Genomic DNA, 54436 nt, shown 5'->3' on the forward strand with positions numbered 1-54436 from the left:
GAGCCGCGAGCACATCGCCCAAGGCGGGCCGGCTAGGGAGCGGCCCGGCGCTCGGCCCGCAAGACTAAAGCGCGTCAGGTCCTTGCACGGCGTGCAGCGTCACCTCGGGCTCGCCATCTCGCTGGCGCCAGCGCAGCCACCAGACGGCGCCCTTCTTGACGGCCCATTCCTGGTCGACGCCGGCCAGCAGCCTCGCGGCCAGCAGGCCCAGCGTCGGTTGGTGGCCGCAGATCAGCACGGGCTCGTTGGCCTTGGGCCAACGAGAGGCTTCGATGAGCGCCTCGACGGCGGCATCCGGTGCGATAGCCGGCACGATGCGCGCTTCACGCCCCAGCGCCTCGGCCGTCTGGCGGCAGCGCAGCGCCGGGCTGACCAGCACGCGTGTCGACGCCGCCAGCCGGTGGTTGAGCCAGGCCGCCATGCGCCGGGCCTGGCGCTCACCCTTGGGCGTCAGCGCGCGCTGCAGGTCGTCCTGGCCGGGGGCGATGACCTCGGCTTCGGCGTGGCGCCAGAGGATCAGGTCCATCAATGACCGCCCGGCCGCCCGAAGGGCATTGACGCCCCCTGGGGGGGCAGAGAGCGAAGCGAACGTGGGGGCTTCATTTCGTTCAGCCTTCGGAGTAACGCCGCATCAAGGCCTGCTGGGCGCTGATGCCGTGATCGCTGATGCGCACCGAGCGGCCGTCGGGGCCGAGCTGCCAGGCGTCCATGCTGTCGTGCAGATAGGGCTGCAGGGCCTCGTCGACGACGCGCTGGCGCAGCCTGGCGTCCTGCACCGGCCAGGCCACCTCGATGCGACGGAACATATTGCGGCTCATCCAGTCGGCGCTGGACAGGAAGAGGGCTTCGCCCTCATCGGCATCGGCCCAGCGGAAATACAGCACCCGCGTGTGCTCCAGGAAGCGCCCAACGACGGAGCGCACGACGATGTTGTCGCTGACACCCGGCAATCCCGGCGGCAGCATGCAGGCCCCCCGCACGATGAGATCGACCTTGGCGCCGGCCTTGGCCGCGCGCAGCAGGCCATGGATGAGCTCGGCATCGGTCAGCGCATTGATCTTCACGACGATGCGCGCGCCCTTGTAGCCGGCCAGGGCCGCGGCCTCCACCTGGGCAAGCAGCTCCAGCATGCGGCTGTGCATATTGAAGGGCGCCAGCAGCATGCGGCGCAGCGGCTTGAACTTGCCCAGGGACGCGAGCTGGCGGAACACCGAGTCGGCATCGGCCGTCAGGTCGGCGTCGGCCGTCAGCAGGCCGAGGTCGGTGTACAGGCGCGCCGTCTTGGGGTTGTAGTTGCCGGTGGAGATGTGGGCATAGCGGCGCAGCTTGCCGTTCTCGCGCCGCGTGATCATCAGCAGCTTGGCGTGGGTCTTGTAGCCGACGATGCCGTACACCACCTGGGCGCCGACGGCCTCCAGCCGCTCGGCCCAGTTGATGTTGGCCTCCTCGTCGAAGCGCGCCTTCAGCTCGACGACGGCCATGACCTCCTTGCCACGCCGCGCGGCCTCGATGAGCAGGTCCATCAGCTCGGACTTGGCGCCCGTGCGGTAGATGGTCTGCTTGATGGCCAGCACGTCGGGGTCCAGCACCGCCTCGCGCAGCATCTGCACGACCGGCTCGAAGCTCTCGAAGGGATGGTGCAGCAGCACATCGCCCTTCTTCAGCTTCTCGAAGATGGACTTGTGGCGCGGCAGGCGGCCCGACGGCCAGGCCGGCTCGAAGGGCGTGAAGCGCAGGGCCGGCGCATCGGTCTGGTCGATGAGCTCGTTCAGGCGCACCAGGTTGACGGGGCCGTTGACGCGGTAGAGGGCCGCATTCGGCAGACCGAACTGCTCGAGCAGGAACTCCGACAACTCGGCCGGGCAGGTGTTGACGACCTCCAGCCGCACGGCCCGGCCGAAGTGGCGCGTCGTCAGCCCCGAGCGCAGCGCATGGCGCAGGTTGGCGATCTCTTCCTCATCGACTTCCAGGTCGGAGTCGCGCGTGACGCGGAACTGCGAGAAGGCCTCGACCTTGCGGCCGGGGAAGAGCTCCTCGAGGTGGGCGCGAATGACGCTGGTCAGCAGCACGAAGGCCTGGCGGCCGTCGCTCAGGTTGGACGGCAGCTTGATGACGCGCGGCAGCACGCGCGGCACCTTGACGATGGCGATGCGGTTGTCGCGCCCGAAGGCGTCCTTGCCCGACAGCCGCGCGATGAAGTGCAGCGACTTGTTGGCCACCTGCGGGAAGGGGTGGGCCGGGTCCAGGCCCACGGGCACCAGCAAGGGCTTCACTTCACGCTCGAAATACTTGGCCACCCATTGGCGCTGCGGCGCGTCGCGATCGGCGTGGTTGAGGACGACGATGCGCTGCTTGCGCAGCAGCGGCGTCAGCTGCTCGTTGAAGATCAGGTACTGCTCGTCGATCAGCGCATGGGCCGCGCGGCCCACCCGGTCGACGTCCTGGCCGGTCACGCTGCTGAGCGGATCGCGCGCTGCCTCCAGCATGTCGGCGAAGCGCACCTCGAAGAACTCATCCAGGTTGCTCGACACGATGCAGATATAGCGCAGCCGCTCCAGCAGCGGCACGTCTTCGCGTTGGGCCTGGGCGAGCACGCGCCGGTTGAACTCAAGGATGGCGGTTTCGCGGTTGATCAGCTTCAACGGGGTCGGGTCGGTCATGAAGAAAAGTGTATGAAGCTTGTGTGACAACGCGTTGAAAGGCCCCCGGGATAATCCCGTCCCATGCATCTGATGATCCCCCATGCCGGCGCGCTCGACGAGGCCGCGCGGCATGCCTTCTCCAGCCTGGCCCTGCCCAACCTGGCTGCCCAGCTGGGCCGGCTCAGCCCGGCCGACACCTGGGGCAGCGACGAATACGCGCCCCAGCCCCCCCATCACCTGGCCCTGGCGGCCCTGCGTGGCCAGGCCGAACCCAGCGCGGCCGCCTGGGCCGTGGACGCGGGGGGCGACCTCGCCTGGGCGCTGATGACGCCGGTGCATCTGGCCGTCGGAACGGATGGCGTCGACGTGCTGCCGCCGGCGGCGCTGCAGCTTTCGGAATCGGAGGCGGCCCGTTTCGTCGCCCTGCTGAAGGAACTCTGGCCCGAGTCCGAAGGCTGGCAATGGCGGCTGCTGGATTCGACACGCTGGGCCATCGGCCATGCCAGCCTGCTGGAGGGCCTGCAGGCCGCCAGCATCGAACGCGCAGCCGGCCGCTCCATCGAACCCTGGCTGCCGCAGAGCCGCGTGCTGCGCCGCTGGCAGAACGAGGCCCAGATGCTGATGCACGGCCATGCGCTGAACGAGGAACGAGAGGCGCGCGGGGACTATGCGATCAACTCCGTCTGGATCAGCGACATCGGCCGCTCGAGCGGCCGGCCGGCCGACGTGACCGTCGACGCGCGCCTGACCGGGCCGCTGCTGAACGGCGACCTCGCTGCCTGGGCCGAGGCCTGGCAGCGCCTGGACGCCGGGCCGCTGGCCCAACCGCTGACCAGCCTGACGCTGTGCGGCGAACGCTTCGCGCGCCGCTTCACGGCCCAGCCGCTCTCGCTGGTCGAGAAGCTCAAGCGCCGGTTCAAGGCGCCCGACCTGGCTGCCGTCATGGAGGCGCTGTGAACTCGCCCCGCCTCATCGAACGCGATGTGCCACCGCGCACCGCCTGGGCGCTGGAGCAGGCCGGCGTCGCGCCGCTGCTGGCCCGTCTGCTGGCCTCCCGCGGCGTGCGTGAGGCCGCCGAGTTGGACGAGAGCCTGGCGCAGTTGCTGCCGCCCACCGACCTCAAAGGCTTGGCCGAAGCCGGTCGCCTGCTGGCCGATGCCATCCAGGGCGGCGAGCGCCTGGTCATCGTGGCCGACTACGACTGCGACGGCGCCACCGCATGCGCCGTCATGCTGCGCGGCCTGCGCCTGCTGGGCGCCCGGCCCGAGCAGCTCGGCTATGTCGTGCCCGACCGCGCCGTGCATGGCTATGGCCTGACGCCCACCATCGTCGACCTGGCGCTGGCGCAGCGACCCACCCTCCTCGTCACCGTCGACAACGGCATCGCCAGCCTCGCCGGCGTGGCGCATGCCCGCGCGCAGGGGCTGAAGGTGCTGGTCACCGACCACCATCTGCCGGCCCTGGTCGAGGGCGCCATCGTCGTCCCCGATGCCGATGCAATCGTCAACCCCAACCAGCCGGGCTGCACCTTCGCCAGCAAGTCGCTGGCCGGCGTGGGTGTCGCCTTCTACGTGCTGATGGGCTTGCGCGCCGAGCTGCGTTCGCGCGGTGCGTTCACGGAAGTGCCACGCCTGGACGGCCTGCTCGACCTGGTGGCCCTGGGCACCGTGGCCGACGTCGTCAAGCTCGACGCCAACAACCGCCGCCTTGTTGCCCAAGGGCTCAAGCGCATGCGCGCCGGCCGGGCACAGCCGGGCGTCATGGCCCTGTTCAGCGCGGCCAAGCGCGATGCGTCCAAGGCCCAGGGCTTCGACCTCGGCTTCGCTTTGGGCCCGCGCATCAACGCCGCCGGCCGCCTGGCCGACATGACGCTGGGCATCGAAACACTGACGACCGACGACCCGGAGCGAGCTCTCGAACTCGCCACCCAACTCGACGCCATCAACCGCGAGCGCCGTGAGATCGAAAGCGGCATGCGCGAGATGGCCGAGGCGCGGCTGGAGGCCCTGGTGGAGGCGCTGCAGGGCGCCCTGCCGCCGGCGGTGGCGCTGTTCGATGCCGACTTCCATGAAGGCGTCGTCGGCATCGTCGCCTCGCGCATCAAGGACCGCGTGCACCGCCCCACCTTCGTCTTCGCGCGCGGCGCCGATGGCCAGCTGAAGGGTTCGGGGCGCTCCATCCCGGGCTTCCATCTGCGCGACGCGCTGGACCTCGTCAGCAAGCGCGAGCCCGAGCTGCTGGCCAAGTTCGGCGGCCACGCGATGGCGGCCGGCGCGACGCTGGCGATCGACGACGTGGCCCGCTTCGCGCTGGCCTTCGCGCGCGTCGCCGAGGAATGGCTGAACGAGCAGGACCTGACCCGCACGCTGCGCCACGACGGCATGCTGCCGGTGGAGGCCGCCACGGCCGAGACGGCGCGACTGCTGGACGCCCAGGTCTGGGGCCAGGGCTTCGAGGCGCCGGTGTTCTGCGACCGCTTCGAGCTGATCTCGCAGCGCCTGGTCGGCGAGAAGCATCTCAAGCTGCGCCTGCGCCGGGGCGGCCAGCTCATCGATGGCATCTGGTTCAACCGCGTCGACATGCTGCCCGAGCGCGTCACGCTGGCCTACCGGCTCAGCCTGGACGAATGGCAGGGCCAGCAGCGCGTGCAGTACGTCATCGAGGCTTGCGCCGAAGTCTGAGGCCCACCGCAGCCTGCTGGCGGCCTGAGTTTTCCGCCTTTCGCCCGGGCCGCGTCTGCGGCATGCTGCACCTCACCAATTCAATGACGAGGTGGGACATGCTCAGACAGATGACGATCAAGCTGCGCCTGGCCGTGGCCTTCGGTGTGATGCTGCTGTTGATGCTGGTGCTGGGCCTGGGCGGGCGCTTCGCCACCGGGGCGATGTACGGCGCCTTCGAGCAGTTCAACGAGAACGTCGTCGGCTCGCTGCGCAGCGTGGACCAGCTGCGCGCCGGCCTGCTGACCGCGCGCCGCTACGAGAAGGACATGATCTTCGCCGCCATCGGCGTGGCCGACTTCAAGCGCGCCAGCACGCGCTGGGAGGAGTCCATGGCCGAGGCCGACAAGGGGCTCAAGGACCTGGAGCAGCGCGTCAAGCGCGAGGAGGTACGCAAGAGCCTGGCCCAGGTGCGCCAGAACTTCGACGCCTACCGCGGCGCGATGAAGCCCGTCATGGAAAAACTGTCGCAGGGTGACATGGCGGGCGACCTGAAGGCGGCCTGGGACACGCCGCGTGACGCCAAGAAGCATGTCGACGAGGCCGAGAAGATTCTCGAAGGCGCCATTCAGCGCGTCGATGAGGCCGTGAAGGAGGCCCAGCAGAAGCTGGCCGGCGTCTACGCGACGATTTCCATGGTCATCTGGGCCGCCCTGGGGGCCGGCGCCCTGCTGGCCGTGCTGATCGGCTGGCGCATCACGCTGTCGGTGCTGGAGCCGGTGGAAGGCAGCATCCGCTTCGCAGCCGCCGTGGAAGGCGGCTCGCTGGACGAGGAACTGAGCACCGAGGGCCGCGACGAGCTGAGCCGGCTGTCCAGCAGCCTGGTGCAGATGCAGGCCGGTCTGCGCGGCATCGTGCTGCGCGTGCGCGAGGGCTCCGAATCCATCCAGCTCGCTGCGGCCGAAGTGGCCACCGGCAACCTCGACTTGTCCAGCCGCACCGAGCAGGCCGCGGCCAGCCTTCAGCAGACGGCTTCTTCCATGGAGCACCTGACCGAGAACGTGCGCCACAACGCCGACTCGGCCCGCCAGGCCAACCAGCTGGCGGCCAACGCGTCGGAAGTGGCGACGCGCGGCGGCAACGTGGTGGCCCAGGTCGTCACCACCATGGACGACATCAGCGCCAGCGCCAGGAAGATCGCCGACATCATCGGCACCATCGATGGCATTGCCTTCCAGACCAACATCCTGGCACTGAATGCCGCCGTGGAGGCGGCACGTGCCGGCGAGCAGGGTCGCGGCTTTGCCGTCGTGGCGGGTGAGGTGCGCCTGCTGGCCCAGCGCAGCGCCGAGGCGGCCAAGGAGATCAAGTCGCTGATCACCGCCTCCGTCGAGAAGACGGGTGCCGGCGCGGCCCTGGTGCAGCAGGCCGGCACGACGATGACCGAGATCGTCGCCTCGGTGCGGCGCGTGACCGACATCATGGGCGAGATCAGCGCGTCGACGACCGAGCAGAGCCAGAGCATCGGCGAGGTCGGCCAGGCCATCACCAACCTGGACCAGATGACCCAGCAGAATGCCGCCCTCGTCGAGGAAGGTGCCGCGGCCGCGGCCAGCCTCAAGGAACAGGCCGTGGGGCTGACACAGGCCATCAGCAGCTTCCGCGTGCGCTCGCGTTAGGGCTTTCATGCCCTTCCTACAATGGGGCCGTGAACCTCGACCCCACGCTCAACGCCGATCTGCACTGCCACTCGGTCGTCTCCGACGGCACGCTGACCCCCGAGGCCCTGGCCGAACGCGCCAAGGCCGGTGGCGTGCAGCTCTGGTCACTGACCGACCATGACGAGATCGGCGGCCAGGCACGCGCCATCGCCGCGGCCCGTGCCAACGGCCTGGCCTATCTGACCGGCACCGAGATCTCGGTCAGCTTCGCCGGCCGCGTCGTGCACATCGTCGGCCTGGGCTTCGACCATGAAGCGCCCGAGATCATCGAAGGCCTGCGCGCCACGCGCGGTGGCCGCGAGGCCCGCGCCCGCGAGATGGCGGCCAGCCTGGCCCAGGTCGGCATCCACGGCGCCTTCGAGGGCGCGCTGAAATACGTCGGCAACCCCGACCTGATCTCGCGCACCCACTTCGCCCGCTTCCTCGTCGACGCCGGCCATTGCAACGACATCCCCGAGGTCTTCCGCCGCTTCCTGACCGAGGGCAAGCCCGGTTTCGTGCCGCACAAATGGGCGTCGCTGAAGGACGCCGTCGGCTGGATCACGCGCGCCGGCGGCATCGCCGTCATCGCGCATCCGGGCCGCTATGGCTTCACACCGACGGAAGAGTACGCACTGATCACCGAGTTCATGGCCCATGGCGGCCGTGGCATCGAGGTTGTCACCGGCAGCCACACGACGGCCGAGTTCGAGCAGTACGCCAACACCGCCCAGGAGTTCGGCCTGCTGGCCTCACGCGGCTCGGACTTCCACTGCCCGGAAGAAAGCCGCATCGACCTGGGCGCCCTGCCGGCGCTGCAGGGCCGGCTGACACCGGTCTGGTCGGCCCTCGAAAGCCGGATCCATCACTGATGGCCCAGCTCTTCGAAGTCCACCCCGACAACCCGCAGCCGCGCTTTCTGCGCCAGTGCGCGCAGATGCTGCAGGCCGGCGGCATTGGCGCCGTGCCGACGGACTCCAGCTACGCCTTCGTCTGCCACCTGAACGACAAGTCCGCCGCCGAGGCGCTGCGCCGGGTGCGCGGCGTGGACGACAAGCACCACCTGACGCTGCTGTGCCGCGACCTGTCGGCGCTGGCCACCTATGCAATGGTGGACAACCGCCAGTACCGGCTGCTGAAGCTGGCCACGCCGGGCGCCTACACCTTCATCCTGCCGGCCACCAAGGAAGTGCCGCGCCGCCTGTCCCACCCCAGCCGGCGCACCATCGGCCTGCGGGTGCCGGAGCACAAGGTCCTGCAGGAGCTGCTGGCCTTGTTCGGCGAGCCCCTGCTGTCGACGACGCTGATCCCGCCCGGCGACACCGAGCCAATGAACGATGCCGCCGACGTCTGCGAGCGGCTGGACCGTCAGCTGCAGTTCGTGCTGGACGCCGGCGCCTGCCCGGCCCAGCCGACGACGGTGCTGGACCTGAGCCAGGGTGACGAGCCGGTACTGGTGCGCCAGGGGCGAGGCGATCTGAGCCGGCTGGGCCTGCAGTTCGACTGAGGCGTCATGCCTCGCCGCTGGCGGGCCGGCGGCGGTTCATCCGCCGCGCTTGCAGTTCGTCCAGCCCCGCCGGCGCTTGATCGCAGGCGCCTGGAAGCGTCGCCATCCATTGCCGAAACTGACTCCATCGAACAAGCAATCAAGCAGTTCGAAACCCACCGAACGGAGTCCATCATGAGCCTGCAAACTGTCTTCACCGCCGCCGTCCTGGCCTTCTCTGCGGTCGCCGCCCAGGCCGCCACGCAAGAGGTCGTCAAGCTGGAGCGCGTCGTCATCACCGGCAAGGCCGTCCGCGAAGTCGCACAACTGCCGCGTGTCGTCGTGACCGGCTACGCCCAGCGCGCTGATTCTCAAGTCGTGGCCCAGTTGCCGCGCGTCGTCATCGTCGGCTACAGCGAAGCCACGCTGGCCCGCCAGACCCTGGCCGCCGCCAAGACCAGCGCCAAGCGCGGCTGAACCAGGCGTCGAATCGATATGCATCTGACGCCTTTTTGCACCACCGCCGAGTCGAGTCGCCAGCGCTGCTGAGCAGCGTTGCCGACTCGGCTCGGTCTTGCCGTTCTGCCGACCTCACGAAGCCGCCCACGGGCGGCTTCGCCATGCTATGGCCACAGGGACTGGTCCGTGCCCGTGGGCCTGGACACGCCGGGTTCACTGCAGTCTGTCAGCCGCGCCTGCAGTTCATCCACCGCCGCCGGCGCTTGATCGCAGGCCCCTGGAAGCGACGCCATCCATTGCCGAAACTGACTCCATCGAACAAGCAATCACGCTTCTCGAACCCCAAGCAAACGGAGTCCATCATGAGCCTGCAAACCACCCTCTTCGCCGCCGCCCTGGCCCTGTCCGCCGTCGCCGCCCAGGCCGCCCCGCAAGCCACCGTCAAGCTCGAACGTGTCGTCGTCACCGGCAAGGCCACCCACGAAGTCGCTCAACTGCCGCGCGTCGTCATCGTCGGCTACAGCCAAGCCACCGCCCTGGCCCGCCAGACGCTGGCCGCTGCCAAGAGCAACGTGAAGCGCGGCTGAAACAGGCGTCGAATCGATATGCATCTGACGCCTTTTTGCACCACCGCCGAGCCGAGTCGCCAGCGCTGCTGAGCAGCGTTGTCGACTCGGTTCGGTCTATTTCAGGATGTCGAGCAGGCGCGCACGGTCAAAGCCGATGACCCGCTGGCCGCGAACGAGCAAGGTCGGCGTCCCCAGGCCGCCCAAGGCCTGGTAGTCCGCCAGGCATTGCGCGTCGCGCTCGATCAGGCATTCCTCGAAGGGAATGCCTTCCTGCTTCATCCAGCGCCTTGCGGCCAGGCAGTACGGGCAGGTCTCGGACGAGATCATGCGGATATCGCCCGGCTTCACGCGCTGCAGCAGCAACTGGCCGTCCTGATCGGCCACGTGGCCGCGCCAGGCGGCCGACGCCAGCCAGGCCAGGCCGGCGACAACGAGCAGGGACAGGGGTGGCCACTTCATGGCCCGATGCTAGGCTCAATAGACCTCGGGCACGACGATGTCGTCGGGCACCGGGTGGCGGATGTAGTCCTCGCGGCGCTCACGCGCGGGCAGCTCGATGTCGGCGTGCGGCACTTCCTGGTAGGGCATCTGGCCCAGCAGGTGGCTGATGCAGTTCAGCCGCGCACGCTTCTTGTCGTCGGCCTTGACGACCCACCACGGCGACTCCGGCGTGTGTGTGCGCTCCAGCATCACCTCCTTGGCCCGGGTGTACTCCTCCCAGCGGCGGCGCGACTCCAGGTCCATGGGGCTGAGCTTCCACTGCTTGAGCGGATCATGGATGCGGCCCAGGAAGCGCACGCGCTGCTCGTCGTCGCTGATCGAGAACCAGTACTTGATGAGCTGGATGCCCGAGCGCTGCAGCATGCGTTCGAACTCGGGCGCGGAGCGGAAGAACTCCTCGTACTGCTCGTCGGTGCAGAAGCCCATGACGCGCTCGACGCCGGCGCGGTTGTACCAACTGCGGTCGAACAGCACGATCTCGCCCGCCGCCGGCAGGTGCGACACATAGCGCTGGAAATACCACTGCGTGCGCTCGCGGTCGTTGGGTGCCGGCAGCGCCGCCACACGGCAGACGCGCGGGTTCAGCCGCTGCGTGATGCGCTTGATGACGCCACCCTTGCCCGCCGCGTCGCGCCCCTCGAACAGGATGACGACCTTGTGGCCCGTGTGCTGCACCCAGTCCTGCAGCTTGACGAGCTCGCTCTGCAGCCGGAACAGCTCGCGGAAATAGCGCTTGCGCTCGGTCGAGGCGTCAGCGGGCGCATCGCTCGGCATGGCGCCGTAGTCGCGGTCCTCGAGTTCGAGCTCCAGCTCCTCGTCGAAATCGTCCTGCAGGTCGCGGTGAATGCGCTTCACCAGTTCGTCTTCGATGTGGCTCACAAGGGCTCCCGGCCGCGACAGCGGCTCTGGCCGCCAGCCTAGGCAGCGGACATGGCGAGGGTGTGACAGCAGGGCTTGACGAACTCGATTACACGCGTAATCATTCGCCATCGTTTACGCACGTAATCATGAACAAGCCGCCCCCACCCATCAGCGACGCCGAGGCCCAGGTCATGCGCCAACTCTGGCAGCGGTCTCCGCAGGCAGCCGACGAGCTCGCCGCGGCCCTCGGTCCCCAGCAAGGCTGGGCCATGGCGACGGTCAAGACGCTGCTGAACCGCCTGCTGAAGAAGGGCGCCGTGACCGCTGAGCGCGATGGCCGGCGCTTCCTTTACGCGCCCGCCATTCCCGAGGACGCCTGGGTGGCCGACACCGGCCTGTCGCTGATCGACCGCCTGTTCGGTGGGCGCCTCGCGCCGCTGGTGGCGCAGTTCGCATCGGAGCGCAAGCTCAGCGCCGACGATGTCACCGCGTTGAAGGCACTCTTGAAGGAGCAGGATCATGGCTGAGGCACTGCTCACCGGCCTGCTGCTGCAGGCATTGCTGCTGAGCTTGGCCGTCACGCTGCTGTGGGCCCTGCGTCCGCTGCTGAAGCGGCTGGGCGCCAGCGCCGTCTACGCGGCCTGGCTGCTCGTGCCGGCCCTGCTGCTGACGCCCGCCCTGCCGCGCCCGCAGCAGGAACCGCTGCCCCTGATGTTGAAGGCGACGGTCGCTACCCCGCTCGTTGCCCTGCCCGCGCTGCCGACGCCGCCAGCCACGCAAAAGCCGCTCTGGTTGCTGCTGTGGCTGGGCGGCAGCGCCGTCTTCATCGCCCTCCAGGCCCGCCGCCAGTGGCGGCTCGCCCGCCTGGGCAAGCAGTTGCCGGCGGGCAGCAGTCCGGCACTCGTCGGCCTGCTGCGCCCGCAGGTCGCGCTGCCGGTGGACTTCGAGCAGCGCTTTTCGCCCGCCGAGCAGCAGCTCATCCTGGCCCACGAGCAGGTGCACCGCGAGCGCCTGGACAACCTCTGGAACCTGCTGGCCTGCGCGCTGACGGCCCTGCACTGGTGGAACCCGCTGGTCTGGTGGGCTGCGCGGCGCCTGCAGGCGGACCAGGAACTCGCCTGTGACGCCGCCGTGCTGGCGTCGCGACCCGGCGCGCTCGCCGACTACACCCGTGCGCTGCTCGCCGCGCACGGTCTCCACAGCCTCGGCGCTCCGCTTGCGAGCCGCTGGGGCACCACCCATCCCCTCGTCGAAAGGATTGCGATGTTGAAGCATGCCCGTCCCCTGAACCGCAGCCGTGGGTTGCTGCTGGCCGCCACTATCGGCATGCTGACGACACTCGCGTATGCGGTCGGCGAGAGCCCCGTCGCTTCTGCTGGCCCGTACGTCCACCTTGACGTCATGCTGGAGCAGAAGCAGGGCGACACCAGGACCACGCGCACCTTCCGCCTGGTAGGCCGCGATGGCGAGCGGATGATGGTGATGATGAGCAAGGCCGACGACCTGACGGATTCGATGCGGATCACCTTGCTGCCACGCAAGACCGATGACAACCAGGTGAGGATCGAAAGCCAGGTCAGCGCCGGCGAGCCGCTTGTCGAATTGGGCCGGCCGGCGGTGCAGACGCCCTGGGGCCAGAAGGCACGCGTCGAGTTCGCCGAAAACGCCGCCGGCCAGAAGTTCGCGCTGGAGCTCACGCCGACGGCGCTGCCGGCCGACTATCAACCACCGGCGAGGCCCACGATCAAACCGCCGCAGTGATGCCGGCAGAGCCGGCCCGGCATACTGCACGCGAGGCCCGGTAGAGTCCCGCCCTCCCGCTTCCACCTTCCCTTTTTCGATGAGCCTTGCCGACGTGCGCGCGGCGCTGGATGCCGAGCTGTCGGCCACGCCCGAGTATTACGACTTCAAGGTGCTGAGGAGCGAGCGCGAGGGCGCGCTGTGGCGCGTGACGCTGGAGGCCGGCTATGTATTTGCCGAGGGACAACGCCCCGGAAGCGCGTCGGCGCAGGCACTGCTGGACGACAGCCTGGACGGCGCCAGCGCCTGGTGGGGTGCGCCGGTCAAGGGCGGCGCCAGCGTGCTGGCCGTCGTCGCCGAGGACGATCAGCTGGTGCTGCAGAACGCCAGCAGCGCGCCGCCGCCGGCGGCCAGCCTGATCCGCCTCTACCCAACCCGATTCCTGAATGCCGTGGCCGACGCCTGGTGGGACACGTCCTGGGCCGAGCGCGCCCTGGCCTGTCTGCCCGATCTGAGCCAGCCGCAAACCGTCGATGCGATCCCGGCATTGACCGGTGCGCCCTTTCGCTGGCTGCGCAAGGCCCAGCGCGAGGCCCTCGCCCTGGTCGGCCATAGCAGCGCCTTCCTGTGGGGGCCACCGGGCACCGGCAAGACGACGACCCTCGGCGTGCTGCTGGCCGAGTACCTGGACAGCCGGCCGGCGGCGCGCGTGCTGCTGCTGTCGACCACCAACCACGCCGTCGACCTCGCAACGCTGGCCGTCGACAAGGCCTTGCAGAAGGGCCGGCGCGAGCATTGCCGCCCGCTGGTGCAACGCCTGGGCACGCGCTTCGACGCGGCGGCCTATGCGGGGCGCGAGCACCTGATCCCGACCGACGACGCGGATCTGATCGCCCGCCTGGCCCGCGCCGAAAGCGCGCGCCCATCCGCACGCGACGCCGTCGCCCTGAAGGCCTGGGCCGACCGTGTCGCAGCCCTGCGCGACGAGCTGCGCGCGGCCTCGCTGAAGGTGCTGAAGCGCTGCCGCCTGGCGGCGATGACCACGACACGGGCCGCCTTCACGCTGAAGTCGCTGCGCGAACTGAGCGCCGGTGGAGAACCGCCCTTCGACCTGGTCGTGTTTGACGAGGCCAGTCAGGTCAGCCTCGCCCATGCGCTGGCACTGATGCCCCTGGGTCGCGCGCGGCTGTTTGCCGGTGACCCCCAACAGCTGTCGCCCGTGCTGCGCAGTGAAGACCGCGGCGCGCGCCGCTGGCTGGGCCGCTCAGCATTTGCCGGGATGCCGCGCGCAGGAGCCTCGGTCGCCCTGTTGGACGAGCAATCACGCATGGCGGCGCCGATCGGCGACCTGGTCAGCCAGCTTTTCTACGACGGCGCGTTGCGCGTGGCCGCCGACACCTCGGCCGATTGGCAGGCGGCACGCTGCCGCGTGCTGGGCGACATCGGGCCCGACGAGCATGTCCACCTGCGACGCATCCGGCGCGACGGCGGCTGGTCCGCGCACGAGCGCGGGCCGGTGCGGCGCGAGTCGGCAGAGGCCATCGCCGAACTCATCGTCAACGCTTTGAGCAGCGGCTCATGGCAGCCCGAGGAGCTCATCGTGCTGACTCCCTTCCGCGCCCAGCGGGCACTGATCCGGCAAGCCTTGCGGGCGCGCGGCCTGCCCGAGTCGCTGCGCGTCAGCACGGTGCACCGCGCCCAGGGCAGCGAGGCACCAGTCGTGTTGTTCGATCCGGCCGATGGCGCCCAGCCCTTTCTGCAGGGCGAGGAGGCGCAGCGCCTGCTCAACGTCGCGCTGAGCCGCGCCCAGGCCAAGCTGGTGGTGTTCGTGTCAGCCGCCGATGCGGCCAGCCCGTTCCTCGCGCCGCTGGTTCAGAAACTGAGGCTGGCGGCCGACGATCGCGCCGCCCAGCCCTTGATCGAGCTGGCGCGTCTACCGGGCTTCCCGGCCAACGCCGTCGGCCGGCGCGTCACGGCGGGCCGGCACAGCGGCGAAGTGGCGCGCATCAGCGCCGACGGCAGCCTGTTCTGGTTGATCAACGCGAACACCGGCGTGCAGCAGGTGTTCGACGCCGAGTTCTGGCGCCAACGGGCCAGGGAGGGTGCCCGGGGCGCTTAGACCGCAGCGGTGACGACGATCTCGACCTTCCACTCCGGCCGCGCCAGGCCGGCGATGACGGTGGCGCGCGGCGGCGTGTGGCCGGCCGACACCCAGGCATCCCAGGCGGCGTTCATGCCGGGGAAATCGGCGCGGTCGGCGAGGTAGATCTGGGCGCGCAGGATGCGGCTCTTGTCGGTACCGGCGCGCTGCAGCAGCTTGTCGATGGCGGCCAGCACCTGGGCCGTCTGGCCGGTGATGTCGGCGCTGGCGTCCTCGGGCACCTGGCCGGCCAGGTAGGCGACGCCGTTGTACACGGCCATCTCGGACAGGCGGGCGCCGATGTCGAAGCGTTCAACGGGGGTGGAGGCAGTCATGGTTTCTTCCGGGCGGTTTTCGATCGGGGGGCTTTGGCGGGTGCTGCGGCGGCGCCAGCCTTTGCCCCAAGCTTGCTCTCGGTGCCGGCCAGCAGCTTCTTGATGTTGGCCGAGTGGCGCCACACCAGCAGCAAGCCCATGATGATCAGGGCCAACGCGATGGGGCCGGCTTCCCAAATGAGCAACTGATACATCGGCGCGAAGGCGGCCGACACGATGGCGGCCAGGGACGAGTAGCGGCTGAACCAGGCAATGATGAGCCAGGTCGCCAGCGTTGCAACCCCCAGCAGCGGGTTGAAGGCAAAGATGACGCCGGCTGCGGTGGCCACGCCCTTGCCGCCCTGGAAGCGGAAGAACACCGGCCACAGATGGCCCAGGAAGGCCGCCAGGCCGACCAGTGCGGCCGTGCCCTCGCCCAGGCCGTGGCGCGGCCCCCAGATCACGACGGCGAGCACCGGCAGGTAGCCCTTGAGGGCGTCGAACACCAGCGTCAGAATGGCCGCGGCCTTGTTGCCCGAGCGCAGCACATTGGTGGCGCCGGGGTTGCCCGAGCCATAGGAGCGTGGGTCCGACAGGCCCATGGCGCGGCTGACGATGACGGCGAAAGACAGCGAGCCGATCAGGTAGGCGGCCACGGCGGCGAGCAGTGGGAAGAGAGTCTCTTGCATGGCCGTCATTGTGCTTTGGCGGCGCTCGGCGTTCGCCAGCCACGACCCGGTAAGTACCCCAATCAAAAAATGAAAAGGCCCCGCATGGCGGGGCCTTGGCCGACGGGCGTCGATGGGTCCGACGGCCTCAGGCGCGGCGGCGGCGTGCGGCGGCGCCCAGGCCCAGCAGCGCAGTGCCGACGAGCAAGGCCGAGGCGGGCTCGGGCACGCTGCCATTGGGGTCACCGATGCTCGCACCGGCCAGGCACAGCCGGTCGACGCGGTTGCCCTCGTCGAGCAGCAGGCAGCCCTTGGTGTCGATGGCCACGTAGTCGCCGCGGTCGGCGCCGAAGGGTGACGAGCCGGTGGCCAGCGTGATCATCGTGCTGGTGGCGAAGTGCCACAGGTCAACATCACCGTTGTTGTTGTTGATGATCAGGTCGCCGTTCAAGGCCCCGCCGGTGATCACGCCCGTGCCGTCGGCACTGCTGCCCGGCACCGCGATGAAGGGGCCCGCCGCGGCACCCGTGGCGATGTTGTAGCCCTGGATGCCGCCCGACACTTCCACATAGGCGGTCAGGCCGTCGGGCGAGACGGTCACGCCGTCGCCGAAGACGCCGTTGATGATGCGATAGGTCCCCGCGCCACCGGCACCCAGCGGGTCGATGTCGATCAGGCCCGCGCCGCTGGTGGCGATGATGTGCCCGTTCGGCGCGCCCCACATGCCCAGGTAGGGGCTGGGCACACCGGTCAACGCATGGTTGACGGTGCCGTCGTTGTTGAACTGGACGAAGTTGCCACCGTTGCCACCGTAGGCGAGACCGCCGGCCCGGGCATAGGCCTGGGTGCCCGAGCTGCTCCCGGTGGAGCTGATCGCCGAGCCGGGCGTCTGGCCATCGGTATTGCTGAACACGTAACGCGTGCCGCTGACCGATACCAGCACATTGCCGTCCGCCGCGACCGCCAGGCCGAAGGGGCCGCTGCAGCAACCGCCGCCGGTGATGGTGCTGAAGTCGGCAAAGGTGGTCAGACTGAAGCCGTTGCTGGTGCCAGCGGCAGTCAGCGTCAACGAGGCCTGTGCCGGCGTTGCCAAGGCCAAGGCAGCGGCTGCCAAGCTCCAGATCGCTGCAATGCGGGTGAGATGTCTCATGGTGTTCTCCTCAGGGTGACTGATCGCACCAAACTCACTGCATATTTCGGGCCACGCCCCATATGTGATTGATTGAAATCATTTTCTTCAAACTAGGGGGGCGCTTATCGATGCCACCTGTAACGTTGGCCGACATGAAAGGCTTGCTGGAAGCCTTCGCCAAGGGTTCAGGCGTGGCCCCACGCCACCTGGCCACGCCGATGCAGCGCCCGTTTCAGTTCGCGCAGTTCACGGACCTGGCGCCCAGCAACTCGGTCAGCACCTGCGGCGCTATGCCCACCAGGTAGCCACGCCGGCCGCCGTTGATGCAGATCCTGGGCAACTCGAGGATGCTGGCCTCGACAAACACCGGCATGGCCTTGCGCACGCCGAAGGGCGACGTCCCGCCGACCTGGTAGCCGCTGTGGCGCTGGGCCACCTCGGGCTTGCAGGGCTCGACCTTCTTGCAGGGAATCTGCCGCGCCAGCTCCTTCAGGCTGACCGTGCGATCGCCATGCATCAGCACGATCAGCGGCTCGGCCTTCTCGTCCTGCATGACCAGCGTCTTCACGACGGCGTGCTCCTCGACGCCCAACTGCTTGGACGACTCGGCCGTGCCGCCATGCTCGACGTAGTCATAGACATGCTCGGTGAAGGCGACACCGGCGCGCTTCAGGGCCTGGGTGGCGGGCGTCTCGCTGACATGGACGGTCTTCTTGCTCATCCCCTCATTTTCGGGGTCCCGCACGATTCTGTTTCTCGGCAATGAATTATTGTTTTACAGTAAGTTTTCATCGTTTCCCCCAAGGCCCTCATGCCCGACTCCTTCTCCGCCGACGGCCTGCGACGCATCCGCCGCCTGGCCTGGGTCGTGCGGTTGCTCTGCCTGCTCGGCGTCGTGGTCATCGGCACCCTGCCCTTCATCTTCTGGGCCGATGCGATCTGGGTCGCCGAGGTGGCCGCACGCACCTGGAGCCTTGGCAAGGTCCAACTCGACCTGGGCTCGCGGCTCTGGGGACTGGCGGCATCGATGCTGCCGACCTCGGTGAGCCTGTTCGCGCTGTGGCAGATGTGGTCGCTGTTCGGCTGCTTCGCCGAAGGCGAACTGCTGGCGCGCCGCCCCGCCCAGCATTTGCGCCGCCTGGGCCTGGGCCTGTGCGCACTGGCCGCCGCCCAACCGCTCAGCCACACGCTGGCCATCCTCGCGCTGACCTGGGGCAACCCCGTCGGCGAACGCCAGTTCTGGTTCGGCCTGTCCGGCGACCACTACCTTGCGCTGCTCTTCGGCCTGCTGCTGCTGGCGCTGGCGCAAGTGCTGCATGAAGCCGTGCGCGTCGCCGACGAAAACGCTGAATTCATCTAAGCCCATGCCCATCGTCGTCACCCTCGACGTCATGCTCGCGCGCCGCAAGATGCGTTCGCGCGAGCTGGCCGAGCGCGTGGGCATCACCGAGGCCAATCTGTCGCTGCTGAAGAGCGGCAAGGTGCGCGGCGTGCGCTTTGACACCCTGGCGCGCATCTGCGAAGTCCTGCAATGCCAGCCCGGCGACCTGCTCGCCTGGGAACCCGGCCCCCAACCTCCCGAAGACCTCCCCTGACCCATGCGAATCCTGCTCGCCTGCCTGCTGGCCACGGCCACGGCCGCCCACGCCCAGACCGAAGTGCTGCCCACCGTGAAGACCGAGCTCAAGCGCGACGGCGGCGTGCTGCCCTATGCGCAGATCAACAGCCTGCTGACCAAGCTCAAGCAGCATGGCGAGGGCCTGTTCCGCATGGACTTCAAGGTCGATGTCGAGAAGACCAAGATGCCGCTGCCCGACATCCGCATGGCCGTGCGCAGCGACGAAGCGGACTACCCGCTCAAGATCGACGGCGAGGGTCGCTTCGAGCTGCCGCTGCTGGCCGAGGCCCAAGCCAAGACGGCCGACCTGGCCACCAACGCCGCCAAGGGCCAGATGGCCGTGCGCGGCACCATCGAGCTGACCACGCCACCCGAGCAGCTGACCATGGCCAAGGTGCGTCAGCTCATGCGTGTGGCCCGCACCCTGCGCGAGGAGCTGCTGCCCTGGTATCTGCGCTGGCTGTTCCCGCGCATCGAGGCCGTGCGCGTGTGCTCGGCCACGCCGACCTGGGAGCTGGAATGGCGCGAGAACGGCCAGTTGCTCGGCCTGCCGCTGCCGCAAGCGACGGGCGAGCGTGATCCCGACGCCAAGCCCGGCGAGAAAGGCCGCCCCTGCACATTGCTGACCGGCCAGGAGAACTGGCCCGACGCGGCCCGCCTGCTGCCGCCGGCCGGCAGCAAGCTCAGCGTCAAGCTCTAGCCGCCATGGACCACCGCTGGATCGCGCGCATTGCCGTCGCGGCCCTGCACCTCGGGCTGTTCGCGGCGCTGTGGGCGCACCGCCCGCCCCCGTTCGGCGAGCACCCCGACAGGCGGCTGACGACGGTGCGCCTCATCGCGCCGCCGCCGCCGCGGCTGCCGCCACCACCCGCAGCGCCCAAGCTGGCGGCGCCCCGCGACGCCGAACGCCGCATCATCCCGCCGCCCAGCATCAACATCGCGCCGCAGACGGCGCCCGAAACCGCCGCCACACCGGTGACGATCACCCCACCGGCAGGCACGCCTGCCGCGGAGCCACCACGCACGGCGCTGCGCCTGACGCTGCCGCCCGGCTATGCCGCCTCCAGCGCCGCGGCGCGCAACCCGGCGCTCAGCGACCCGCGCAGCAACACGGCACGCCCGACGTTCGAGGACCGCATCGCCGATGCCACCGGTGGCGCCGGCGCCTGGGTCGAGGAAAGCACCAGCGACAACCGCTCCCAGGAGGTCGGCGCACTGGGTGGCCGCCGTACCGTCATGCGCCGCGGCAACACCTGCGTCGAGATCTTCCGCTCGCGCATCGCCGACACGGACAGCTTCAACGGCAGCGTCGCCCCCCGGGCGGTCAGCATGGTGGGCAAGCCCTACAAGTGCAAATGAGCGCCCTGCGCCGCCAGCCGCTCGCGCAGCGCCTGCCCGCCCGCGCCGCCAAGGCGCTTGAGCTGGCGGAACAACGTCTGGCGTGAGCCCAGGCCGCTGCGGGCGGCGACCTCGTCCAGCGACAGCGTCGCATCGCGCAGCAGGCGCGCAGCATGCTCGGCGCGCAGCCGCCCAAGCCATGCCATCGGCGTGCAGCCCTGCAGCGCGCGGAAGCAACGCACGAAGTGGTATTTGGACAGCCGCGCCACGGCGGCGATCTCGTCCAGCGTCAGCGGCTCGGCATGGCAACTCAGCATGAAGTCCGTGGCGCGGTCCAGGCGGGCGAGCAGTTCGGCATGCTGGCTTTGGCTCAGCGCTGCCAGGCGGTCGCTGCGCGAACGCCAACCGGGCTCGGCCTCCAGCATGCGCCACAGCAGGGACTGCAGCCTCTCCTCCAGCCAGGCTTCGTCGCCCGCATCGCCGAGCGCCGCGCCGCGGCCGGCGAGGACGGCATCGCGCAATGGGGTCAGCTCCCCGTTCAACGCGCCTTCGGCCGGGCGCAGATGCTCGGCAAAGCCCGCCGACAGGCGGCCGTCCTGACCGCCGGCGGCCAAGGCCTCTGGCAGGGTCTGGCGCGCCGCGTGAGCGATCTCCTCGGCCATGCCGGGCCGGAAGAAGACGCCAAAGCTCAGCACCGGCTCGCTGCTGCGGATGCGCGCGCCGTAGTAGCCGCCCTGGTTGAGGATCAGGCAGCGGCCGGCATCCACGCGCAGCCGCCGGCCGGGCAGCAGATAGTCCTCGCCCTCGCCGCCCCAGGCGCGCTTGATGGACAGCGTCTGCGTGTGCGGCGGGAATTCCACGTCGCGGCTAAGACCCATGACGATGGCGTTCTCGCGCCCCCAGTGCTCGGAAAACCACTGGCGGAAGCCCGCGTTCGCGGCCGTCAGCGGCCGCGGCGCCAGGTCGGGCAACTCGCGCAGGATCATGCGCGCAAGTCTAGGGGCCTAGCGCGGCGCGCTCGCGGCAGAGGCGGCCGGCGTGCCATCGCCGCCGCTGGGCTGGATCGGACGCGAGCGCGCGCCGCCCGCGTCCTGCCCGGCCGTCATCGCGCCCACGGCGGGCGGCGCCTGCTGGTGATCGGAGGCACCGCGCAGGTCGGTGCTGGGCGCCACCTTGGGCAGCGGCTCGGCCGGCGGTACGGGCGGCGGCGGCACCTCGCGCCGGCAGGCGGCCAGCAGGGCCAGCAAGACCGGCGTGACGCGGAACAGGAAGGGACGGCTGTGCATGACGCGCTCCTGGCAGGCGGGGCCTGATCCCACGCCACCGGCAATCAGCGTGCCCTCGCGACGCGGGGCCGCGCTAACTCTTGACCGCCCAGCCATCGCCGGCGGCCCGCACGGCCGCCGTGAAGCCGGGAACCGCTGCAAGCTCACCCCACAACTGAGGCAGCGCGCAGAAGGCCGCGACCGGATCCGGCGCAGCCAGCACGGCGCGCATCTGCGCCGGCACCAGCGCCTGGTCCTGGTAGTCGAAGGGCAGCCTGCCGGCCTGCCACTGGCGCAGGAAGTCCAGGTACAGCGCCGGCAACCGTGCGCCCGCCTCGAGCGTGCCGCCCTGGGCCATGCGCTCGCGCAGCGTCGGCAGGATGAAGCCGGGGATCTTGGCCATGGAGTCGGCCGCGACGCGCTGGCAGGTGTCGGCCAGGGCCGCGTTGGCAAAGCGGTCCAGCACGGCGTCGCGGTAGGCCGGCAGGTCCAGCGGGCTGGGCTGCAGGCAGGGGACGACCTCGTCGGTGATGAAGCCATGCGCCATGCCGCGCACTTCGAGGATGGTCACGGCCTCGTGGATGAAGCGGCAGCCGCGCAGCGCGCCGGCCCAGGCCAGCAGGCTGTGCGTCGCGTTGAGGATGCGGATCTTGGCCTTCTCGAAGGGCTGCACATCGTCGACCAGCTGGGCACCGACTGTTTCCCACGCCGGCCGCCCGTCCGCGAAACCGTCGCGCTGGAGAACCCATTGCAGCCAGTGCTCGGCCATCAGCTCCGCCGTGCCTTGCGCGGGGCGCGGCGTGATGCGGTCCACCATGCTGTCGGGCTGGGTGGTGTGCAGCCGCACCCAGCTCAAGAGGCCGGCGTCACCGACGGCTTCCAGGAACTGCAGCAGGCCGGAGCGCGAACGTTGGCCGTTGTGGCGCAGGTTGTCGCAGCACAGCAGCGTCAGCGGTCCGCTGCCGGCCGCGCGGCGGGCGCGCAGCAGCGCGGTCAACGCACCGTAGAGCGTCGGCGCATGCGCATGGACATGACCGTCTCTGGCCGCTGCCAGGTCAGCGCGCAGCTCGACGTGATCCAGGTCCAGCACGTCGCGGGGACCGAGGTAGTAGCCCGCCTCGGTGACGGTGAAGGAGACGATGCGCGTGGCCGCGTCGGCACCCAGCTCGACGAGGCGGGCGAGGCCCGACGACCAGGGCACGACCTCTTCGAGCGCGTGGATGCTCTGGCGGTGGCGTTCCCCCGCGGGCGTGACGGTCTCCAGCGTATAGCGGCCTTGGCTGGCGACCAGCGCGGCCTCGCTGCCCGTCGTGTCCGCCCTCAAGTTGCCCGCGGCCAGGCACCAGCGCTTGTCACCGACGTCGTGCAGGCGCTGCAGGTAGGCGGCCTGGTGGGCGCGGTGGAAGGCGCCCAGGCCCAGATGCAGCTGGCGCAGCCGCGTCATGCCGGGTGCAGCGTGCGGATGCGCCGGGCGAGTTGCCAGAAGCAGACGATGGTCAGCACATTGACGCAGGCCACCACCGTCATCGCGTCGCGCAGGCCCGAGGCCGACGCGCCACCCAGGCGGTCGCTGAGCGCGCCCACCAGCACGGGGCCCAGGCCCTGGCCGAACACGACGCCGGCCACGCTGACGATGGCCACGGCCGTGGCGCGGGCGTTGGGGTGAACAAGGTCCTGCAGCGTCGCGAACACGGGGCCCAGCAGGTTGCCGGCAACGAGGAAGGCCAGGAACAGCAGGCCGAAGGCCAGCAGCGGCACCGGGGCATGGAAGCTCGCGATGTAGAGCGGTGTGACGATGGCGCACACGGCGGCGGCAAAGGCCGCGCCCCAGGCGCGCGAGCGGGCGGCGTAGCGCACCGACAGCTGGCCGCCCGTGATGGCGCCGATGGCCGTCGCGACACCCAGGCACAGGCCCAGGCCGCCGCCGATCTGTACGGGCGTCAGCGTCGGGAAGGCGCGCGCGAAGTAGCTGGGCAGCCAGGACATGACGGCCGCACCCGCCAGCGAGGTGGTGGAGAAGGCGCCCACCAGCAGCAGGAAGCTGCGGGCATCACCGAGCTGCTGGAAGAGGCTGCCGCTCGGGGTCGCGGCCTGGGCCATCGCGTCGGCGCGGGCCGGCTCACGCACGGTCAGGTGGAAGACCGCCGCGACCACCAGGCCCAGCACGCCCAGCACCATGAAGCCGTAGCGCCAGCCAATCGTCTGCACCAGGATGCCGCCACCCAGCAGTCCGCCCAGCATGCCCAGATACGTCATGGCGCTGTGGATGCCCAGGGCGCGGCCGCGCAGGTCGCGCGGGTAGTAGTCGCCCAGCATGGAGTGCGTGGCCGGGATGCAGCCGGCTTCGCCGATGCCCACGCCCACGCGGGCCAGCAGCATCTGCGTGAAGTTCATCGCCATGCCGGAGGCGGCCGTCATCAGCGTCCAGGCAATCAGGCTGCCGTTGATGATCCAGCGGCGGCTGCCCTTGTCGGCCCAGCGCGCCAGCGGGATGGCCGCGAGGCCGCCGAGCACCGAGAAGGCCAGGCCCGTCATCAGCCCGAGCTGGGTGTCGCTGAGGCCGAACTCCTTCTTGATGGGCTCCATGAACATGGAGATGACGACCTTGTCCACCGCGCACAAGAAGCCCACGACGGACAGCATCACCAGCACATAGGTGCGGTAGCCGCGCCCTCGCACAGGGGTTTGCGCCAGATTGGCAAGCTCAGCTTGGCTCATGTTCATGTCTCACTCCAGATCCAGCGCAATGCGTCGGGAAAGATGGCGCCACCATGGCGAAGGGAATGGCCACCCTGGCCGACGACGAGCTGGTGCTCGTAGCCGCGGTAGGCCAGGGCCGCGGCGAGCTGGCGGTTGGCCAGCTCCCAGTGGCCGAAGACGATGTCGAGGTCGTTCTCGCCCGTCTGCAGGAAGATGCGCAAGGCCTTGCCTTGCACGCGGCGCACCGCCGCGTGCAGCAAATGGCCGCCACGCAATGCAACAAAGCTGCCGCAATGGCTGATGACGCGACCAAAGGCGTCGGGCCGCTCCCAAGCTGCATTCAGCGCGGCATGGCCGCCGGAGCTGAGGCCGCAGATGGCGCGCCAGGCCGGGTCGCTGCGGATGGCCAGGCCCTCGATTGCGGCAGGCAGCAGCTCGTCGAGCAGGAAGCGGGCATAGGCGTCGCCGGTCGAGTCGTATTCGAGGCTGCGGTTGTCGGCGCCGCCGTAGATGGGCAGGCCGAGGCCGGTCGCGCCGGGTTCCACGAAAACGGCCACGACGGGCGGGATGTCACCAGTGGCGATGAGGTTGTCGAGCACGGTCGCCACGCGCGCCTCGGGGCCCAGGTAGCGGGTGCCGTCCAGGCAGACCAGCAGCGCGGCCGGCTCGCAGCACTGCGCCGGCACATAGACCTGGTAGTCGTGCGGCACGCCGGGGTAGACGCTGCCGGGCGGGCATTGGCCGGCGCGCAGGCTGCCCTGCGGCACGCCGTCGCGGGGCAACGAGTCAGGCCCCAGCACATAGGGCTCGGCGCAGGCGACATGGCGCGAGAAGCGCAGCGCCTCGTCGCGCGTGAGGCCGGGCAGCGCTGCCTGCAACTGGGCGGCGACGGCTTCGTTGGGCTGCAGCTCGGTGCTCATGGCTTGGCGAAGGCGCTGGCCGCGAAGCGGTTGAGCTGCTCGGCGAACTCGGCCGGGCGGCGCAGGCTGACACCATGCTCGGTGTCCTTGAAGCGGTAGCGCTGCACATCCTTCAGCGCCGCGGCATAGCTGTCCTCACCCTGGACCGAGCGCGTGTCCTTGTCGCCGTTGACGATGAGCACCGGCACCTTGACGGCGGCCAGGCGCGGAATGAAGTCCTCCAGCATCAGGCTGCGCAGCGCGTAGGGATAGGCCTTCAACGACCCACCTGCCGCGGCCATGGCCTGGTTGGTGGCGTCGTCGGCGCCGAACTTGGTCAGCGCCTTCTTGAAGATCACCTGCTCGTCATAGCGCAGCAGCAGGCCACGCAGCATCAGCACCTGGCCGGCATAGCCGGGCCAGTTGCTCCACTCGAAGTTGGCGCTGGCGCCGCCCACCATCAGGCCGCGCAGCTGCTGCGCCGGCACCGCGTCGGCGGCGGCCAGGGCCGAGTAGCCGCCCAGCGAGTCGCCCACCAGGATGACCGGCGCCGGCGAGACTGATTGCGCCGCGGCGGCGATGGTGGCGCGCGTGGCCTCCAGCGTGAAGACCTCGCCGCGGCGCGGGCCGTGGCCCGGCAGGTCGATGGCCATGACGCGGTAGTCGGGCGACACATGTTTCGCGACGGCGTCCCACATATGGCGGTTCAGGCCCGCGCCGTGCAGCAGGATGAGCACGGGGGCGCCAGCGGCACCGCTGACCTCGTAGTTCGTGGGCGGTGGGACCTGCTTGTAGGTCTGGTAGGTCCATTCCACCTGCAGCAGCACGGCCGCGCAGATCAGCAGCACGGCGGCCAGCAGGCCCAGGAGGATGCGAAGGAGGATCTTGCGCATGTCAGCCGTTCATGAAGTCATGCAGCGAGGCTGCCCACAGGGCGGCGTCGGCACCGGATGCGAGATGGCCCTTGTCGCTGTGCAGCACCTGGGCGCGCCAGTCCACGCCGGCCGCGTCCAGCAGCGGGCGGGCGGCGTCCACAAGGACCGGCGAGAAGACGGCGTCGCTGCTGGACAGCACCCACAGCAACGGCGCCTTGAGCCGCGCGAGCTGGCCGCGCAGGTCGAAGCGCTCGGCGGCCTGCATCAGCACGAGTAGCGCACCGGGATCGAAGCCGCGCGCCCAGTCGTCCGCCATGCGCTCGAGGGCGGCGGCGCGCTCGGCTGCGTCGGGCAGGCGCGACGCCAGCTCGGCTTCCACGCCGTAGCGCTGCAGCGTCGCGATGCGCAGTGCGCGCAGGCCCTGCCGCATGGTCTCGACGTCATAGCGACCGTCGCGCCAGCCATCCATGGCCGCGAGCTGGGCGCGCACGGCCGCACTGCTGCCGGCGCCTTCCGGGTGCCAGGGCGCCGAGACGGCGGCGATGACACGCTCGACGAAGTCGGGGTATTGCACGCCCCACTGCAGCGCCTGGTAGCCACCGAAGGACGGCCCGACCACGGCGGCGAGGCGCTTCACGCCGAGTTCATCGAGCAGGCTTTTCTGCGAGCGCACGATGTCGGCCAGCGTAATCGCCGGGAAATCCAGGCCCCAGCGCCGGCCCGTCGCCTCGTTCACGCTGCCCGGGCCGCTGGAGCCGTAGCAGGAGCCCAGCATATTGGGGCAGACGATGAACCAGCGCTCGCTGTCGATCGCCTTGCCCGGCCCCACCAGTGCGCTCCACGAGCCCTCGGCCACGTTGGCGCCGGGCTCCAGCATGTCGGGGCCGGTCGTGTAGCCATGCAGCACAAGGACGGCGTTCGTGCCCTCGGCGTTCAGCTTACCGAGGCTGCGGTAGCCGATGACCGGCGCGGCCAGCGTCGCGCCGCTGTCGAGCGGCAGCGGCGGCAGGCGGTGCTCGTGAACGAGAGAACCCATCTCAGTTGTCCATTCCGCATTCGCGGCCGTAGTGCATGCCTGCGGGCCGAGCGCCGGGCCGCTCCCTAGCCGGCCCGCTCTGGCGATGTGCTTGCCGGTCGAGCCGGCAAGCATCGCCGTCCCCTCGGGGGACCGGCCAAGGTATTCCTTGGACGAGGGGCATTTCAATACCGCACGCTGGCTTCCAAGCCGATGGTGCGCGGCGTGACGATGCCGGCGGCCGTGGGCGAGTTCGGCGTCAGCGGCGGCAGGCCGCGGTCGGCCAGGAAAGTGATGCCCTTGGTGTCGCCGATGTTCTTCACATAGGTCGACAGCCGCCACGTCGCGTTCTCCAGCCCGGCGCCCAGGCTGGCCGTCGTGTAGGCCGGCACGGCGATGGGCGTCTTGCCGCTGTAGTCGCTCTGGCGCTCGCCGATGCGATTCACGCCGACATTGACCGAGGCCGCCCAGCCGCCGCCCACGGCCCAGCGGTAGTCGGCTGCCAGCGAGCCGGTGATCTTGGGCACGAAGGGCAGGCGGTCGCCGCTGCGGCCCAGCGGCTTCTCGGCCGGCGTGCCGGGGTTGAGCCGCACCTTGGTGGTGTCCTCGGTGAGCTTGGCGTCGGTGTAGCCGAGCGACGCGCGCAGGCTCAGGCCCGCGACCGGGTACCAGGCGAGCGTCGCCTCCAGGCCCTGGCTGCGCGCCTGGCCGCCGTTGACGAAGAAGTTGGCGCCCTGGGCGCTGGTCTGGATCTGGATGTCCTTCCAGTTGGTGCGGAAGACGGCGGCCTCGAAGGACAGCTTGCCACCCAGGCCCACCGTCTTCCAGCCGATCTCCACGCTGGTCAGCGAATCGGCGTCGACGACGGGCGGGCGGCCGGTGGTGGGCGGCGCGGCACTGGGGCCGCCGGGGCGGTAGCCGCTGGCGGCGCGGGCGTAGATCGCGTCGGTCGCCGTGGGCTTGAAGCGGCTCGTCAGCAGATAGGTGGTCTTGCTGTGCGTGGCCGACTGCGTGAACACGACGTTGGGCGTGAACAGCAGGCCGCTGTAGGCCTGGTCGTAGTCCTGGTTGTCGCGGGCGTAGCGCACGCCGGCCTGGAGGTCCCACTGCTCGGTCAACGCGTAGTTGGCGTTGGCGAACACCGAGGTCTCGTGGTACTTGGTGTCGATGCGGGCTTTGGCGGCGCCGTCGGGGAAGGGAATCTGCGTGCCGGGGATGTTGACCGGCTTGGCCGCGCCGGTGGCCAGCGAGAAGGTGTCGAAGCCGGGGATGCGGTTGGTGTCGTCCTCCTGCGTGTAGTACAGGCCCGCCTCCCAGTCCAGCTTGCCGACGGTGGACTGCAGGCGCAGCTCCTGCGACAGGCGCTTGGTGCTGGTGCTCTGCGCAAAGCCGACGCCGTAGTCCATGTCTCTGAGCACCACGCCCAGCAGCACACCGTAGGAGGTGGACATGTCCTGGTAGGTGCGCGAGGTCATGCGCTGCGAGGTCGTCGACGACACGAGATTGAAGTCGCCGATGCGGCCCTTGACGGTCACGTTGGCGAGGTCCAGGTCGGTGTCGCGCGACTCCGGCGTCAGCAGCGAGTGGTGGTAGTCCTCGGTCTTGGGCTGCAGCGTCTTGCCGTCCACGTCCACGGTGCTGGGGCCGCCGGAGCGAACCTGGTGCTGCAGCGCCATCGCGCTGAGCGTCCAGTCGGCGTTGATGAGCCAGGTGTAGGCCACGCGGGCGCCGCGCACCTTGGCGTCGTTGACGTCCTCCATGCCGGGCTTCACGTCGATGAAGCCAGCGTCCTTGCGGTTGTAGGCCGACACGCGCAGGCCCATGGTCTCGTTGGCGAACGGCAGGTTGGCCGAGGCGCGCACGATGCTGCCGTTGCCGCCATGGGCGACGCTGTTCATGCCCAGCGTCAGGCGGGCGCTGACGTTGCGCGTGTCGGGCTGGGCCGTCACGAAGCGCACCAGGCCGCCCACGGCACCGGCGCCGAACAGCGTGCCCTGCGGGCCCTTGAGCACTTCCAGGCGGGTCAGCTCGGCGGGGTCGAAGTCTGGCGCGAGCTGGCTGCCCACGGTGTAGGCGTTGACGGAGCCGACGGGTGCCTCGTCGATGTAGATGGCCGTCGTCGGCGCGGCCTGGGCCAGGCCCGTGGACATGCCGCGCAACACGATCTGCATATTGCCCTGGCCGATGCTGCTGTACGACAGGCCCGGCACCTGGGCCGCGTAGTCCTCCAGCTTGGTGGCGCCGCTGCGCGTCAGGCGCTCGGCGCTGAGGGCCGTCACCGAGGCCGGCACGTCGAGAGCCGCCTGCTCGCGCTTCTGCGCGGTGACGACGACCTTGTCCAGGGTCTCGTTCTGCGGCGCCTTGGGGTCGTCGGCGGCCCAGGCCGCAGGGGCGAAGGTGGCGCAGGCGCACAGCAACTGGGCGGCGCGAGCGATGGGAGTGGTTCTGGTGCTCATGGCTTGTCTCTCTGTTGTGTGTTGTGGCTTCAGAAAATCTTCCCGGGGTTCAGGATCCCCTTGGGGTCCCAGGCGGTCTTGATGGCGCGCATCAGGCCGACGACATCGGGGCCGTACTCGGCCAGCAGCTTGGTTTTCTTGCCCAGGCCGATGCCGTGCTCGCCGGTGCAGGTGCCGCCGGCCGCGTGGGCGCGGTCCACCATGGCGGCGTAGACGCGCTCCACCGCGGCCTGTTCGTCGGCCCGGTCGGGCATGGGCATGAAGAGCACATGGAAGTTGCCATCGCCCACATGCCCCAGGATGGGCGCGACCAGGCCTTCGCGGTCGATGTCGCGGCGCGCCTGGCCCACGTTCTCGGCCAGGGCCGACATGGGCACGCAGACGTCGGCGACAACGCTCAGGCAGCCGGGCTTGAGCGCCAGCGCGGCGAAGTAGGCCGTGTGACGGGCGCGCCAGAGCTGGGTGCGGTCCTCGGGCCGCGTGGCCCAGGTGAAGCCCACGCCGCCGTTGCCGCCGCAGATTTCCTGGGCCATCTCGGCCTGTTCGCGCACGCCGCCCTCGGAGCCATGGAACTCCAGGAACAGCGTGGGCTGCTCGGACAGGCCCAGCGGCGAATACTGGTTGCAGGCGCGCACCTGGTGTTCGTCCAGGAACTCGATGCGCGCGAACGGCAGGCCGGTCATGGACATCTCGGTGACCGCGTCCACCGCGTCGGCCAGCGTCGGGAAGGCGCAGCTCGCCGCGGCGACCTCGACGGGCAGCGGGTGCAGCTTCAGCGTCAGCTCGGTGATGACGCCCAGCGTCCCCTCCGAGCCCGTCATCAGGTGCACGAGGTCCAGCCCCGCGGAGGACTTGCGGGCCCGCGTGCCCAGGCGCACGAGGCGGCCATCGGCCAGCGCCACTTCCATCGCCATCACGTTGTGCACCATGGAGCCGTAGCGCACCGTGGTCGTGCCCGAGGCGCGGGTGGACACCATGCCGCCCAGCGTCGCGTTGGCACCCGGGTCCACGGGGAAGAACAGGCCCGTGCCCTTCAGATGGGCGTTGAGGTCCTCACGGGTCACACCCGGCTGCACGGTGCAGTCGCCGTCCTCGGCGTGCACCTCCAGCACCTGGTTCATGCGCGACACGTCCAGGCAGATGCCGCCATAGGGCGCGCTGACGTGGCCCTCCAGCGAGCTGCCGGCGCCGAAGGCGATGACAGGCACGCCCAGTTCGTTGCACAGGGCCAGCACCTCGCAGACCTCTTGCTTGTTCTCGGGCCAGACCACGGCGTCGGGCGCCAGCCGCGTCGCCAGGCCTTCGCCACGGGCATGCTGTTCGCGGACCGCTGCGCTGGTGCTCAGCCGGTCGCCGAAGCGGTTTTTCAGGCGTGAGATCGCCCGCTCGGCTGCGCCAGGCGCAACCGAGAACTCGGTGTTGGACATGTGGGGACCTTGCTGTCTTCAGGCCCCGAGAGGACGCTGGCCCCTCAGGTGCTGATGACGCCTGTTGGACCGGCCCCGGGGCCGGTGCCGCTTTCGGCGGAGTTGCGATCACCCTGGCGCTGCACGTGCACCATCGCCAGGTCGAAGTGGTAGGACATGGCCGATTGCGCGCCCATGGGGTCGGCGGCGCAGATGCGGTCGACGACCGCCTCGTGCGCATCGATGACCCGCAGCAGCTCGCTCTCGGGACGGGTTTCGGCCAGGTGCATGCGGGCGGAGGCCTTGACCGGTGTGCCCAGCGCGCCCAGCAGCAGCGCATGCAGCGGGTTGCCGCTGGCAGCCGCGATGAGGTGGTGGATGTCGGCGTCGGCCGCGATGCGGCGGGCATGGTCGTGGCCGGCCGTGCGCATCTGCGTGACCAGTTCGCGCAGGCGCTTGCGCTGCGCCTCGTCGGCGTAGCGGGCGGCGAGCTGGGCAGTCTGCAGCTCGATGGCGCGGCGCGTCTCCAGCACGTGGGCGATGTTCACCTGCGCCGTGTTCAGCGCGTAGTCGAACACCTGGCCGAGCACGCTGGCGTCAACGATGCGCAGCCGCGGTCGGCGGCCGCCTTCGATCTCCAGGATGCCCAGCGCCGCCAGCGACCGGTAGGCCTCGCGCACGCTGCCCCGACTGATCTGCAGCTCCTGGCTGATGCGCATCTCGCTGGGCACGCCGTCGCCCGGGCGGAGCTGCTCGCTGTTGATCAGGGCCAGCAGATGCCGGGCGACCTGGGCCGACAGTGTCGGTCGCTCGATGGGGCTGAGGGTGGGACTGGGCGTCATGGCTGGGTCCGTGTTGAGATGAAGATTAGGATAGCCCCATCCAACATGTCAAACAGGTTTACCCGTTTTCCGCACCAACCAAGGGCAATCCCCATGACATGGCGACGGCTGTTTGCAAGGTATCGCACGGATTTCCCCATTGCACGGGCGATTGATGCCCGCGACCAGGAAAACCCGGCGGGACCTGGCCTCCGCCATCCTGTAGGATAGGTTTCAGACTTTGGAGCTGTCCGACATGTCCAACCCAGCCCTCGTCCTGATCCACGGCGCGACGCTGAGCGGCGGCATGTGGGCGCCGCTGCGCCGGCACCTGGACCCGCAATTGCAATGGCTTGCGCCCGACCTGCCCGGCCATGGCTCGCGGCGCGGCGAGCGCTTCACGCTGGCGGGCGCGGTCGAGACGGTCAGGCAGGCCGTTGCGGCCCTGGCGCCTGCGCCAGTGCTGCTGGTGGGCGATTCCCTGGGCGGCTACACCGCGCTATCCGCCGCAGCCGCCCTGCCGCAGAACCGGTTGCAGGGGCTGATCGTCGGCGGCTGCACGGCCAATATCGAGCAGTGGCCCACCGCCCTGCACTTTCGGGCCAAGGCGGCCATGTTCAAGCTGTCGCTGGCCCTGGTCGGCGAGCCCCGCCTGCTGGCGCGCGGCGAGCCCAAGATCCGCAAACTGCTGGCCGAAGAGGGCGGCGTCGCGCCGGCGGACATCGACGCCGTCGTGGCCGGCGGCATCAGCTTCAAGGTCTTCGCGGACTGCGTGGACGCCCTCTGGGGCGTGGACCACCTCGCCCGCCTGAAGGCCATCCCTCAGCCGGTCTGGCTGCTCAACGGCACGAAGGACCACGTCATGCTGCGCCAGGAGGCCCGTTTCCTGGCCGCCGGGCCCCATGTGCAGGGCCGGCACTACGACTGCGGCCATGGTGTCAGCCTGGAGCGCAGCCGCGAATTCGCGGCCCTGGTCAATCAGGTGGCCTTGGGCGCGACCGGCAGCCAGACCTCCACGGCCGAGTTCGGGTCGTCCGGGCAGAAGGCCTCGTCGTAGCGCTCGAAGAGGGGGCCCGGTGCCTGCACATAGGCCGACTCGGGCAAGGCGCGCTGGAAGATCTCGCCAAAGCCCTCGCCCAGCTTCGACAGCGGGAAGCTGAAGCGGGCATAGGTGCCGGCGGGCAGCACCAGGCGGGTCATGCCTTCGGGCAAGGGGCCGTCGGCCGAGACGCTGACGGCGGCCAGGTAGTCCAACTGGTTCTTGTCACTGCCTGGGCCAATGACGCCATAGCTGACGCGGGGCTCGGCCGGATGCGGGATCTCGCCGATGCGGGCGACGAACCGGGGCCACAGTGCCGGGATCTCGGGCGACATGGGTTTCGTGCGGATCTGCAGGCCGACGACGAGGGTTGGCGGCCGCTGGACAAGGGTCAGGGTCATGGGGGCTCCTGGAGGTTGCATTCCTTCGACGAACGAGGTTGCCGGCTTTGGACAGCGCAGCGAGCAATTTCTGCAACACCGCGCGAACCGGCCGGGACCTAGGCTGGCGCATCACCATTCCCACCACCGCCATGCGCCAAATCATCGCCGGCCTGATGCTCGCCGCCTCATTGCAACCCGCCCTGTCGGCACCAGCTCCGGCCGAGCTGTTCGACTTCTGGGTTGGCGACTGGGTCGTCACCTGGAAGAAGCCCGACGGCAGCATGGCCCGGGCCCGCAACCGCATCACCAAGATCCTCGACGGCCAGGTCATCGAGGAGAACTTCGAGGGCGACCCGGCCGTCGCGCCGCGGCTGCTGGGCCGCTCGCTGTCGGTGCTGGACAAGGCCGGCGTCTGGCACCAGGCCTGGGCCGACAACCAGGGTGGCTTCTTTGCGCTGACCGGCGGCAGCTTGGGTGAGACGCGCTTCTTCGCGACCGACTTCAAGCCCGTGGGCGAGCAGCTCAAGGGCCAGCGCATGCGCTTCTACGACATCCAGCCCGGCGGCTTCATGTGGGACTGGGAAGGCAGCAACGACGGCGGCAAAACCTGGGCGCTGATCTGGCGCATCCAATACCAGCGCGCAACCGGGGGCTAAGGCCCAGCCCATAGACTCGGCCGAGTCGTCGATCTGACCCGGAAGTCTCCATGCCTTTCTCGACCTGGCTGCTGTTCTGCGGCGTGGCCCTGCTGACCTGTTTTTCGCCAGGCCCTGGCGTGCTGCTGGCGATCTCCAACGCGATGGCGGTGGGGCCGCGGCACACGGTGTTCAGCTCGCTGGGCAATGCGGCCGGCCTCCTCATCGTGTCGGGCGCCGCCACCGCCGGCATGGGCGCGCTGCTGGCCGTGTCGGCCTCGGCCTTCCTCGTCGTCAAGCTCGTCGGCGCGGGCTATCTGATCTATCTGGGCATCAAGCAGTGGCGCAGCGCGCCGCTGCGGCTGGATGCCCCGGCCTCTGCCAACCAGCCGCACACGCCGGGCAAGCTCTTCCTGCAGGGCATGGGCGTGGCCGTGACCAATCCCAAGGCCATCCTGTTCTTCACGGCGCTGTTCCCGCAGTTCCTGACGCCCGGCCATTCCCTGCTGCTGCAGACCCTGCTGCTGACGCTGACCTTCACCGCGCTGGCCCTGGTGTCGCACGCCTTCTATGTGGGGCTGTTCCGCACGCTGCGCCGCTTCCTGACCGAGGCGCGGCATCTGCGCCTTTTCAACCGCATCTCGGGCGGGCTGTTCGTGCTGCTGGGCCTGAGCCTGCTGAAACTACGCCACCGCGCAAGCTGAAGCAGCGCGTTCCTGCTCCTGGAGCCGCAGCACGCGGCGCTGCACCTTGCCGGTCGTCGTCATCGGCAGGGCGGCGATGAACTCGATCTCCTTGGGATATTCGTAGGGCGCCAGGCGCGCCTTCACATGGGCCTGCAGCGCTTCGATGAGCGCCGCCGTGCCGGCATGGCCCTCGGCCAGCACGACATAGGCCTTCACGACCGCACCGCGCTCGGCATCCGGCTTGGGCACGACCGCGGCATTGGCGACGGCGGCGTGCTTGAGCAGGCAGTTCTCGATCTCGCCGGGGCCGATGCGGTAGCCAGCCGCCTTGAAGACGTCGTCGGCACGGCCCTCGTACCAGAGCGTGCCGTCACGGTCACTGCGGGCCAGGTCCCCGGTGCGGCACCAATCACCGGTGAACTTGGCCTTGGTCGCGGCCTCGTTGTTCCAGTAGCCGAGGAAGAAGACCGGGTCGGGCACGCCATGGCGGTCACGTGCATTGACGGCGACTTCGCCCGTCTCGCCCGGCGCGCATTCACGGCCCTCGTCATCGATGACGGCCACGCGATGGCCCGGATAGGCCCGGCCCATGCTGCCCGGCTTGGCTGGCCACAGCGCCTGGCAGTTGCCGACGACGTAGTTCATTTCGGTCTGGCCGAACATCTCGTTGACGGGCACGCCCAGCGCGTCGCGGCACCAGCTGAACACCGCGTCGCCGACCGCCTCGCCCGCGCTCATCAGCGCGCGCAGCTTCAGCGCATGGCGCTTGGGGCGCGGCTCGGCCTTCATCATGGCCTTCAGCGCCGTCGGGAACAGGAAGGCATGCGTGACGCCATAGGCCACCATCAGTTCGAAGGCCTTGGCCGCCGAGAAGCGCCCTTGCCAGGCGACGATGGGGCGGCCGAAGTAGAGCGTGGGCAGCAGCGCATCCATCAAGCCGCCGGTCCAGGCCCAGTCGGCCGGGCTCCAGAAGACCGCGTCGCTGGGCTTGCTCGCATCGAAGGGATCGAAGCCGAACCAGTTCTGGCTGGCGACAAAGCCCGTCAGGTTGCCGATCAGCGCGCGCTGCGGGATCAGCGCGCCCTTGGGATTGCCGGTGGTGCCGCTGGTGTAGATCAGGATGGCCGGGTCGTCGGCCTGGGTGGCCACCGGCTTGAAGCGCGCTTCCTCGGCCTGCAGGGCCTGCATCCAGGGCAGCTCATCGCAGTCCACCGGGCATTCGCCAACGACGAGGATGCGGCGCAGCGCCGGGCAGCGCGCCTTGACCTCGCGCAGCGCCGGCAGCGCCTCGCAGGCGGCGATGGCCAGCACGGCACCGCTGTCCTGCAGGCGGTATTCCAGCGCCTCGGCGCCGAACAGCATGGACAGCGGCATGGCGACCGCGCCGATCTGCTGGATGGCGATGTGGGCGACGGCCGTCTCGAAGCGCTGCGGCAGCACGATGGCCACGCGGTGGCCGCGGCGCACGCCCTGGTCCAGCAACGCGTTGGAGAGCCGGTTGGCGGCCCGTTGCAGTTGGGCATAGCTGTAGTGGGCGCGGCAGCCGCTCTCGCTGTCGAAGTAGATCGCCGGGGCGTTGGGCGTGTCGCGCGCCCAGCGGCCGCAGCAGGCCTCGGCGATGTTGAAGTCCTTGGGCACCTGCCAGCGGAAGGCGCTGTGCAGCTGCTCGTATCGGTCTTCCGCCATGGGCCACCCCCGGTTGGGACAAGGGGGCGAATGCTAGCCAGCCATGCGGGCGCTGACCTAATGGATTGCCCGGACTCGGGCCGAGCGCCGGGCCGCTCCCTAGCCGGCCCGCTTGGCGATGTGCTGGCGGCTCGATGCCGCAAGCATCGCCGTCCCCTCGGGGGACCGACCAGTCTGGCCCGCGTTCAGCGCGGCCAGCTGGGCGAGGGGCTCACAACCCCAGCCAAGCCGACGGGGACCACATGCTCGGTCGGTCGCCGTCCGCATAGCGCTCCAGCGCGTCGCCCGTCAGGCGGCAGATGCGCCATTCGGGCATGACGTCGGCGCCCAGGCCTTCGTAGAAGCGGATGGCGTCCTCGTTCCAGTCCAGCACCGTCCAGTCGAAGCGGCCATAGCCACGATCGCAGGCCGTCTGGGCCAGCTGGATGATCAGCGCCTTGCCCAGGCCGCTGCGGCGGTGGGCGGGGCGCACATAGAGGTCCTCCAGATAGAGGCCGGGCTTGGCGAGGAAGGTCGAGAAGTTGGTATAGAACAGCGCGAAGGCGACGACCTCGCCGTTCACCATGCCGACCAGGCACTCGGCCGCCGGCTCGTCGCCAAACAGATGAGGCTCGAGCTTCTCGGGCGTGACTTCGAGCAGATGGGTCAGGTTCTCGAACTCGGCGAGCTCGCTGATGAGCTGGACGATGGCTTTAAGATCGCGCGGCTCGGCGGCGCGAATGTCGTGACGGGGTGCGGGCATGATGGCCCCATTGTCAGTGCACTGCCGTGTCCTACAGTGCGGATATGCCCGATGTCTACACCCCGAGCCGCACCCATCGCAGCGAATTCCTGAGCCTGCGCGGCCTGCGCCACCACATCCTGCGCTGGGGTCAACCCTTGCCCGGTCGCCCGCCGCTGGTCATGGTGCATGGCTGGATGGATGTCGGCGCCTCCTTCCAGTTCGTCGTCGATGCCCTGCGGCAGCAGCGCGAGGTCGTCGCGCTGGACTGGCGTGGCTTCGGCCTCAGCGCGACGACGGGCGCCGACTGCTACTGGTTCCCCGACTACCTCGGCGACCTCGACGCCCTGCTCGACGCGCTGAGCCCGGACGCACCCGTGGACCTGCTCGGCCACAGCATGGGCGGCAATGTGGCCATGAGCTATGCCGGGGTTCGTCCACAGCGCATCCGTCGCCTCGTCAATCTCGAAGGCTTCGGCATGCCCGACGTCGCGCCCGCCGCCGCACCCGAGCGCCTGGCCAAATGGCTTGACGAGCTGAAGGACCCGCCCTCGCTGCGACCTTACGCCACGCTGTCCGACGTGGCCGAGCGCCTGCGCAAGAACAACCCCCGCCTGGCCGCCGACAAGGCCGCCTGGCTGGCCGGCCACTGGTCCCGCGAAACACCCGAGGGCTTCCAGCTCAACGCCGACCCGGCCCACAAGCTCGCCAACCCCATGCTCTACCGCAAGGCCGAGGTGCTGGCCTGTTGGCAGCGCATCGCCGCGCCCACGCTCTGGGTCGAGGGCAGCGACGACCAGCTGACGCGCTTCTGGGGCAAGCGCTACCCGCGCGAGGACTTCGAGGCCCGCCTGGCGCTGGTGCCCCAGTTGGAAAAGGCCGTGCTGCAGGACGCCGGCCACATGCTGCATCACGACCAGCCCGAGGCGCTGGCCGCCGTGCTCGAGCCCTTCCTGGCCGCATGAGGCATAAGGCCGTCGCGCTGTGGCTGGCGCTGGCTGCCGCAAGCGCCCAGGCCGCCTGCTCACGCGAGCTGCATGTCGGCGTGTCCGAGCTCGGCTACGGCGCCTATCAGCGCGACGGCCTGTGGATGGGCATCGTGCCAGAGCTGATCGGCGAGCTGTCGCAGCGAAGCGGCTGCCGGCTCAAGCTGGTCGGCCGGCCGCGCGCCCGCGTGCTGCTGGAGTTCGAGCAGGGTCAGCTCGACGTCATCACCTCGGTCATGCGCGCCCCCGACCGCGAACGCATCGGCCAGTTCCTGCCCTACGCCTACGCCGAACAGGACCTCATCGTCCTCGGCGAGCCGGTGCCGCACACGCTGGAAGAATTGCGGCGCATGCCCGACCTCAAGCTCGGCGTCGTGCGCGGCGTGCGCCTGAGCCCACGGCTCGACGACCTCATCAACGCCATGCTGGCGTCACGTCAGGCCGAGTACTCGCCCGACTTCGACAACCTCGCGGCCAAGCTGAATGCCGGCCGACTCCGGGCGGCGCTGATCCCCAGCGTCATCCACGTCAAGCAGCGCCATGACGGCCTGCTGCCGGCGCAGCTCACGATCGTCGACTTGCCGGAGTCCCAGCCCGAGCCCATCGGCATCTATGTGAACCGCCAGCAGGTCAGCGACGATGACCTGCAGCTGCTGGCGCGCCACCTGGAGATGCTCAAGCGCGAGGGCCGTGTGCTTGCGATCTACCAGCGCCATGTCGGCGAGGCCGAGACGCGCCGCCTGTTCAGGAGCGAGGCGGTTCGCTAATTTCCACGTGCGGCTCGGCGTCCAGCTTCGCCATCGCCCGCGCATAGACGATGACGATGGCGCAGAAGCCGAGCAGGGCGCCCTGCGAGGCCAGCCAGAACGCCAGCGGCCAGCCGAACACCTCGACGCTGAGTTCGCGCGCGAAGAACACCGGCGCGAAACCCACCAGGGCCCAGGCGAGCAGCAGCCAGGCGGTGAGGTGGCGCGTGCGGCGCCAGTAGGTGTCTCGGGGCGGGGCCTTCATCGGCCCGATTCTGGCCCATGAGAAAATCCGCGTTTTCCCAAGACAAGACGTGCCCTGACATGGACATCGAACACATCAACCAAATCGGCAACTCCCTGGCCGACCTCTCAGCGCGTACCGACGCGCTAAGGGGGTATCTTTGACTTCGACCGCAAAGCGCTGCGCCTGAACGAAGTCAACGCCTCCCTCGAGAACCCCAACGTCTGGAACGACCAGAAGCGCGCCCAGGAGCTGGGCAAGGAAAAGCGCACGCTGGAGGCGGTGGTCGACACGATCACGATGCTGACCGGCTCGCTGGCCGACAACGCCGAGCTGTTCGAGATGAGCCGCGAGGAGGGCGACGAGGCTGGCATGTTGGCCATCGAGGCCGATGCGGCCAAGCTGCGCGAGAAGATCGAGGAACTCGAGTTCCGCCGCATGTTCAACAACCCGGCCGACCCGCTGAACTGCTTCGTGGACATCCAGGCCGGCGCCGGCGGCACCGAGGCCTGCGACTGGGCCGGCATGCTGCTGCGCCAGTACCTGAAGTACTGCGAGCGCAAGGGCTTCAAGGCGACGATCGAGGATGAGACGCCTGGCGACGTGGCCGGCCTGAAGAGCGCGACCATCAAGGTCGAGGGCGAGTACGCCTTCGGCCTGCTGCGCACCGAAACCGGCGTGCACCGCCTGGTTCGCAAGTCGCCCTTCGACTCCTCCGGCGGCCGCCACACGTCCTTCGCATCGCTGTTCGTCTACCCCGAGGTGGATGACTCGATCGAGATCGACATCAACCCGGCCGACGTGCGCACCGACACCTTCCGCGCCTCCGGCGCCGGTGGCCAGCACATCAACAAGACCGACTCGGCGGTGCGCCTGACGCACATCCCGACCGGCATCGTCGTGCAATGCCAGGACGGCCGCAGCCAGCACAGCAACCGCGACGTGGCCTGGAAGCGCCTGCGCTCGCGTCTGTACGATCATGAGATGCGCAAGCGCATGGAAGAGCAGCAGAAGCTGGAAGACACCAAGACCGACGTCGGCTGGGGCCATCAGATCCGCTCCTATGTGCTGGACCAGAGCCGCATCAAGGACCTGCGCACCAACTACGAGACTTCGGCGACGCAGAAGGTGCTGGACGGCGACCTCGACCCCTTCATCACCGAATCACTGAAGCAAGGCGTCTGACGCCCCCGGGCCGCCGCGGCGGCCTTTTTCTTGGCCCGTTTTTCCTCACCCAAGGACGCCCCTCATGCGTGAAGGCACCTCCCCGACCATCCAGCGGCTGGACTACCAGCAACCGGCCTACTGGATCCGCAAGGTCGACCTGACCTTCGACCTCGACCCGGCCAAAACCCTGGTCACCAGCAAGATGCAGGTCGAGCGCAACAGCGCCGTGCCGCATGGCCCGCTGCGCCTGCATGGCGAAGAACTGAACCTGCTGCGCGTGCTGATCGACGGCGCCAGCGTCTCCTTCCGCCAGGAAGGCCACGAGCTCATCATCGAAGGCGCGCCCGACGCCGACTTCGCGCTCGAGATCCGCAACACCACCTGCCCCGACAAGAACACCGCGCTGTCGGGCCTCTACACCTCGGGTGGCAGCTTCTTCACGCAGTGCGAGGCCGAGGGCTTCCGGCGCATCACCTACTTCCTGGACCGCCCGGACGTGATGGCCGTCTACACGGTCACGCTGCGCGCCGACGCCACCAAATACCCGGTGCTGCTGTCCAACGGCAACCTGACCGACAGCGGCAAGCTGGAGAACGGCCGCCACTTCGCCGTCTGGAACGACCCCTTCCCCAAGCCCAGCTATCTGTTCGCCGTCGTCGCGGGCGACCTCGTCGCGCGCGAGCAGCGCGTGCGCACCCGCGCTGGCAAGGACCATCTGCTGCAGGTCTATGTGCGCCGCGGTGACCTGGAGAAGACCGAGCACGCGATGAACTCGCTGATCGCCTCCATGGTGTGGGACGAGGCGCGCTTCGGTCTGCCGCTGGACCTGGAGCGCTTCATGGTGGTCGGCGTGTCCGACTTCAACATGGGCGCGATGGAGAACAAGGGCCTCAACATCTTCAACACCAGCGCCCTGCTGGCCTCGCCCGCCACCGCGACGGATGCCGACTTCGGCCGCATCGAATCCATCGTCGCCCACGAGTACTTCCACAACTGGACCGGCAACCGCGTCACCTGCCGCGACTGGTTCCAGCTGTCGCTGAAGGAAGGCCTGACGGTCTTCCGCGACCAGGAATTCAGCATGGACATGGCCGGCACGCCGTCGGCCCGCGCGGTCTGCCGCATCCAGGACGTGCGCCAGCTGCGCGCCATGCAGTTCCCCGAGGACAGCGGCGCCATGGCCCACCCGGTGCGCCCGGACAGCTACAGCGAGATCAACAACTTCTACACGGCCACCGTCTACGAGAAGGGCTCGGAGGTGGTGCGCATGTACCAGACGCTGGTCGGCCGCAAGGGCTTCGAGGCGGGCATGAAGCTCTACTTCGAACGCCACGACGGCCAGGCCGTGACCTGCGACGACTTCGCGCAGGCCATCGCCGACGCCAACCCCGGCTCGGCCCTCACCACCCGCCTGGACGCCTTCAAGCGCTGGTACTCGCAGGCCGGCACGCCGCGCGTGACCGCCCGCGGCGAGCATGACGCTAGCGCCCGCACCTTCACCCTGCGCTTCACGCAGCAGACGCCCGCCACGCCGGGCCAGGGCGACAAGCAGCCGCAGGTCATTCCGGTCGTCATGGGCCTGCTGGACCGCCACGGCGCCGCCCTGCCCCTGAACGCCAATGGCGACACCGAGGGCGTGGTGGTGCTGGACCAGGCCGAGCAGACCTTCGTCTTCGAGAACATCGACAACGAGCCCGTGCCCTCGCTGATGCGCGGCTTCTCGGCGCCCGTGGTGCTCGACGACGGCCTCTCCGACGCCGGCCTCATCGTGCTGATGCGCCATGACAGCGACCCCTTCAACCGCTGGGAAGCCGGCCAGCGCCTGGCGCTGAACCGCATCCTGCACGCGCTGCGTGCCGGCCAGCCGCTGGTGCTGAGCCCCGTCTTCATCGAGGCGATGCGCGGCCTGCTCAACCACCCCGAGCTGGACCCGGCCTTCAAGGAACTGGCGCTGACGCTGCCCGGCGAGGCCTATATCGCCGAGCAGCTCGACGTCGTCGACCCGCAGGCCATCCACGCCGCCGTCATGTCCGCCCAGGCCCAGCTGGCCGCCGCCCTGCGTGACGACTGGGCCGCGGCCTTCGAGGCGCACCAGATCGGCGGCGGCTACACGCCCGACCCGGTCTCGTCGGGCAAGCGCGCGCTGGCCAACCTGGCGCTGTCCATGCTCGTGCTGGACGCGCAGGCCACGGGAGACACCGTCTGGCCGGGCAAGGCCTTCCAGCGCTTCAAGGATGCGTCCAACATGACGGACCGCCTCGGCGCGCTGGCCGCCCTGGTCAATGCCAACGCCGAGCTGGCCACGCCGGCCCTGCAGCGCTTCCATGCGCTGTTCAAGGACGACGCGCTGGTCGTCGACAAGTGGTTCGCGCTGCAGGCCCGCGCGCCCGAGGCCGACGGCCGCGTGTTCGCCCGCGCCAAGGCGCTGACCAAGCACGCCGACTTCACGTTGAAGAACCCCAACCGCGCGCGCAGCCTGCTGGCCTCGCTGTGCATGTTCAACCCGGCCGCCTTCCACCGTGCCGACGCGGCGGGCTATGTGTTCTGGGCCGACCAGGTGCTGGCCGTCGACGCCATCAACCCCCAGCTCGCCAGCCGCATCGCCCGCGCGATGGACCGCTGGGCCGTGCTGGCCGAGCCCTATCGCACGGCAGCGCGTGAAGCGGTCGCCCGCGTGGCGGCCAAGGCCGACCTGTCCAGTGATGTGCGCGAGATCGTCGAGCGCGCGCTGGCTTCGGGAGGCTGATGCGATGGCACGTCAAACCAGCCTGACCCAGTACCTCGTCGAGCAGCAGCGCGAGCACGGCCACATCCCGCAGGAACTGCGCCTCCTGATCGAGGTCGTGGCGCGCGCCTGCAAGCGCATCGCGATCTCCGTCAACAAGGGCGCCCTGGGTGACGTGCTTGGCAGCGCCGGCAGCGAGAACGTGCAGGGCGAAGTGCAGAAGAAGCTCGACGTCATCGCCAACGAGGTGCTGATCGAGGCGAACGAATGGGGCGGTCATCTCGCGGCCATGGCCAGCGAGGAGATGGACGGCATCTACGTCGTGCCCAACCGCTACCCGCAAGGCGAATACCTGCTGCTGTTCGACCCCCTCGACGGCTCCAGCAACATCGACGTCAATGCGTCCATCGGCACCATCTTCAGCGTGCTGCGCAAGGTGGGCCATTCGCGCGGCGTGAGCGAGGAAGACTTCCTGCAACCCGGCAAGCAGCAGGCCGCGGCCGGCTATTGCGTCTACGGCCCGCAGAGCATGCTGGTGCTGACGGTGGGCGACGGTGTGGCCGTCTTCACGCTGGACCGCGAGACCGGCTCCTGGGTGCTGACGCAGGACCAGGTGCGCATTCCCGAGGACACCAAGGAATTCGCCATCAACATGTCCAACCTGCGCCACTGGGCGCCGCCGGTGCGTCGCTACATCGACGAATGCCTGGCCGGCTCCACGGGGCCGCGCGGCAAGGACTTCAACATGCGCTGGGTGGCCAGCATGGTGGCCGACGTGCACCGCATCCTCACCCGCGGCGGCGTCTTCATGTATCCCTGGGACCAGCGCGAGCCCGACAAGCCCGGCAAGCTGCGCCTGCTGTACGAGGCCAACCCGATGGCCTTCATCGTCGAGCAGGCCGGCGGCGCAGCCACCACCGGCACGGATCGCATCATGGACCTCAAGCCCGGCAAGCTGCACGAGCGCGTGGCCGTCGCGCTGGGCTCGAAGAACGAGGTCGAGCGCATCGCGGCCTACCACCGCCAGGAATGACGCCCCTCGTCCAGCCGCACACCGCTGAACGCGTTGCGGCTGACCGGTCCCCCGAGGGGACAGCGATGCTTGCGGCATCGAGCCGCAAGCACATCGCCAGACGGGCCGGCTCGGGAGCGGCCCAGCGCTCGGCCCGGAAGACACCAATCAAGGGATCGGCTGGTCCATCCAGCCGGTGATCAGCCCCACGGCCTCGGCCTCCATGCCGATGAAGCCGTGCCAATGCAAGGCCTCGCAGGCGTCGCCCGTCGGGTCGGCACCGCCGTCCACCATCACCAGTTTCTTCACCGGCGTGGCCGTCAGGCCCTTCAGGATGAGGCTCACGTCGCGCGGCAGCGTCTGCCGGCACTGGTCTTTCGCATGGTGCAGCACCAGCACCGGCACGCGGATGGCGGCGAGGTCCTGGCGCGGCACGGCGCCCGTCTTGTCCCAGGCAACGATGCTGGACGTCAGCACCAGGCCCGCGATGTCGCCCTGCAGGCGGATGGCCGCCGCGGTGGCCGAGACCGTGCCGCGGCTGGTGCCGACCAGCCAGACCGGCAGCGCCGACTTCTTCCTGACCGCCGCCAGCACCTCGCGGATGTCGGTCATGTGGGCGTCCGATATGCGCTCTGCGTAGCCCAGATCGGGCGTGTCGCTCGGCTTGCCGAAGATGGCGACGTTGTAGCCGCGCGCGACGAACTCGCCAGCCGAGCGCACCAGGAAATTGCGGCTCGTCGGCCGCCCCGCCTCGACGCGCCCGAAGCCCCCAATGCCGCCGGGAAACAGCAGCACCGTCGCCTTGGCCCGTTCGGCTGGTTGGGCGGCCTGCCAGAACACCGGTGTCACGACGCCCTCGCGGGTAGCAACGTCAAAGCGCCCGTCCTCGCTCCGGGCCGTCGCCGCAGCGACCAGCATTCCCACGCACAACAGCAGCTTCCGGACCTTTTTCATGCGGCGGAGTTTGCTTGCTGCCGCTTGAAAAGCAAGCCAATCTTGGCGGCTGCCTGCAGTTGAGCTATGATGCTGGGCTTCGCTGATTCCAACAACTCCAATAAAAGGAACTGCGTGAGGCCGGCATAGCTCAGTTGGTAGAGCAGCGCATTCGTAATGCGAAGGTCGGGGGTTCGACTCCTCTTGCCGGCACCAGAATTTCCAAATTAAATCAAGGGCTTGGCTGCGGTCAAGCCCTTTGTTTTTGGGCGCCGTGGGCACAGCTTGGGCACATGTGCCCCCAACCTGTGCCATAGCCACCGCGACCTGAATCGGGCCGCAGCTACGAATGCGTCAGGGGAGCGCCCGGGTTGGCTGGAGGTGGGGCATCCAGGCGCGGCTGGCAGCTCTGGAGATCCGCGAGGGATCGAACGCTGGGAACAGAGATAAGCCTGCCGCCGATGGCTGAAATGGTCTGGACCGCAGGTGGGCCCGGGTAGCGTCTCGGCAACCGGATACGGGTGATCCTGCCAGTGCCGCCGGCGTACTCGACCGCCATGCTGCCTCCCAGCAGGCTGCACAGCCGTTTGACGATGGACAGGCCAATGCCTTCGCCGGAGCTTGAACCCGGGGCGCTCCGGGTGCTCGATGTCTGAAGAAGCTTCGTCAGGTCGTTGCCACCCCAGCTGACCTCAGCGCCACCGACTTCGAAGTACCAATCGCTCGCCTCCGCCGCTTCACAAGGACCGCAGGTCAACCTGACGCCGTCGCCGTGCGTGTACTGGATGGCATTGAGCAAGAGGTTTTGCGCGATGCGTGTCACCATCAGCGGGTCGCTGTCGGCAATGAGGCTCCTGGGGCCGCAGAATTCGAGCTGAATGCCCCGTGAGCGCGCCAACACTTGGAGGTTGCCGCACGTCGTGTCGAGCGTCGTGGCAATGTCGAAGGTGCGAACGACAGGCCGTTCCTTCTTCGCGTCGAGGCGGGCAAGATCGGCCACGCCATCCAGCAAATCACCCAGGCCGACAACGTTGCGATTCAGCAGGGCCACGAGTTGAGAGCGGCGTGGCTCGCTGCAGGGTTGCTGCAGCAAGGCGGTGACGTTCGTGACCACGCCGAGTTTCCCGCGCAGATCATGAACGGCTTGCCGCCATAGCTCGCGGGCAAGTTCGACGGTGTCGAGCTCTGCATCGCTGGCAATAGCCCCCCACAAGCTGCGTGAGCTACCGAAGTGACCCGCCGAGGCGGGCAAGATCGCTGCAGCCGCAGGTGGAACTGCCGCGTCAAGGAGTGGGCATTGCGAGTTCATGGCAAGAACCGGAAGCAACGGTCGTGGAAGCATCATTCGGACTCCCACAGGAAGTCCGTGCGGTGCCGCACCTAGAAGTCAGGTCCAGGCGGTCGATGCGGGGCGACGCAAGCCAGCTGCGACGGTTGCACTGGCGAGTGAAGACCACGGTGGAGACGATCACCGGAGGGCCCGACTTGGGGTTCCGTCGTGCAGCGCTCGCTGCGTCCTGCGACTAGCGTGCCGCCTGGCGGGAAAGCACGGTCTGGGCGTGCAACTCGGCTACGCGGGCGTCGATCTCGGCCAGCTCGCCGAGTTGGCCGGCGCTGACGGTATCGCCCAATGCAAATGCCGCCTGCGCGGCGGCGAGATTTTCATGCGCCCTGCGCAACTCGGCCGGCGCATGGGCCGCAATCGCCGGTGTGTTGGCGCGGTGCACGGCCGCTTCGGCCGCCGCCAGCAGCGCGGGCTCCCGCGACGGCGCCATATCGCCCCCGAGCAGCAGTGCGGCAACCGCGGTTGTCAACGCCGCCATCACGAACCAGGCCAGGGGCGGCAGCACAGAAAGACTCCTGCGTGACGACCTCAAGATGCTCTCCTCAAGTTTGACAACTCGCTCGGTCATGGGCCGGGGTGTCGCCCCAGTCGTGGCCAAGGGCTGGCCCTGCACGGTGAGTTGGGGCAACTCTGGACTGCCCGCAGCGCATGGGTCTGTTCGGTAGAGCACCAACAGCCAACCGCCCATTCGAATGACACAACGAGGCGAAGCCGATCGCTCAGGCATTCTGGGCAGTTTTTCGCACCCGGGCCGGCTGTTGCAATTTGCGGTGCAGCGACTGAGACCAAGCCTCGATAACGCACGCACGGCGCAGCCACCGGGCCGTTAGTCTGGCAGGACTGCAGTACCCCGCCCGAACACCATGGACAGCGCCAGCAACACCCCCACACCGGGATTGCGTCAGAAACTCATCCTCGTGGCCAGTGCCGCCGCCCTGCTGCTGGGCCTGTTCGGCCTGTCGACACTGCATGAGCGCACGGCCAACGAGGTGCAGGCCCGCAAGAACGCCACCGCCCTGGCCTTCGAGAAGGCGCCCGAGCAGTGGCTGGCCAATCCGCGCGAGGCCTCGACGTTCGAGCGCGCCCTGCAGGCCAAGGAGATCGCGGCCGTCGGCGTCGGCGGCGGCCTGGTGCTCTACACCGACCGCGCCGGCCAGCAGTTCAGCACCCGGCTCATCGACTGCGGCCTGGGCTGCAAGAACGAAATCGGTGCACGCCTGGGCGAGCTCAGCGTGGCCCAGGGTTTTGCGCTGACCGATATCGATGTCGACGCACGCACCGGCGGCCAGCGCCTGTTCCAGTCCCTGGAGCGCGCCGGCGCCGTGCTGGGGCCCATCCTGCTGCTGCTGCTCGTCGCGGCACCGCTGGTCTATCTGCAGATGCGCGGCGGCCTGGGCCAGCGCACCCGCCTGGCCGACAAGCCCAAGACGCGCTTTGACGACGTCATCGGTGCCGACGAGGCCAAGAAGGCCTTGCGCCGCGTGGCCGCCTTCATGAAGGACCCCAAGCAGTACGCGGAAGTGGGCGCCAAGGCGCCGCGCGGCGTGCTGCTCGACGGCCCGCCCGGCACCGGCAAGACGCTGCTGGCCAAGGCCCTGGCCGGTGAATGCGGCGCCAGCTTCATCAGCGTGGACGGCTCCTACTTCAGCTCCATGTTCTATGGCGCCGGCATCGGCAAGGTGAAGGAGCTGTTCAAGAAGGCCCGCGAGGCGGCGCCTTGCATCATCTTCATCGACGAGATCGACGGCATCGGCCGGCGCAGCAGCGGCAACGAAGCCCCGGGCGGCGGCGAGCAGGAGCAGAACCGCATCATCAATCGCCTGCTGGTGGAGATGGATGGTTTCTCCTCGCTGGAGAACGTCGTCATCGTCGGCGCCACCAACCATGTCGACAACGTCGACGAGGCCATGCGCCGCCCCGGCCGCTTCGACCTCATCGTCCGCACGGCCCTACCGACGGTGCCCGAGCGCGAGCAGTTGTTCGGCCTCTACCTCGGCCAGGTCAAGGCGGCCGCCGGCATCGACCTCCCCTCCATCGCCCGGACCGCGGCCGGCATGTCGCCGGCGGACATCGCCAACTGCGTCAACCGCGCCGCCGCCTATGCGGCCGAGGCCGGCGAGGCGCTGGTCAGCCAGGAGCGCGTCTACCAGTCGCTGGAGACCCACCAGCTCGGCGGCGAGGTCAGCAACACCAAGGGCCTCATCACGCCCGAGACGCTGCGCCGCATCGCCTTCCATGAGTCCGGCCACGCGCTGGTGGCCCATGTGCTGGAGGCCGGCAGCGTCGAGCGCGTCAGCATCGAACCGCGCGGCCCGGCCCTGGGCGTGACCTATGTGGCCCGTGCCAACGAAGAGCCGCTGTATGGCGAGCGTGAACTGCGCTCGCGCCTGGCCATGATGCTGGCCGGCCGCGAAGCCGAGCTGATCGCCTTCGGCAATGCCTCCTCCGGCGCCGCCGACGACCTCAAGCGCGCCTCCGAGCTGGCCACCAACATGGTGGGTTCGCTGGGCTTTGGCAAGACCTTCGGCCTGCTCAGCATGGCCGGTGTGCCCAAGGAGCTGATCGGCCCCGATGTGCAGAAATCGCTGCTGGACGAGGCCCGCGCGCTGCTGGAGAGCGCCCAGGCCGAATGCCGGCGCGTGCTGGAAGACAAGCGCGACCGCCTCGATACGCTGACCGAGATGCTGCTCGGCCAGGAGACCGTCAGCGGTGCGCCACTGAAGCGGGTGCTGGCCGGCGAAGTCGCCTGATACCGGGCGCGGCTAAGCCGCGACCATGCCCTGCCGTGATGCCGCGGCACGCCGGGCCGGCGTCAGGCGCCGCTCGCGGGCCTGCCGCCTCTCGGGCGTGAACTGCCAGTCCGCCAACGCCGCGGCGATGTCGGGCACCCGGTGCACTTCCACCTCCATCAGGAGGGCCCTGGGAAGGCGTTCGATCACCTTGGCCCCACAAGCAGTGGCCACGGCGCCGGCCTTGCGCACGGCCTCGCCGTCGGCGGCATTGTTGAAGAAGACATAGCGCTCCATCGCTGCTGGCATGGGACACCCAGTTCAAAGCTGAAGGGACATTCCTGGCAAACCGCGTGCCTGCCCTCCCCGCCGCGGCCCGCAGGCCCGCCAATCCTTCCGCAAACGGATAGAGCTGGCCTCGTCCTTGTCCCTGATCGGATGGCCGACATGCTCGGGCATGAGCATGCGGAAGAGCACGGCGCGCCTGGGGTCCGGATCGGTCGTGCTCATCGCTCGGGTGGCCGGCGCTTGACGGTCTGGCGGCTCTTCCAGAAATCGGCCCAGGGGTCGGCGCGCTGCAGTGACAGGTGGTCGCGCGCCGTCTTCACCGTCCATTGCGCACCGCTCTTCAGCTCGGCCAGTTGCTCCCAGGCCACCGGCATGGAAACACCCAGCCCGGGCCGGGCGCGGGCAGAAAATGCCGCCACCGTGGTCTGGCCTTCGCCATTGCGCAGATAGTCGATGAAGATTTTGCCGACCCGGTTGGCGGGGCCGCTCTTGGCGACAAAGCGCTTCGGAATGGTGCGCGCCATGTGCGCAACAACCGCGCGGGCGAAATCCTTGGCCTGGCCGTCATCGATCTTGGGCTTCAGCGGCACCACCACGTGCAGGCCCTTGCCGCCACTGGTCTTGAGCCAGCTGCGCAGGCCCAGCTCCTCCAGCATCGTGCGCGTCAGCAAGGCCGCCTCCTGCAGATGGGCCCAGGGGACGCCCTCGCCGGGGTCCAGGTCGAAGACGATGCGGTCGGGCTGGTCGATATGCGCGGTGGTGGAGTTCCAGGTGTGGAACTCGACGACGTTCAACTGGGCCGCCGACACCAGTCCTTCGGCCGAGTCGACGACGAGCAGCGGTTCGTGCTCGGGCCAGAGGTCAGCGTCGAGCTGGCGGATGCCAGGCAGGGGCGCGTCGGCATGCTTCTGGAAGAACAGCTGGCCGGCGATGCCGCGCGGTGCCCGCACCAGGGACACAGGCCGGTCACGCAGATGCGGCAGCAGCCAGTCGGCCACGCTCTCGTAGTAGCGCACCAGGTCGAGCTTGGTCACGCCCGAGGCGGCATCGATGACCCGCTCGGGATGGGACACCTTCACTGCCGGCGCCTGTGAGGCTGTGGCCGGCAGCGCCTGCTCGCGCACGATGGCCTTGGCGGGCTTGTCCTCGCGCAGGCCGCGGAAGCTCGCATGGCGGATATGCCCGTCGGGCGTCCATTCGCCAAAGGCGACCTCGACCACCAGTTTGGCCTTGACCCAGCGCTCCTGGCCGCGCGAGCGGCCGCCGCGCCGGCTGGGCGGCGGCGCCTCGGCAGCGACGGCCGGACGCTTCGTTTCCAGCGCCACCAGCTGGCGGTGCATGTCCCGTCCTTGCACCGACGACCAACCGGTGCCGACGGCGCCCGCATGCCGCAGCCGCCCCTGCTCATCGTGATAGCCCAGCAGCAGCGCGCCCACCTCGTTGGCCGAGTTGCTGCGATCCGTGAAGCCGAGCACGACGAACTCCTGGCGGCGCTGGCATTTCAGCTTGAGCCAGCTATCGCTGCGCCGGTTCACATAGGGCGAGTCGGCCCGTTTCAGGATGACGCCTTCCAGGCCGATGCGGCAGGCGGCATCCAGCACCTCGGCCGGAGGGGCTGGAAAGGCATCGCTGAAGCGGATGCGTGGCCCTTCATGGCCCTTCAGCAGGCCCTGCAGCACGGCACGGCGGCTTTGCAGCGGCACCGCGCGCAGGTCGCGATCGCCGAGGAAGGGCACATCGAAAAGGTAGAAGACGATGTCCTCGTTGCGGGCGCCGTCGATGGCGTCCTGCAGGCGGTTGAAGTCCGGCACGCCGGCTTCATTGAGCACGACGATCTCGCCGTCCAGCCAGGCGCGGGCGATGCCGAGCTGCTCGACCTCCGTGGCCAGGTGCTTCAGCTTGCCCGTCCAGTCATTGCCATTGCGCGTGATGAGGCGGGCCTTGCCGGACGACAGGCGCACCAGCATGCGATAGCCGTCGAACTTGTTCTCGACGACCCAGTGACCGCCCGGCGGCACGGCGGCGGCCAGCGTCGCCAGTTGCGGCGCCAGCGTCCTGGGCAGGGCGGCCTTGACGGCCTTGGCCAGATCGGGCGCCGACGGTGTTTCGCCGCGGCCCTCGCGCTCCTCAACCAGGCCCAGTGGCGTCTCCACGACGCTGTCCGGCAGCGCCGTCACGACGTCGTAGTCGCTGCTCGGCCGCGCCCAGGCGTCGCCCTTCTTCTTCAGCAGCAGCCAGGCTTCCTGCTTGTCGCCCGGCTTGGCGATGCGCACCAGCTCCCACAGCCCGGCCAGCTTTTCGCCATGCAGCTGGAAGATCAGCTTGCCCTGGGCCAGGCCCTCATGCGGGTCGCCGACGGGCGTCCACGCGCCGCGGTCCCAGATGATGACGCGGCCGGCGCCGTAGTGGCCCTTGGGGATCTCGCCTTCGAAGCGGTTGTAGCTGAGCGGGTGGTCCTCCACGCGCACCGCCATGTGCTTGACAGCCGGGTCCAAGCTCGGCCCCTTGGGCACGGCCCAGCTCAGCATGACGCCGTCGAGCTCGAGGCGGAAGTCGTAATGCAGGCGCGAGGCCCAGTGCTTCTGCACGACGAAGGCCAGGGCCTTGGCCGCCTTGCGGCCGACGCGGCCCTTGGGCTCGGCGGTGGCGCTGAAATCCCGCTTGGCGTTGTAGCGCGCCAGCGGCGCCTCGGCAGGCAGGCCGCTCTTCTTGGGTGAGGAACGCGTGGTGGCCATCGCCATCAGCTTGGCCGCGACGTCGGGGGCTGGATGTCGGACAAGGGCGCAATTCGCGGCGCGCCAGAAAGCTCATAACCGTTCTTGTTTTGATTCGTTTGCCGAAGAAAGCCTGACACCTAGCCTTGCTCGGTTTTCGCATGAGATCCGACATGAGCAATTCAGTTCTCGAAGAATCCGAAGCGCTGGCGCAGGCCCGCGAAGCCGCCCGGGCCGCCGCCCTGCCCTTCGCCGGCAGCCTTGCGCCGCGCGACGCCTGGGCCCTGGTCCAGGCCGGCCAGGCCGTCCTCGTCGACGTGCGCAGCACCGAGGAGCGCCACTTCGTCGGCCATGTGCCGGGCAGCCTGCACGTGGCCTGGGCCACCGGCACTTCGCTGAACCGCAATCCGCGCTTTGCCAAGGAGCTGGACGCCAAGGTCGGGCCCAAGTCCGGCAATGAGTTGCCGGTGCTGCTGCTGTGCCGCAGCGGCAAGCGCTCGGCTCTCGCCGCCGAAGCCTCCACCAAGGCGGGGCTCACCCACGTCTTCAATGTGCAGGAAGGCTTCGAGGGCGACAGCGACCACCGGCAGCAGCGCGGCCATTTCAACGGCTGGCGCTTTCACAGCCTGCCGTGGGTGCAGGACTGATGGAGCCGGTCGACGACCTCTCCGGCATCGTCTCCGCGCTGCGCCATGCGCGGCGCCGCTGGCGCGAAGAGCACCGGCGCTGGGATGCTGGCGGCCGCGAGCTGCCGTCGCGTGAGCTGCTGGCCGTCGTCATGCAGCAACTGGCCGGTGCGCTGTTCCCGATGCGTCTGGGGCCACCCGATCTGCAACCCGAGGGCGAGGACTATTTCGTCGGCCACACGCTGGGCGCGGCGCTTTCCAGGCTGCGCCAGCAGGCGGCACTGGAGCTCGGCCATGACGCGCGGCTGCGCGGCGTCGAGGCGCCGCCCTTCAACAACGCCGCCGAGCGCGTGGCCCGCTTCGCCGCCCGCCTGCCCGCCGTGCGCGAACTGCTCGACAGCGACGTCATCGCCGCCTTCCAGGGCGACCCCGCCGCGCGCAGCGTCGACGAAGTGCTGCTCTGCTACCCGGGCCTGCACGCCCTCATCAGCCACCGCCTCGCCCATGAGCTCTATCTGCTGGGCCTGCCGCTGATCGCGCGCGTCATCTCGGAGCTGGCCCATGCCCAGACCGGCATCGACATCCACCCCGGTGCAACCATAGGCGCGGGCTGCTTCATCGACCACGGCACCGGCGTCGTCATCGGCGAGACGGCCGTGCTGGGCCAGCGCGTGCGCATCTACCAGAACGTCACGCTGGGCGCCAAGAGCATCCCGACCGACGACGCCGGCCACGCCCACAAGGGCCAGCCGCGCCACCCCATCGTCGAGGACGACGTCGTCATCTACGCCGGCGCCACCGTGCTGGGCCGCATCACCATCGGCCGCGGCTCGGTCATCGGCGGCAACGTCTGGCTGACCCGCAGCCTGCCGCCGCAAAGCCGCATCTCCCAAGCGGCCTCGCAGGCCGATCCGAACTCAGCCTTCCAGCCGCTGAGCGCCTGACCCTCTCATCCACCCACCGCCCCCAGGAGCCCTTTTCCCCATGGCTGACACCCCTCAACTCGCGCTCAGCGACACCGCCGCGCGGCAGCTTGCGAATGCGACAAAAACCGTCCCGCAGCTCTCCACCATCACACCGCGCTGGCTGACGCATCTGCTGCAGTGGATCCCGGTCGAGGCCGGCATCTACCGGCTCAACAAGGTGGCCGATCCCGAGGCCGTCAAGGTCGCCTGCGCCAAGCGCGACGAGGCCGAGCTGCCCGTCACCTTCGCCGACTACGACGCGGCACCACGCGAGTACTTCCTGAACGCCGTGGCCACGGTGCTGGACGTGCACACCCGCGTGTCCGACCTCTACAGCAGCCCGCACGACCAGATCAAGGAGCAGCTGCGCATCGTCATCGAGACGATCAAGGAGCGCCAGGAGTCCGAGCTCATCAACAACCCAGACTACGGCCTGCTGGCCAATGTCGCGGACTCGCAGCGCCTGTCCACGCTGACCGGCGCGCCCACGCCCGACGACCTGGACGACCTGCTCGGCAAGGTCTGGAAGGAGCCGGCCTTCTTCCTGACCCACCCGCTGGGCATCGCCGCCTTCGGCCGCGAGTGCACTCGCCGTGGTGTGCCGCCGCCCACCATCAGCCTGTTCGGCAGCCAGTTCCTGACCTGGCGCGGCATCCCGCTGATCCCGAGCGACAAGGTGCCCGTCAACGACGGCAAGACCAGCATCATCCTGCTGCGCGTGGGCGACAAGCGCCAGGGCGTCGTCGGCCTCTACCAGCCGGGCCTGCCGGGCGAACAAGGCCCGGGCCTGTCGGTGCGTTTCATGGGCATCAACCGCAACGCGATCGCCTCCTACCTGATCAGCCTGTATTGCTCGCTGGCGGTGCACAGCGACGATGCGCTGGCCGTGCTCGAAGACGTGGAAGTTGGCAAATACCATGAGTACCCTGACACCTACCGCTGACGTGGTCGAGAGCCCTTTCGACGTCGCGGCGCTGGGCCGGCTGGCCAACGAGCTGTTCGGCAGCCTGAACGCAGGCTCCCTGCCTTCGGCCCAGCCAGTGCAGTCCGCCGGCGGCTTGAACGTGCCCGCCAACCCGCTGCCGCCGGGCCTGCCGAGCGGCCCGCTGCCCCAGTCCACCACCACGCAGTTCGGCGGCTTCGGCGCCGCAGCGCCTGGCCTCAATCTCGCGCCAACCGGCCCGGATCATGTGGCGGCACTGCTGCGCCCGTCGCCCGCCCGAGCGCCTCATGCGCAGGCCGGCAACGGCGTGCCCGATGTGCTGTTGACCAGCGTGCCCGGCATCGACGGCCGCGCCGGCAGCCAGTTGCTCGGTGTGCCGCAACAGATCTCGCCGCCGCAACGCGAAGCCGTGCCTTCGGGCTACTACTTCGTCGAGCCTTCGAGCGTGTCTCAGCAACCTTCTCTGTACGTTCTGGACCTGCAGCGCCATCCCGGCCCCGCAGGCCATCACGCCGGCGAGCTGCCCAACAAGCATGCGCTTCAAGCCCAGCGCCTGCCCTTCGACGTCAACGCCATCCGGCGCGACTTCCCCATCCTG

Annotated in this window: 54 protein-coding genes and 1 tRNA gene (1 of these 55 cut by a window edge); 28 read left to right on the plus strand and 27 right to left on the minus strand. The window is 69.3% G+C overall.

Features of this window, described 5'->3' with window-relative positions; genetic code table 11:
- Positions 1–64 precede the first annotated feature (64 nt).
- On the minus strand, positions 65–526 hold the full coding sequence (locus AC1D2H_RS20595; protein ID WP_478012269.1) for a SixA phosphatase family protein: 462 nt from the start codon (positions 524–526) through the stop codon (positions 65–67).
- An 82-nt stretch (positions 527–608) separates the two neighbouring features.
- Positions 609–2660, minus strand: a complete 2052-nt coding sequence (ppk1, locus tag AC1D2H_RS20600) for a polyphosphate kinase 1 (RefSeq protein ID WP_477929246.1) — start codon at positions 2658–2660, stop codon at positions 609–611.
- A 63-nt stretch (positions 2661–2723) separates the two neighbouring features.
- Between ppk1 and AC1D2H_RS20605 the strand changes: the two genes are divergently transcribed.
- The 7 genes from AC1D2H_RS20605 to AC1D2H_RS20635 all read left to right on the plus strand — a co-directional run bounded on the left by AC1D2H_RS20605 (position 2724) and on the right by AC1D2H_RS20635 (position 9534).
- Complete coding sequence (locus tag AC1D2H_RS20605; protein WP_478012270.1) at positions 2724–3599, plus strand: hypothetical protein; 876 nt, start codon at positions 2724–2726, stop codon at positions 3597–3599.
- Positions 3596–5323, plus strand: a complete 1728-nt coding sequence (gene recJ, locus AC1D2H_RS20610) for a single-stranded-DNA-specific exonuclease RecJ (RefSeq protein WP_478012271.1) — start codon at positions 3596–3598, stop codon at positions 5321–5323. Before AC1D2H_RS20605 ends, recJ begins: the two co-directional genes overlap by 4 nt.
- Before the next feature lie 98 nt (positions 5324–5421).
- Positions 5422–6981 (plus strand): methyl-accepting chemotaxis protein, encoded by a 1560-nt coding sequence (locus AC1D2H_RS20615; protein WP_478012272.1) that lies wholly within the window; start codon positions 5422–5424, stop codon positions 6979–6981.
- A gap of 29 nt (positions 6982–7010) precedes the next feature.
- A complete protein-coding gene (locus AC1D2H_RS20620) occupies positions 7011–7874 on the plus strand; it encodes a 3',5'-nucleoside bisphosphate phosphatase (protein WP_477929239.1) in 864 nt (287 codons plus the stop codon).
- The gene (locus AC1D2H_RS20625) at positions 7874–8509 is read left to right on the plus strand and encodes an L-threonylcarbamoyladenylate synthase (protein ID WP_477929237.1); all 636 of its coding nucleotides are present in this window, start codon (positions 7874–7876) and stop codon (positions 8507–8509) included. Before AC1D2H_RS20620 ends, AC1D2H_RS20625 begins: the two co-directional genes overlap by 1 nt.
- Before the next feature lie 174 nt (positions 8510–8683).
- Positions 8684–8965, plus strand: a complete 282-nt coding sequence (locus tag AC1D2H_RS20630; RefSeq protein WP_477929235.1) for a hypothetical protein — start codon at positions 8684–8686, stop codon at positions 8963–8965.
- A gap of 344 nt (positions 8966–9309) precedes the next feature.
- Positions 9310–9534: a hypothetical protein gene (locus tag AC1D2H_RS20635; protein WP_478012273.1), complete on the plus strand. Its 225-nt coding sequence runs from the start codon at positions 9310–9312 to the stop codon at positions 9532–9534.
- Between the two features lie 96 nt (positions 9535–9630).
- Here AC1D2H_RS20635 and AC1D2H_RS20640 read toward each other — a convergent pair whose 3' ends face one another.
- Positions 9631–9975, minus strand: coding sequence for a glutaredoxin family protein (locus AC1D2H_RS20640; RefSeq protein WP_478012274.1), 345 nt, complete (start codon positions 9973–9975; stop codon positions 9631–9633).
- 15 nt (positions 9976–9990) lie between these two features.
- Positions 9991–10896, minus strand: coding sequence for a polyphosphate kinase 2 (gene ppk2 / locus AC1D2H_RS20645; RefSeq protein WP_478012275.1), 906 nt, complete (start codon positions 10894–10896; stop codon positions 9991–9993).
- 128 nt (positions 10897–11024) lie between these two features.
- Between ppk2 and AC1D2H_RS20650 the strand changes: the two genes are divergently transcribed.
- The 3 genes from AC1D2H_RS20650 (at position 11025) to AC1D2H_RS20660 (ending at position 14737) form a co-directional block, all read left to right on the plus strand.
- Complete coding sequence (locus AC1D2H_RS20650) at positions 11025–11405, plus strand: BlaI/MecI/CopY family transcriptional regulator (protein WP_478012276.1); 381 nt, start codon at positions 11025–11027, stop codon at positions 11403–11405.
- Positions 11398–12639: a M56 family metallopeptidase gene (locus tag AC1D2H_RS20655; protein ID WP_478012277.1), complete on the plus strand. Its 1242-nt coding sequence runs from the start codon at positions 11398–11400 to the stop codon at positions 12637–12639. The genes AC1D2H_RS20650 and AC1D2H_RS20655 overlap by 8 nt, the downstream gene beginning before the upstream one ends.
- A gap of 79 nt (positions 12640–12718) precedes the next feature.
- The gene (locus AC1D2H_RS20660; protein ID WP_478012278.1) at positions 12719–14737 is read left to right on the plus strand and encodes a DEAD/DEAH box helicase; all 2019 of its coding nucleotides are present in this window, start codon (positions 12719–12721) and stop codon (positions 14735–14737) included.
- Here AC1D2H_RS20660 and AC1D2H_RS20665 read toward each other — a convergent pair.
- The 4 genes from AC1D2H_RS20665 to ybaK all read right to left on the minus strand — a co-directional run bounded on the left by AC1D2H_RS20665 (position 14734) and on the right by ybaK (position 17593).
- Positions 14734–15093 (minus strand): RidA family protein, encoded by a 360-nt coding sequence (locus AC1D2H_RS20665; protein ID WP_477929222.1) that lies wholly within the window; start codon positions 15091–15093, stop codon positions 14734–14736. The two genes, AC1D2H_RS20660 and AC1D2H_RS20665, sit on opposite strands and share 4 nt — an antisense overlap.
- Positions 15090–15761, minus strand: coding sequence for a glycerol-3-phosphate 1-O-acyltransferase PlsY (plsY, locus tag AC1D2H_RS20670; RefSeq protein WP_478012279.1), 672 nt, complete (start codon positions 15759–15761; stop codon positions 15090–15092). Before plsY ends, AC1D2H_RS20665 begins: the two co-directional genes overlap by 4 nt.
- A gap of 127 nt (positions 15762–15888) precedes the next feature.
- Positions 15889–16890, minus strand: coding sequence for a PEP-CTERM sorting domain-containing protein (locus AC1D2H_RS20675; protein ID WP_478012280.1), 1002 nt, complete (start codon positions 16888–16890; stop codon positions 15889–15891).
- A 214-nt stretch (positions 16891–17104) separates the two neighbouring features.
- Positions 17105–17593 carry a Cys-tRNA(Pro) deacylase gene (ybaK, locus tag AC1D2H_RS20680; protein WP_478012281.1) on the minus strand — a complete coding sequence of 163 codons (489 nt, stop codon included), beginning with the start codon at positions 17591–17593 and terminating at the stop codon, positions 17105–17107.
- Positions 17594–17683: 90 nt separating this feature from the next.
- On the opposite strand from ybaK, the gene AC1D2H_RS20685 reads away from it, so the two are divergent.
- From AC1D2H_RS20685 to AC1D2H_RS20700, 4 genes are read left to right on the plus strand one after another with little or no spacing between them, the layout of a single operon-like run.
- A complete protein-coding gene (locus AC1D2H_RS20685) occupies positions 17684–18232 on the plus strand; it encodes a DUF2975 domain-containing protein (RefSeq protein ID WP_477929214.1) in 549 nt (182 codons plus the stop codon).
- A gap of 4 nt (positions 18233–18236) precedes the next feature.
- Positions 18237–18467 (plus strand): helix-turn-helix domain-containing protein, encoded by a 231-nt coding sequence (locus tag AC1D2H_RS20690; protein WP_477929212.1) that lies wholly within the window; start codon positions 18237–18239, stop codon positions 18465–18467.
- Between the two features lie 3 nt (positions 18468–18470).
- Positions 18471–19190 carry a hypothetical protein gene (locus AC1D2H_RS20695; protein ID WP_478012282.1) on the plus strand — a complete coding sequence of 240 codons (720 nt, stop codon included), beginning with the start codon at positions 18471–18473 and terminating at the stop codon, positions 19188–19190.
- 5 nt (positions 19191–19195) lie between these two features.
- Complete coding sequence (locus AC1D2H_RS20700; protein ID WP_478012283.1) at positions 19196–19849, plus strand: hypothetical protein; 654 nt, start codon at positions 19196–19198, stop codon at positions 19847–19849.
- On the opposite strand, the gene AC1D2H_RS20705 is transcribed toward AC1D2H_RS20700, so the two are convergent.
- The 10 genes from AC1D2H_RS20705 to AC1D2H_RS20750 all read right to left on the minus strand — a co-directional run bounded on the left by AC1D2H_RS20705 (position 19834) and on the right by AC1D2H_RS20750 (position 31286).
- The gene (locus tag AC1D2H_RS20705; protein ID WP_478012284.1) at positions 19834–20814 is read right to left on the minus strand and encodes an AraC family transcriptional regulator; all 981 of its coding nucleotides are present in this window, start codon (positions 20812–20814) and stop codon (positions 19834–19836) included. The two genes, AC1D2H_RS20700 and AC1D2H_RS20705, sit on opposite strands and share 16 nt — an antisense overlap.
- A gap of 18 nt (positions 20815–20832) precedes the next feature.
- Positions 20833–21114, minus strand: coding sequence for a hypothetical protein (locus AC1D2H_RS20710; RefSeq protein ID WP_478012285.1), 282 nt, complete (start codon positions 21112–21114; stop codon positions 20833–20835).
- A 73-nt stretch (positions 21115–21187) separates the two neighbouring features.
- Positions 21188–22537, minus strand: a complete 1350-nt coding sequence (locus tag AC1D2H_RS20715; protein ID WP_478012286.1) for a mannitol dehydrogenase family protein — start codon at positions 22535–22537, stop codon at positions 21188–21190.
- On the minus strand, positions 22534–23817 hold the full coding sequence (locus tag AC1D2H_RS20720) for an MFS transporter (protein ID WP_478012287.1): 1284 nt from the start codon (positions 23815–23817) through the stop codon (positions 22534–22536). The genes AC1D2H_RS20715 and AC1D2H_RS20720 overlap by 4 nt, the downstream gene beginning before the upstream one ends.
- Positions 23814–24713: an alpha/beta hydrolase gene (locus AC1D2H_RS20725; protein WP_478012288.1), complete on the minus strand. Its 900-nt coding sequence runs from the start codon at positions 24711–24713 to the stop codon at positions 23814–23816. The genes AC1D2H_RS20720 and AC1D2H_RS20725 overlap by 4 nt, the downstream gene beginning before the upstream one ends.
- Entirely contained in the window at positions 24710–25585 is an 876-nt protein-coding gene (locus AC1D2H_RS20730) for an alpha/beta fold hydrolase (protein ID WP_478012289.1), read from the minus strand. The genes AC1D2H_RS20725 and AC1D2H_RS20730 overlap by 4 nt, the downstream gene beginning before the upstream one ends.
- 1 nt (position 25586) lies before the next feature.
- Positions 25587–26603: an alpha/beta fold hydrolase gene (locus AC1D2H_RS20735; protein ID WP_477929194.1), complete on the minus strand. Its 1017-nt coding sequence runs from the start codon at positions 26601–26603 to the stop codon at positions 25587–25589.
- A 164-nt stretch (positions 26604–26767) separates the two neighbouring features.
- On the minus strand, positions 26768–29038 hold the full coding sequence (locus AC1D2H_RS20740; RefSeq protein ID WP_478012290.1) for a TonB-dependent receptor: 2271 nt from the start codon (positions 29036–29038) through the stop codon (positions 26768–26770).
- A gap of 29 nt (positions 29039–29067) precedes the next feature.
- The gene (locus AC1D2H_RS20745) at positions 29068–30465 is read right to left on the minus strand and encodes an FAD-binding oxidoreductase (RefSeq protein WP_478012291.1); all 1398 of its coding nucleotides are present in this window, start codon (positions 30463–30465) and stop codon (positions 29068–29070) included.
- Between the two features lie 44 nt (positions 30466–30509).
- Positions 30510–31286, minus strand: a complete 777-nt coding sequence (locus AC1D2H_RS20750; protein ID WP_477929188.1) for a FadR/GntR family transcriptional regulator — start codon at positions 31284–31286, stop codon at positions 30510–30512.
- A 235-nt stretch (positions 31287–31521) separates the two neighbouring features.
- Here AC1D2H_RS20750 and AC1D2H_RS20755 point away from each other — a divergent pair, with 235 nt between their 5' ends.
- Positions 31522–32322, plus strand: coding sequence for an alpha/beta fold hydrolase (locus AC1D2H_RS20755; protein WP_478012292.1), 801 nt, complete (start codon positions 31522–31524; stop codon positions 32320–32322).
- Here AC1D2H_RS20755 and AC1D2H_RS20760 read toward each other — a convergent pair.
- Positions 32244–32705 (minus strand): GyrI-like domain-containing protein, encoded by a 462-nt coding sequence (locus tag AC1D2H_RS20760; RefSeq protein WP_477929184.1) that lies wholly within the window; start codon positions 32703–32705, stop codon positions 32244–32246. The genes AC1D2H_RS20755 and AC1D2H_RS20760 overlap by 79 nt on opposite strands.
- A 131-nt stretch (positions 32706–32836) precedes the next feature.
- Here AC1D2H_RS20760 and AC1D2H_RS20765 point away from each other — a divergent pair, with 131 nt between their 5' ends.
- Complete coding sequence (locus tag AC1D2H_RS20765; RefSeq protein ID WP_477929182.1) at positions 32837–33343, plus strand: hypothetical protein; 507 nt, start codon at positions 32837–32839, stop codon at positions 33341–33343.
- 50 nt (positions 33344–33393) lie between these two features.
- Positions 33394–34026: a LysE family translocator gene (locus tag AC1D2H_RS20770; protein ID WP_477929180.1), complete on the plus strand. Its 633-nt coding sequence runs from the start codon at positions 33394–33396 to the stop codon at positions 34024–34026.
- Here the strand turns inward: AC1D2H_RS20770 and AC1D2H_RS20775 are convergent.
- Entirely contained in the window at positions 34006–35694 is a 1689-nt protein-coding gene (locus tag AC1D2H_RS20775; protein WP_478012293.1) for an acetate--CoA ligase, read from the minus strand. The two genes, AC1D2H_RS20770 and AC1D2H_RS20775, sit on opposite strands and share 21 nt — an antisense overlap.
- Before the next feature lie 211 nt (positions 35695–35905).
- Positions 35906–36436 (minus strand): N-acetyltransferase family protein, encoded by a 531-nt coding sequence (locus AC1D2H_RS20780; RefSeq protein ID WP_478012294.1) that lies wholly within the window; start codon positions 36434–36436, stop codon positions 35906–35908.
- Between the two features lie 44 nt (positions 36437–36480).
- On the opposite strand from AC1D2H_RS20780, the gene AC1D2H_RS20785 reads away from it, so the two are divergent.
- Both AC1D2H_RS20785 and AC1D2H_RS20790 read left to right on the plus strand, forming a co-directional pair.
- Positions 36481–37380: an alpha/beta fold hydrolase gene (locus tag AC1D2H_RS20785; protein WP_478012295.1), complete on the plus strand. Its 900-nt coding sequence runs from the start codon at positions 36481–36483 to the stop codon at positions 37378–37380.
- Positions 37377–38168 carry a substrate-binding periplasmic protein gene (locus AC1D2H_RS20790; protein ID WP_478012296.1) on the plus strand — a complete coding sequence of 264 codons (792 nt, stop codon included), beginning with the start codon at positions 37377–37379 and terminating at the stop codon, positions 38166–38168. The genes AC1D2H_RS20785 and AC1D2H_RS20790 overlap by 4 nt, the downstream gene beginning before the upstream one ends.
- On the opposite strand, the gene AC1D2H_RS20795 is transcribed toward AC1D2H_RS20790, so the two are convergent.
- Positions 38146–38412 carry a DUF4212 domain-containing protein gene (locus AC1D2H_RS20795; protein ID WP_478012297.1) on the minus strand — a complete coding sequence of 89 codons (267 nt, stop codon included), beginning with the start codon at positions 38410–38412 and terminating at the stop codon, positions 38146–38148. The two genes, AC1D2H_RS20790 and AC1D2H_RS20795, sit on opposite strands and share 23 nt — an antisense overlap.
- 59 nt (positions 38413–38471) lie before the next feature.
- Here AC1D2H_RS20795 and prfB point away from each other — a divergent pair.
- From prfB to AC1D2H_RS20810, 3 genes are all read left to right on the plus strand, one after another.
- A protein-coding gene (gene prfB, locus AC1D2H_RS20800; RefSeq protein WP_477935959.1) for a peptide chain release factor 2 occupies positions 38472–39576 on the plus strand; the annotation gives its coding sequence in 2 pieces (ribosomal slippage) (positions 38472–38552 and positions 38554–39576; 1104 coding nt in all).
- A 64-nt stretch (positions 39577–39640) separates the two neighbouring features.
- Complete coding sequence (gene pepN / locus AC1D2H_RS20805) at positions 39641–42304, plus strand: aminopeptidase N (RefSeq protein ID WP_478012298.1); 2664 nt, start codon at positions 39641–39643, stop codon at positions 42302–42304.
- A 4-nt stretch (positions 42305–42308) separates the two neighbouring features.
- Positions 42309–43316 carry a class 1 fructose-bisphosphatase gene (locus AC1D2H_RS20810; protein WP_478012299.1) on the plus strand — a complete coding sequence of 336 codons (1008 nt, stop codon included), beginning with the start codon at positions 42309–42311 and terminating at the stop codon, positions 43314–43316.
- A gap of 147 nt (positions 43317–43463) precedes the next feature.
- Here AC1D2H_RS20810 and AC1D2H_RS20815 read toward each other — a convergent pair whose 3' ends face one another.
- On the minus strand, positions 43464–44249 hold the full coding sequence (locus AC1D2H_RS20815; protein ID WP_478012300.1) for an alpha/beta hydrolase: 786 nt from the start codon (positions 44247–44249) through the stop codon (positions 43464–43466).
- 119 nt (positions 44250–44368) lie between these two features.
- Here AC1D2H_RS20815 and AC1D2H_RS20820 point away from each other — a divergent pair.
- A tRNA-Thr gene (locus tag AC1D2H_RS20820) sits at positions 44369–44444 on the plus strand.
- Between the two features lie 127 nt (positions 44445–44571).
- Here AC1D2H_RS20820 and AC1D2H_RS20825 read toward each other — a convergent pair.
- Both AC1D2H_RS20825 and AC1D2H_RS20830 read right to left on the minus strand, forming a co-directional pair.
- Positions 44572–45573: a sensor histidine kinase gene (locus AC1D2H_RS20825; RefSeq protein ID WP_478012301.1), complete on the minus strand. Its 1002-nt coding sequence runs from the start codon at positions 45571–45573 to the stop codon at positions 44572–44574.
- A gap of 178 nt (positions 45574–45751) precedes the next feature.
- Positions 45752–46078 carry a DUF4398 domain-containing protein gene (locus AC1D2H_RS20830; protein ID WP_478012302.1) on the minus strand — a complete coding sequence of 109 codons (327 nt, stop codon included), beginning with the start codon at positions 46076–46078 and terminating at the stop codon, positions 45752–45754.
- 358 nt (positions 46079–46436) lie between these two features.
- Here AC1D2H_RS20830 and AC1D2H_RS20835 point away from each other — a divergent pair, with 358 nt between their 5' ends.
- The gene (locus AC1D2H_RS20835; RefSeq protein WP_478012303.1) at positions 46437–48323 is read left to right on the plus strand and encodes an AAA family ATPase; all 1887 of its coding nucleotides are present in this window, start codon (positions 46437–46439) and stop codon (positions 48321–48323) included.
- Between the two features lie 12 nt (positions 48324–48335).
- Here AC1D2H_RS20835 and AC1D2H_RS20840 read toward each other — a convergent pair whose 3' ends face one another.
- Both AC1D2H_RS20840 and ligD read right to left on the minus strand, forming a co-directional pair.
- Positions 48336–48611 (minus strand): hypothetical protein, encoded by a 276-nt coding sequence (locus AC1D2H_RS20840; protein ID WP_478012304.1) that lies wholly within the window; start codon positions 48609–48611, stop codon positions 48336–48338.
- Between the two features lie 197 nt (positions 48612–48808).
- Positions 48809–51325 carry a DNA ligase D gene (gene ligD / locus AC1D2H_RS20845; RefSeq protein ID WP_478012305.1) on the minus strand — a complete coding sequence of 839 codons (2517 nt, stop codon included), beginning with the start codon at positions 51323–51325 and terminating at the stop codon, positions 48809–48811.
- Positions 51326–51477: 152 nt separating this feature from the next.
- On the opposite strand from ligD, the gene AC1D2H_RS20850 reads away from it, so the two are divergent.
- The 4 genes in view from AC1D2H_RS20850 to AC1D2H_RS20865 are tightly spaced (at most 40 nt apart) and all read left to right on the plus strand, a layout consistent with a single transcriptional unit that may run on beyond the window.
- On the plus strand, positions 51478–51951 hold the full coding sequence (locus tag AC1D2H_RS20850; protein ID WP_478012306.1) for a rhodanese-like domain-containing protein: 474 nt from the start codon (positions 51478–51480) through the stop codon (positions 51949–51951).
- Positions 51951–52874 carry a serine O-acetyltransferase EpsC gene (gene epsC, locus AC1D2H_RS20855; protein WP_478012359.1) on the plus strand — a complete coding sequence of 308 codons (924 nt, stop codon included), beginning with the start codon at positions 51951–51953 and terminating at the stop codon, positions 52872–52874. The genes AC1D2H_RS20850 and epsC overlap by 1 nt, the downstream gene beginning before the upstream one ends.
- A gap of 40 nt (positions 52875–52914) precedes the next feature.
- Positions 52915–53838 (plus strand): family 2A encapsulin nanocompartment shell protein, encoded by a 924-nt coding sequence (locus AC1D2H_RS20860; protein WP_477935981.1) that lies wholly within the window; start codon positions 52915–52917, stop codon positions 53836–53838.
- On the plus strand, positions 53813–54436 hold the 5' portion of the coding sequence (locus AC1D2H_RS20865; RefSeq protein ID WP_478012307.1) for a family 2A encapsulin nanocompartment cargo protein cysteine desulfurase. 1173 nt of this gene lie beyond the right edge of the window; the window shows 624 of its 1797 coding nt (coding positions 1–624); it begins with the start codon at positions 53813–53815; its stop codon lies off the right edge, out of view. Before AC1D2H_RS20860 ends, AC1D2H_RS20865 begins: the two co-directional genes overlap by 26 nt.

It is taken from the genome of Roseateles sp. P1_C1_2, assembly GCF_056406535.1.

Excerpts from the sequence above, each read along its gene's own strand:
- ybaK (WP_478012281.1), bottom strand. The coding sequence starts at position 17,593 with ATGAGCAAGAAGACCGTCCATGTCAGCGAGACGCCCGCCACCCAGGCC.
- AC1D2H_RS20735 (WP_477929194.1), bottom strand. The coding sequence starts at position 26,603 with ATGGGTTCTCTCGTTCACGAGCACCGCCTGCCGCCGCTGCCGCTCGAC.
- AC1D2H_RS20790 (WP_478012296.1), top strand. The coding sequence starts at position 37,377 with ATGAGGCATAAGGCCGTCGCGCTGTGGCTGGCGCTGGCTGCCGCAAGC.
- pepN (WP_478012298.1), top strand. The coding sequence starts at position 39,641 with ATGCGTGAAGGCACCTCCCCGACCATCCAGCGGCTGGACTACCAGCAA.
- AC1D2H_RS20810 (WP_478012299.1), top strand. The coding sequence starts at position 42,309 with ATGGCACGTCAAACCAGCCTGACCCAGTACCTCGTCGAGCAGCAGCGC.
- AC1D2H_RS20710 (WP_478012285.1), bottom strand. The coding sequence starts at position 21,114 with ATGCACAGCCGTCCCTTCCTGTTCCGCGTCACGCCGGTCTTGCTGGCC.
- AC1D2H_RS20840 (WP_478012304.1), bottom strand. The coding sequence starts at position 48,611 with ATGCCAGCAGCGATGGAGCGCTATGTCTTCTTCAACAATGCCGCCGAC.
- AC1D2H_RS20835 (WP_478012303.1), top strand. The coding sequence starts at position 46,437 with ATGGACAGCGCCAGCAACACCCCCACACCGGGATTGCGTCAGAAACTC.
- AC1D2H_RS20700 (WP_478012283.1), top strand. The coding sequence starts at position 19,196 with ATGGACCACCGCTGGATCGCGCGCATTGCCGTCGCGGCCCTGCACCTC.
- AC1D2H_RS20630 (WP_477929235.1), top strand. The coding sequence starts at position 8,684 with ATGAGCCTGCAAACTGTCTTCACCGCCGCCGTCCTGGCCTTCTCTGCG.
- AC1D2H_RS20660 (WP_478012278.1), top strand. The coding sequence starts at position 12,719 with ATGAGCCTTGCCGACGTGCGCGCGGCGCTGGATGCCGAGCTGTCGGCC.
- AC1D2H_RS20860 (WP_477935981.1), top strand. The coding sequence starts at position 52,915 with ATGGCTGACACCCCTCAACTCGCGCTCAGCGACACCGCCGCGCGGCAG.
- plsY (WP_478012279.1), bottom strand. The coding sequence starts at position 15,761 with ATGCAAGAGACTCTCTTCCCACTGCTCGCCGCCGTGGCCGCCTACCTG.
- AC1D2H_RS20665 (WP_477929222.1), bottom strand. The coding sequence starts at position 15,093 with ATGACTGCCTCCACCCCCGTTGAACGCTTCGACATCGGCGCCCGCCTG.
- ppk1 (WP_477929246.1), bottom strand. The coding sequence starts at position 2,660 with ATGACCGACCCGACCCCGTTGAAGCTGATCAACCGCGAAACCGCCATC.
- AC1D2H_RS20730 (WP_478012289.1), bottom strand. The coding sequence starts at position 25,585 with ATGCGCAAGATCCTCCTTCGCATCCTCCTGGGCCTGCTGGCCGCCGTG.
- AC1D2H_RS20615 (WP_478012272.1), top strand. The coding sequence starts at position 5,422 with ATGCTCAGACAGATGACGATCAAGCTGCGCCTGGCCGTGGCCTTCGGT.
- AC1D2H_RS20625 (WP_477929237.1), top strand. The coding sequence starts at position 7,874 with ATGGCCCAGCTCTTCGAAGTCCACCCCGACAACCCGCAGCCGCGCTTT.
- AC1D2H_RS20650 (WP_478012276.1), top strand. The coding sequence starts at position 11,025 with ATGAACAAGCCGCCCCCACCCATCAGCGACGCCGAGGCCCAGGTCATG.
- AC1D2H_RS20605 (WP_478012270.1), top strand. The coding sequence starts at position 2,724 with ATGCATCTGATGATCCCCCATGCCGGCGCGCTCGACGAGGCCGCGCGG.
- AC1D2H_RS20750 (WP_477929188.1), bottom strand. The coding sequence starts at position 31,286 with ATGACGCCCAGTCCCACCCTCAGCCCCATCGAGCGACCGACACTGTCG.
- AC1D2H_RS20765 (WP_477929182.1), top strand. The coding sequence starts at position 32,837 with ATGCGCCAAATCATCGCCGGCCTGATGCTCGCCGCCTCATTGCAACCC.
- AC1D2H_RS20595 (WP_478012269.1), bottom strand. The coding sequence starts at position 526 with ATGGACCTGATCCTCTGGCGCCACGCCGAAGCCGAGGTCATCGCCCCC.
- AC1D2H_RS20715 (WP_478012286.1), bottom strand. The coding sequence starts at position 22,537 with ATGACGCGGCTGCGCCAGCTGCATCTGGGCCTGGGCGCCTTCCACCGC.
- AC1D2H_RS20850 (WP_478012306.1), top strand. The coding sequence starts at position 51,478 with ATGAGCAATTCAGTTCTCGAAGAATCCGAAGCGCTGGCGCAGGCCCGC.
- AC1D2H_RS20755 (WP_478012292.1), top strand. The coding sequence starts at position 31,522 with ATGTCCAACCCAGCCCTCGTCCTGATCCACGGCGCGACGCTGAGCGGC.
- AC1D2H_RS20725 (WP_478012288.1), bottom strand. The coding sequence starts at position 24,713 with ATGAGCACCGAGCTGCAGCCCAACGAAGCCGTCGCCGCCCAGTTGCAG.
- AC1D2H_RS20740 (WP_478012290.1), bottom strand. The coding sequence starts at position 29,038 with ATGAGCACCAGAACCACTCCCATCGCTCGCGCCGCCCAGTTGCTGTGC.
- AC1D2H_RS20695 (WP_478012282.1), top strand. The coding sequence starts at position 18,471 with ATGCGAATCCTGCTCGCCTGCCTGCTGGCCACGGCCACGGCCGCCCAC.
- AC1D2H_RS20775 (WP_478012293.1), bottom strand. The coding sequence starts at position 35,694 with ATGGCGGAAGACCGATACGAGCAGCTGCACAGCGCCTTCCGCTGGCAG.
- AC1D2H_RS20685 (WP_477929214.1), top strand. The coding sequence starts at position 17,684 with ATGCCCGACTCCTTCTCCGCCGACGGCCTGCGACGCATCCGCCGCCTG.
- AC1D2H_RS20785 (WP_478012295.1), top strand. The coding sequence starts at position 36,481 with ATGCCCGATGTCTACACCCCGAGCCGCACCCATCGCAGCGAATTCCTG.
- AC1D2H_RS20705 (WP_478012284.1), bottom strand. The coding sequence starts at position 20,814 with ATGATCCTGCGCGAGTTGCCCGACCTGGCGCCGCGGCCGCTGACGGCC.
- AC1D2H_RS20795 (WP_478012297.1), bottom strand. The coding sequence starts at position 38,412 with ATGAAGGCCCCGCCCCGAGACACCTACTGGCGCCGCACGCGCCACCTC.
- AC1D2H_RS20635 (WP_478012273.1), top strand. The coding sequence starts at position 9,310 with ATGAGCCTGCAAACCACCCTCTTCGCCGCCGCCCTGGCCCTGTCCGCC.
- AC1D2H_RS20770 (WP_477929180.1), top strand. The coding sequence starts at position 33,394 with ATGCCTTTCTCGACCTGGCTGCTGTTCTGCGGCGTGGCCCTGCTGACC.
- AC1D2H_RS20690 (WP_477929212.1), top strand. The coding sequence starts at position 18,237 with ATGCCCATCGTCGTCACCCTCGACGTCATGCTCGCGCGCCGCAAGATG.
- AC1D2H_RS20760 (WP_477929184.1), bottom strand. The coding sequence starts at position 32,705 with ATGACCCTGACCCTTGTCCAGCGGCCGCCAACCCTCGTCGTCGGCCTG.
- AC1D2H_RS20745 (WP_478012291.1), bottom strand. The coding sequence starts at position 30,465 with ATGTCCAACACCGAGTTCTCGGTTGCGCCTGGCGCAGCCGAGCGGGCG.
- AC1D2H_RS20780 (WP_478012294.1), bottom strand. The coding sequence starts at position 36,436 with ATGCCCGCACCCCGTCACGACATTCGCGCCGCCGAGCCGCGCGATCTT.
- AC1D2H_RS20655 (WP_478012277.1), top strand. The coding sequence starts at position 11,398 with ATGGCTGAGGCACTGCTCACCGGCCTGCTGCTGCAGGCATTGCTGCTG.
- AC1D2H_RS20720 (WP_478012287.1), bottom strand. The coding sequence starts at position 23,817 with ATGAACATGAGCCAAGCTGAGCTTGCCAATCTGGCGCAAACCCCTGTG.
- AC1D2H_RS20815 (WP_478012300.1), bottom strand. The coding sequence starts at position 44,249 with ATGAAAAAGGTCCGGAAGCTGCTGTTGTGCGTGGGAATGCTGGTCGCT.
- AC1D2H_RS20640 (WP_478012274.1), bottom strand. The coding sequence starts at position 9,975 with ATGAAGTGGCCACCCCTGTCCCTGCTCGTTGTCGCCGGCCTGGCCTGG.
- AC1D2H_RS20825 (WP_478012301.1), bottom strand. The coding sequence starts at position 45,573 with ATGATGCTTCCACGACCGTTGCTTCCGGTTCTTGCCATGAACTCGCAA.
- ligD (WP_478012305.1), bottom strand. The coding sequence starts at position 51,325 with ATGGCCACCACGCGTTCCTCACCCAAGAAGAGCGGCCTGCCTGCCGAG.
- epsC (WP_478012359.1), top strand. The coding sequence starts at position 51,951 with ATGGAGCCGGTCGACGACCTCTCCGGCATCGTCTCCGCGCTGCGCCAT.
- AC1D2H_RS20675 (WP_478012280.1), bottom strand. The coding sequence starts at position 16,890 with ATGAGACATCTCACCCGCATTGCAGCGATCTGGAGCTTGGCAGCCGCT.